A 56,178-nucleotide genomic window follows, 5' to 3' on the forward strand; every position below is an offset into this window, starting at 1 on the left:
ATTCCGGCTCCAACGTTGCCGACGACGTCACCTATTCGGGCACGATCGCCGGCGCGATGGAGGGCACGCTTCTCGGCATCCGCTCGATCGCGCTGAGCCAGGGCTATTCGGTGACCGAGGAGGGCCGCGCGGTGCTTTGGGAAACCTCGGAGCGGCACGCGCCGGCGCTGCTCGAAAAGCTGGTCAGGCTGCCCCTGCCCGAAAACGTCTTCCTCAACGTCAATTTCCCCAACTGCTCGGCCGACGAGGTCAAGGGCGCTACGGTGACCAGTCAGGGCAAGCTGGTGCACGGCCTCTGGCTCGACGAACGCAAGGACGGGCGCGGCTTTCCCTATTACTGGCTTCGTTTTGGCCGCGAGCCGGCGGAGGTGCGCGACGGTACGGACCTTGCCGCGATCCGCGCCGATCATATTTCGGTGACGCCACTGCACATGGACCTCACCGCCCATGCGCTGAAGGACATGATCGCCAAGGCGCTTGCATGAACGTCGACGACGGAGATCGTGAAAGGATCGCGGCCTTCCTTCTGCGCATGCGATCTTCCGGCCTGAGCGCGCGCGATCTTCTGACCGCGATCGAGGCCACCCCGCGTCGCAATTTCGTTCCCGGCCAGTGGCATGCCGATGCATGGTCCGATCGCATGGTGCCCATCGCATGCGGCGAGACGATCGAGGGCATCGACCTGCAGGCGAGGGCGCTCGCGGCGCTCGAACTGCAGCCCGGCCTGCGGGTTCTGGAGGTCGGCACCGGCTCTGGCTACACGGCGGCGCTCATGGCGCAGCTCGCCGGGCGCGTGCTGACGGTCGACCGCTACAAATCCCTCGTCGAGCAGGCCAAGCAGCGCTTCGAGGCGCTCGGCCTGACGAATGTGATCGCACGGCAGGCCGACGGCTCCAACGGCTTGCCGGCGGAGGGGCCTTTCGATCGCATCATCGTGTGGGCTTCGTTCGAAAGCCTGCCGCGCGGTTTCGTCGACCAGCTTTCCACCGGCGGCGTGATGGTCGCTCCGATCGGCCCGGCCGAAGGCGTGCAGACCTTCGCGAAGCTGAGCAAGCTCGGCAGCCGTTTCGAGCGCGAAGACGTGGCGGAGGTGCGTTTGCAGCCGCTCGTGCCAAGCCTGGCGGCCGCGCTCTGAGCGCCCTTTATTCAGTTTTTACGAGATATTTCGCGGTTTTAACCGACCGGTAACATTAACGCGCTTTAATCGGTGCCAGTAGGTACTGGGTATTGCGGGTAGTGTCATGCGGTTCGGTATTTCAGACAAAAACCAGCGTAAGCTTTTGCAAGGAGCGGCGCTCTTGCTCGTCGGAGGTATTTCGGCGGGTTGCAGCTCCGACGTAACCCGTTTCCAGGACTCCCTCCTCACGGGTTCGACGCAGGCGCAGGCCTCTCAGCCTGCCGGCGGCTATGTCGATAGCACCTACACCGGTTCGATCCGTCCCAATGTGATGGCGAAGAACGGCGCGCCGATCCCGAGCGCCGACGTTCAGAGCGGTCCCTACGGGCAGCCGGGGCAGATGGTCGCTTCCGCTCCCTCATACCCCAGCCAGTATCCGAGTCAGCCGGCAGTTTCCTCGCAGGTTTCCTCCGGCTCCGCGCTCGCTCCCGTACAGCGTTCCAATCTCGATTCTCCGTCGGCCAACTCGCAGACGATGGCGCAGTTGCCGCCGCCGCAGCAGCCCGCGCCGCGGTCCGCCGATGCCGGATGGTCGAACACGGCATCCGGTTCGGTGGGCAATGCGCCGCAGACTGCACCGCAGACCGCCAATGCGCAGCAGCCGTCGCTTCCCGCCAATCAGCCAATTCCCGGCCAGGCGCCGGATCGTCTCGCGGTGCTGCCGCAGCAGCCGAAACTCAAGGAGGCCGCCACCGGCCAGCAGACGGCGAGCCCGGCCACGCCCGCCAATGCAGGCAGCGCCGGAGGCAGCTATACGGTCGTTGCCGGCGACACGCTCAACGGCATCGCCAGGAAGAATGGCGTCAGCGCCGAAGCGCTCAAGAGCGCGAACGGCCTCTCGAGCGGCCTGATCCGTATCGGCCAGACGCTGACGATTCCGTCGTCGGGCGGCAACGCTTCGGTCCAGCTTGCAAGCGCGCCGGCGGCGAAGCCCGAGGTGAAGACGACGGCCTCGACGCCCAGCGAGACACCCAAGCCTCAGGTCGCCGCATACACGCCTCCCGCCTCCAAGGTGATCGAGAGCGTGAAGGAGGAAACGGCGGGCGTCGCCGCGCCCGATGCGACCGGCATCAGCCGGATGCGCTGGCCGGTGCGAGGCAGGGTGATCGCGCCGTTCGGCGGTGGTTCCGGCAAGGCCAATGACGGCATCGACATAGCCGTGCCGGCGGGCACGCCCATCAAGGCCGCGGAAAACGGCGTCGTCATCTATGCCGGCGACGGGCTGAAGGAGTTCGGCAACACGGTCCTCGTGCGCCACGAGGACGGCCTGGTCACTGTCTACGGCCACGCCAGCGAGATCAACGTCAAGCGCGGCGAGAAGGTTCGCCGTGGACAGGACATCGGACGTACCGGCATGACCGGATCGGCGGACACGCCGAAGCTGCATTTCGAGGTTCGCAAGGATTCGACGCCGGTCGATCCTATCGGCTTCCTCGAAGGCTAGCAGCCTCAGGGACAAAGAAGAAAGTTCCGCGGACCGAAGTGTATTCAGTACGGTTCGCCAGCTCGCCCGCCTCCTTACGGAGGCGGGCTTTCTGTTTTCAGGCCGAAGCCTTCAGCGGCTGGCCCAGCCTTCCGGCGAGATCCTGGACGAACTGCCAGGCGACGCGGCCGGAGCGGCTACCGCGGGTCGTTGACCATTCGAGTGCGTCGCGACGCAATTCCTCCGGATCGATCTTCAATTCATGGTGGCGCACATAGCCGTCGATCATGTCGAGATACTCGTCCTGCGAGCATTTATGGAAACCGAGCCAGAGGCCGAAACGGTCCGACAGCGACACTTTTTCCTCCACCGCCTCGGACGGGTTGATCGCGGTCGAGCGCTCGTTGTCGATCATGTCGCGCGGCAGGAGATGACGCCGGTTCGATGTGGCAAAGAAAATGACGTTTTCCGGCCGTCCCTCGACGCCTCCTTCCAGCGCCGCCTTGAGCGATTTGTAGGAAGTGTCGTCATGATCGAAGGAGAGGTCGTCGCAGAACAGGATGAAGCGGTATTCCGAGGCCTTCAGGATCGCCATGAGCCGAGGCAGCGTGTCGATGTCCTCGCGATGGATCTCGATCAGCTTGAGCGGGGTCTGCTTTCTTGTGTGGTTGATGGTTGCGTGAACGGCCTTGACCAGCGAGGACTTGCCCATGCCGCGCGCGCCCCAGAGCAGGGCATTGTTGGCCGGAAGCCCGTCGGCGAAGCGTTGCGTGTTGTCGAGGAGAATGTCGCGAACGCGGTCCACGCCCCTGATGAGCTCGATCTCGACGCGGTTCACCTTGGCGACCGGCTCCAGCAGGCCCTTTTCGGCGGACCAGACGAAACAGTCGGCCGCCGAGATGTCGGTGGGCTCAATCGTCGCAGGCCCGAGCCGCGAGATCGCCTCGATCAGGCTGTCGAGCTTCTTGTTCAGGATTTCCAGCGATTCTTGCTTCATTTGACGAGACATTCTCTGATTTTCTTGAAGTCCATCGCTCTACCATGCGTTTTCCAGGCGGAAAAGCAGCGAGCCTTGGTCCAAGCGCGGTTGCATTGGCGGTGTTAGGGATTATATTCCGGCCAACTTAAAACGGGGCCGGTCAGCCGGCCTTTTCGCACTTTTCAGGAGTTTCCAATGTTTGTCACACCGGCATATGCGCAGGCGGGCGCGGGCGGCGCCCCGGACATTTTCATCAGCATTTTGCCCTTCGTCCTGATCTTCGTTATCATGTACTTCCTCATCATCCGGCCGCAGCGCCAGCAGATGAAGAAGCGCGGCGAGATGCTGGCGGCCATTCGCCGGGGCGATACGGTGGTGACGGGCGGCGGCCTGATCGGCAAGGTGACCAAGGTCACCGACGATGAGGTTGAAGTCGATCTCGGCGGTGGCAATAAGGTTACCTCGATCCGCTCGATGATCACCGATGTGCGCGTGAAGGGCGAACCCGTGGCGAACCAAAACGCCAAGAAGTAACCGCAATCGTGGCGCAAGCCACGATGCTTCCGCCTGACCATACGAGGCAACATGCTCTACTTTTCGCGCTGGAAGACGGTATCGATCTGGCTGGTCGTCCTGCTGGGCGTAATTTATTCGATTCCGAACCTGTTTTCGCAATCGACGCTGGATGCGCTGCCGAACTGGCTGCCGAAACAGCAGATGACGCTGGGCCTCGATCTGCAGGGCGGCTCGCACATCCTGCTCCAGGTCGACCGCCAGGACCTGATCAACGAGCGTCTCGCCTCCACGCGCGATGATATCCGGACGATGCTCCGCGACGCCAGGGTGGGCTATACCGGCCTGTCCGGCTCGGGGCGCGCCGTCCAGGTACGGGTGCGCGACGCGAGCGCGATCGAGGCGGCGCGAACCGCGCTTCAGCCTTTGACGCAGCCGGTTTCGGCCGGCCTTTTCGGAACCGGCACGGTCACCGAATTGAGCTTGGCCGAGCCGGAGCCCGGCCTCTTCCGCTTCACGCTGACCGACGAGGGCATCAACTACCGGGTGAGCTCGGCGGTCACGCAGTCGATCGAGGTGGTCGGCCGGCGCGTCAACGAACTCGGCACCACCGAGCCGATCATCCAGCGCCAGGGCGCGGACCGCGTTCTCGTCCAGGTGCCGGGCCTGCAGGATCCGCAGCGCCTCAAGGACATTCTCGGCCAGACGGCCAAGCTGACCTTCCAGATGGTCGATCAGTCGGTGCCCGTGCAGGAAGCGATCGAAGGCCGTCCGCCCGCCGGCAGCACGGTGATGTATTCGACCGACGATCCGCCGGTGCCCTACCTGATCGAGAGCCGGGTGATCGTTTCCGGCGAGAATCTCGTCGACGCGCAGGCGACGTTCGACCAGCGTACCAACGAGCCGGTGGTTTCCTTCCGCTTCGACAACCAGGGCGCCTCGCGCTTCGGCCAGGCGACGCAGCAGAATGTCGGGCGTCTCTTCGCCATCATCCTCGACAACCAGGTGATCTCGGCGCCGCAGATCCGCGAGCCGATCCTCGGCGGCACGGGCCAGATTTCCGGCAATTTCACCGTACAGAGCGCCAATGATCTGGCGGTGCTCTTGCGCGCCGGCGCGCTGCCGGCCGATCTGACGATCGTCGAGGAACGCACGGTCGGCCCGAGCCTCGGCGCGGACTCGATCGAGGCCGGCAAGATCGCGTCGATGGTCGGCGCGGTCCTCGTCATCGTCACAATGCTCGTGGTCTACGGCAAGCTCGGGCTCATCGCCAATCTGGCGCTGGCCGCCAATGTGGGAATGATCGTCGCCGTGCTGACATTGCTCGGCGCGACGCTGACCTTGCCGGGCATCGCCGGTATCGTCCTGACGATGGGCATGGCCGTCGATTCCAACGTCATCATCTTCGAGCGCGTGCGCGAGGAGAGGTCGCAAGGGCGCTCGCTCGTCCAGTCGCTGGATTCAGGCTTCCAGCGGGCGCTCGCGACCGTGGTGGACGCGAACCTGACGACCTTCATCGTCGCGGTGATCCTGTTCTACATGGGAACGGGTCCGGTTCGCGGCTTCGCCATCACGCTCGGTATCGGCATCATCACCACCGTCTTCACCGCCTATACGCTCACCCGCTGGATGATCGCGTTCTGGCTGCGCCGGCAGAGGCCGACGGAATTTCCGGCCGGCCTGGTGAACTATCTGCCGCTGGAGCCGAAGATCGGCTTTATGAAGCTGCGCAATCTCGGCTTCGCGCTTTCCGGCGCCATCTCGATCGCCGTCGCCGCGATGTTCTTCGTGACCGACTTCAACTACGGCATCGACTTCAAGGGCGGCTCGCTCATCGAGGTCCAGGCCAAGGGACCGGAAGCCGATCCCGGGGACGTGCGCGCCCGGCTGAGCGACCTCAACCTCGGGGAAGTGCAGGTCCAGGAGATCGGCAACGATCGCGAGTTGATGATCCGCGTCCAGGGCCAGGAAGGCGGCGACAATGCCGAGCAGTCCGCCGTCGAGATCGTGCGCGGCGAGCTGGCCTCCGACTACGATTTCAGGCGGGTGGAAGTGGTCGGGCCGACGGTTTCCGGCGAACTCGCCAGGACCGGCACGATCGGCATCCTGCTCTCGATGGTGGCGATGCTGGTCTACATCTGGTTCCGCTTCGAGTGGCAATTCGGCATGGGGGCGATCGTCTCCACGGCCCACGACGTCATCGTCATCGTCGGCATCTACCTCCTGCTCGGGCTGGAATTCAACCTGCAGGCCATCGCGGCGATCCTCACGGTGGTGGGCTATTCGATCAACGACACCGTCGTCATCTACGACCGCATCCGCGAGAATTTGCGACGCTACAAGAAGATGCCGCTCGACCAGCTCATCGATTTGTCGCTGAACCAGACGCTGTCGCGCACCATCCTGACGGGTCTGACGACGCTGATGGCGCTGATCGCGCTCTACTTCTTCGGCGGCGAGGTGATTTCGTCCTTCGTCTTCGCGATCATCGTCGGCGTGTTCGTCGGCACCTATTCGTCGCTGTTCATCGCCGGGCCGATGCTCATCCTGTTCAAGCTGCGGCCCGACATGTTCGATACGGAGAAGGACAAGGAAGCGGCCGCCAAGCAGGTTGCGACGGCCGGCAAGGTCTAGCGGTTCGTCATGGGGCCGGGAATAATCATCCGCGAAGCGCATTTTCCCGGCCGCGCGCCCATCGACGCCTACGGCAATGGCGGCTTCCGCTTCGCCGACATGTCGCATCGCGGTTCCATCCTGTGCCTGCCTTCGGGCATCCACGGCTGGGAGCCGCGGGATGCGGCGGCGCTCGACGCCGGGGATTTCGGCAAGGTCATCGACGAGGCCAAGGACATCGATATCCTTCTCGTGGGCATGGGACCGGACCTGCGCCCGCTGTCCAGGGAACTGAGGGCGGCGTTGCGGGAGGCGGGCATCACCGCCGATCCGATGTCGACGGGCGCGGCGGTGCGCACCTATAACGTGCTCCTTGCCGAGGATCGCCTCGTCGCCGCCGCGCTGATCGCCGTCGAATAGGCGATGGGTGAACCCTCTTCACTGGCCGAGGCGGTGCGGCGCGACGATCCCGACCGCTATCTGTCCGCGCTTTATGCGCCTGAGGCGAGGCGCGAGGCGCTGTTTGCGCTCTATGCGTTCAACGTCGAGATCGCCTCGGTGCGCGATCGTATCCATGAGCCCTTGCCTGGTGAAATCCGGCTGCAATGGTGGCGCGACATACTCGCTGCCGGCAAAGGGGCTGCTGCCGGCCATCCGGTCGCCGAGGCGCTGTCCGGCGTGATCGAGCGCAGCCGCCTGCCGCTCGCGACATTCCAGAACTATCTCGATGCTCGGATTTTCGACCTCTACGATGACCCGATGCCGAGCCGGAACGACCTCGAGGGCTATTGCGGCGAGACGGCGTCGGCGATCATACAACTCGCCGCGCTGATCCTCGATCCCGAGGCTGCACCGGAATTCGCGGAGGCCGCCGGACATGCGGGCTGCGCTCAAGCGATGGCCGGCCTTCTGCGGCTGCTGCCGATGCATCGCGCCCGCGGGCAGTGTTTCATGCCCGAGGACATACTGGCCGCCGCCGGTACCTCGCGGGACGAGTTCGTCGCCGGAGAAAACCGCGACGCGGCGATGCGCGCGGTCGTTGCCTTGTCGGCGCTGGCCGGCGAACATCTGGCGCGCTTCGAAAAGGCGGCCAACGGAATGCCCGTCTCCCTGCGGCCCGCCTTCCTTCCCGCATCGCTCGCCGGAGCCTATCTCGCGCGGATTTCAGCGCGCGGCGTCGATCCATTGACCCAGATCGCCGACATTTCGCCACTGCGCCGGCATTGGACGCTGCTGCGCCGCGCGCTCCTCGGCTGGCGCTGACCGCCCGTTTGACGTTCGTTCGCCGTCTGCTAGGCTTGCCTGCGGGAGAGAGGGCGCGGTCGCCCTTTTGGAGGAACTGATAGGCATGAGCCTGTCGCTGCTGGTCGTCATGGTGGCAGTGGGTATAGCCGGCGTCGTCGGCGTTGTTCATCTGACTGGAGGCAGTCGGGTTGCGACGCTTGTCGGCGAGGAAGCGGCGCGCCTTCGCTTCGCCGACGATTTCCCCGACGCGCGCGTCGCTTCGCTCCGCCTCACATGCGACCGCCGCACCGCATTCCTCGGCCTTGAAGAAGGCGGATGCGGCCTCGTTCACGCCATCGGCGGAAAATTCATGACGCGGCTCCTTTGCTCCGCGGACGTGGCGGCGACACCGCGCGCGAGCGGCAGTGCCATCGCGATAAAGCTGCGTGATTTCAGCTGGAAGGGTGGAACGTTTCAATTCGAGGACGAGGCGGCGGCGTTGGAAGTCGAGGCGATGTTCACCCGCATCAGGCAGAACGGCATTTGGGAGAGGAAATGACCGACGACTATCAGTTTCCGGCGGTGACGCAGCTCGCGATACCTTTCTTCGTGATCGCGATTCTGCTCGAAATCTGGCTGGTGCGCACCGGACGTGCCAGGGGTGAATTCGAGACGAAGGACACTCTGACGAGCCTTCTGATGGGCACCGGCAATGTCGCGACCGGCATCCTGCTCGGCATCGTTTCGCTGACCGCGCTCTTGTGGCTGTGGCAGTATCGATTGCTCGATCTCGGCCTTCATTGGTGGGTCTTCCTCGCCGCTTTCCTGCTCGATGACCTCCGCTACTATTGGTACCACCGGGTCGCGCATCGCGTGCGCTGGGTCTGGGCCGAGCACGTCAACCACCATTCCAGCCAGCACTACAATCTCTCGACCGCGCTGCGGCAGAGCTGGACCGGCCTGTTCACCGGCATGTTCGTGCTCCAGGCGCCGCTGGTGCTTCTGGGGTTTCACCCGGCGGTCATCGCCTTCGTCTTCGGCTTCAACCTGATCTGGCAGTTCTGGATACACACCGAGACGATCGGCAGGATGTGGAAGCCAATCGAATTCATCTTCAACACGCCGTCGCATCACCGCGTCCATCACGCGACCAACCCGCGCTATCTCGACGCCAACTATGCCGGCACGCTGATCATCTGGGATCGTATGTTCGGCACCTTCGTCGAGGAGCTTCCCGAGGACGCGCCGCGCTACGGCATCGTCAGGAACATCGGCACCTTCAACCCGCTGAAGGTCGCCTTCCACGAATGGATCGGCATGTTCAAGGATGCGCTGCAGCCGGGCCTGACGCCGCGCCAGCGTCTCGGCTATCTCTTCATGCCGCCCGGCTGGAGCCACGACGGATCCCGCGACACGTCCGAAACGCTGAAGGCCGCCTATGTGAGGCGGAATCCGGAGGAAGCGGGCCGACCGGGATTGCCCGCCGCTTCGGACGCCGGGATTGCGCCGGCGGAGTGACCTTGCGCCGAGCGGTCCAACGATCCCCGTGCGCGGCAATCGGAACGGTTATTCCGCCGCTTCGGCCTTCGGCGCCATCCCCAGCCAGGCACGGCAGTCCGCGAGCGCGCGTGCGGACAGCGCCTTCTTCTTGGCGATCGACTTCTCCTTGCCGCGGAAACGGCCGGCATGGCCTTCGGGGCGTGTGATCGCGCCGGGCTCCAGCGGCGGGAACAGGCCGAAATTGACGTTCATGGGTTGGAAGGAGCGCTTGCCGGGCTCGTCGTCGGAGACGATGTGGCCGCCGGTGATGTGGTTCAGCAGCGCGCCGAAGGCGGTGGTGACGGGCGGTGGCGCGATCGGCCGGCCGAGTTGCTCGGCTGCCGCGAAACGCCCGGCGAGAAGCCCGATCGCGGCACTCTCCACATAGCCCTCGCAGCCGGTGATTTGGCCGGCGAAACGCAGGCCCGGCCGCGACTTGAGCTGCAGCGTGCCGTCGAGCAGCACCGGTGAATTGATGTAGGTGTTGCGGTGGAGACCGCCCAGTCGCGCGAACTCGGCGTTCTCCAGGCCGGGGATCATGCGGAAGATACGCGACTGTTCGCCATGCCTGAGCTTGGTCTGGAAGCCGACCATGTTGTAGAGCGTGCCGAGCGCGTTGTCTTGCCGGAGCTGGACGACTGCATAGGCCTTGACGGTCGGATTGTGGACGTTGGTCAGGCCCATCGGCTTCATCGGTCCGTGCCGCAAGGTTTCAGCGCCGCGATCGGCCATCACCTCGATCGGCAGGCAGCCGTCGAAATAAGGCGTGCCTTCCCATTCCTTGAATTCCGTCTTGGCGCCATCGAGCAGGGTCTGGACGAAGGCCTCGTACTGCTCCTTGTCCATCGGGCAATTGATATAGTCCTTGCCGGTGCCGCCGGGGCCGACCTTGTCGTAGCGCGACTGGAACCAGGCGACGTTCATGTCGATGGAATCGTAGTGGACGATCGGCGCGATTGCATCGAAGAAGGCGAGCGCGTCGGCGTCCGTCTCCGCCGCGATCGCCTCGGCGAGCGACGGCGCGGTCAGCGGTCCGGTGGCGATGATGGTGCGGCCCCATTCCACGGGCGGCAGGCCGGAAACCTCCTCGCGCACGATCGTGATCAGCGGATGAGCCTCGAGCTTCGCGGTAACGGCCTCGGAAAAGCCGTCGCGGTCGACGGCGAGCGCGCCGCCGGCGGGCACCTGGTTGGCGTCGCCCGCCGCCATGATCAGCGAACCGCCAAGCCGCATCTCGGCGTGTAGCACGCCGACCGCGTTGGTTTCGGCGTCGTCGGAGCGGAAGGAGTTGGAGCAGACCAGCTCCGCCAGCCCGTCGGTCTTGTGCGCGTCGGTGCCGCGCACCGGACGCATTTCGTGGAGAATGACGGGAACGCCCGCCTGCGCGAGCTGCCAGGATGCTTCGGAACCGGCGAGGCCGCCGCCGACGACGTGTACGGGATCTGTCTTCATGAAAGGGAATTAGTCCGCGCCGGCGCGGAATGCAATGGAGCGCGCCGTGCGGGGAGGGAACGGCGGCCCGGAAACAACAACACCCGCCGGGGGAGGAGGTCCGGCGGGTGTCGTTTGGGTCGACCGACTATCGGGAGGAGGAGATGGTCGGTCGTATCCGTCAGGGTGGGAGGAGGATACCCTGACGAAATTCGAATTCGTTAGACCGACTTGCGGGCGACGAAGGGGATATCGCCGCGGGCGATGCCGAGGTCGTTGAGCTCACGGTTGGACAGGCGGCTCAGCTCGTTCACGGTCTCGCGGTAGCGGCGCCAGTTGCGGTAATTGCGGATCAGGTTCATCTCGGTTCTCGTTGCGTCATGTTGTTGTTCTTGCGATGAGGCGTAGATAGATGCAGTCCGTTCGTTTTTGAAGTGCGGTTGCTGCATAGCACCAATGCGTTTTGTGCATTGCAACATTAATCCCGGTTGATGGCTGAGGCAAAAGAGTGGCGGCAGCGACTATGTGGCCGAAATTTAGGCATATTTCGCCTATTCAGCTCTTTGATGTTAGGCTGGCGGCTTTCCGATGGAAGGGAATCCATGGCGGGATATGCGACCAAAGTTAAACGCGACATCGCGCGTTGGGTTGACGAGGGGCTGATCGAGGCGCCACTGGGCGTCAGGCTTTCCGAGGACATCGAGCGGAATGGCGGCTCCGTCGTTTCGTTTGGCACCGTGCTCGCCATGATGGCGGCGTCGCTGCTCGCGGCCGCGATCCTCATCTTCATCGCCTCCAATTGGGAGGCGATACCGAGGATCGCGCGCGTCGCCATGCTCTTCCTCGCCATCCTCGCCGGCTATCTCGGCGGCGCGGTTTTGAAACTGCGCGGACAGAATGCCTTCGGCGAGGCGGCATGGATTGCGGGCGCGGCGGCTTTCGGCGGTTCCATCTCGCTGATCGGGCAGATGTATCATCTCTCCGGCGACGAGGCGCAGGCGGTGCTCGTCTGGACCGCCTGCACGGGTTTCGCCGCGATCGCGCTGCGCTCTGGCCCGCTCACCGTGAGTGCCGTACTGCTCGCCGCGGGCTGGATGATCATGAGCGCGGCGGAGGATTGGTCGGCGACCAGTCTGCCTCTCTACTATCCGCTCGTCGCGATTGCACTTTGGGCGATCTCCTTCTGGACGGCAAGCGTGGCTGCACGGCACCTCGTCCTTCTGTCGCTGTTTCTCTTTGCGCTCTGCCTCTATGTCCGCAATGAATCCCTCGATATCGCGGCCGTGCTCGCGGTGCTGTCGGCGGCGCTGTTCGCATGGAGCAAATGGTATCCGCAGGCAGCCGAACGCCTGTCGGGGATGGGGGCAGGGCTCACCGTGCATGCCTTGATCGGCTTTCTTGTCGCCATGAGCATCTTCCAATGGGCGCTGGTGGAGGAGGACGGCTTTCTCGCCGCCTCCATCGTCACCATGGCCGGTATCGTCGCCGCCCTCATCCTTGCCGGCCGCGACAATGCGGTGCTGAGATGGACGGCCTATGTCGCCTTCGGCTTCCAGCTCGTCTTCGTCTATCTGGTGACCGTCGGCACGATGCTGGGCACCGCGGGCTTCTTCCTGGTCGCGAGTATCGCGCTGGCCGTCCTCGCCTTCCTGATAATGCGTGTAGAAAAGCGCTTCGCGGGGCAATCCCGGAGGGTCGCGTCATGAAGAGGAACTGGCTCCTTCCCGCGGCGCTGATCGTCGCGCTCGTGCAGATAGCCGTGCTGGCCTCCATGATCGCGGGGCGTACCGCGATCCTTCGCAACGGACAGGACGTGGTGCTCGAGGTTCAGCCGGTCGATCCGCGCGACCTGCTACGCGGCGACTATGTGACGCTCGGCTACAATATAAGCAGCCTGTCGCGGGACATCTTCACCTCTCCGGAAAACGGCATCGAAGGCGAACATTGGGTCTTCGTTCGCCTCCAGGAGGGCGAAAACGGCATATGGCAGCCGGTGGCCGCGCGCCTCGACACGCCGTTCGAGGACGAGACGCCGGCCGGCCAGGTGATGATCAAGGGAATGATGACCGACGCCTGGCGCGATCAGGAGCGGCTTTCCGTGGTCTACGGCATCGAGCGCTTCTACCTTCCGGAAGGGCAGGGCAGGCAGATCGAGGCCGACATGCGGCAGCGCGAATTCCGCATGCGCGTGGCGGTGGCGGCCGACGGCACGCCGCAGATCAAGGCGTTTCTCGACGGTGGCACGATGCTTTACGAGGAGCCGCTTTACTGAGGATCGCCGCGGCGTTGGCTGAAAGGCCCGAATTAGGCCGCTAGACGGCAAAAAAAGGCCGTCTTTACCGGCAATTTTCCTTTGAACCGCTGGAACCCGGTGATATAGAACCACGCGCTTTATAGGGCTGAAACGCTTCTGAAGCGGGTGTGGTGGAATTGGTAGACACGCAGGATTTAGGTTCCTGTGACGAAAGTCGTGAAGGTTCAAGTCCTTTCACCCGCACCAAGGTCCACTCCCGGCACCCGTGCACCGTCGGGCTGAGCGGCAGGAAAGCCGGGTCAGCGTCGGAATTCATGAGAACAAAGGTTGTAAGATGCAGGTAACCGAAACGCTTAACACAGGGCTGAAGCGCCAGATCAAGGTGACTGTGCCGGCCAAGGACATGGAAGCGAAGCTCATGGAGCGGCTTTCGGCGGCCAAGGACAAGGTCCGCATCAACGGCTTCCGCCCCGGCAAGGTGCCGATCCAGCATCTGCGGAAGATGTACGGCAAGTCCTTCATGGCCGAGGTGGTCAACGAGATCCTTTCCGATTCCACCCGCTCGATCCTGAGCGACCGCGGCGAGAAGGCCGCGATGCAGCCCGAGGTCACCATGACCGAGGACGAGAAGGAAGCCGAGAAGGTGCTCGACGGCGGCGTCGATTTCGAATTCTCCCTCGATTACGAGGTTCTTCCGCCGATCGAGGTCAAGGATCTCTCGGCCATCAAGATCAACCGCCAGATCTATGACGTTCCGGAAAGCGAAGTGGACGAGCAGGTCAAGGTCGTCGCGGATTCCACGCGCACCTACGAGCCCAAGAAGGGCAAGGCGGCCCTCGGCGATCGCGTGACGATGGATTATCTCGGCAAGATCGATGGCGAGCCCTTCGGCGGCGGCGCCGCCGAGGATGCCAATCTCGTGCTCGGCTCCAACCAGTTCATCCCCGGCTTCGAGGATCAGCTGGTCGGCGTGAAGGCCGGCGACGAGAAGACGATCACCGTCACCTTCCCGGAGGAATACGCAGCCGAGCATCTGGCCGGCAAGGAAGCCGCCTTCGACATCAAGGTGAAGGAAGTCGCCTCCGCCGGCGAGTTCGAGCTGAACGACGAGATCGCCAAGCAGCTCGGCCTGGAGAGCGCGGACTCGCTGCGCGAGATCGTGCGCGGCCAGATCGAGAGCCAGTATGGCGCCGTCACCCGTCAGAAAGCGAAGCGCCAGCTTCTCGATGCGCTCGACGATGCCTACAAGTTCGAAGCGCCTTCCAGGCTCGTCGAGGCCGAGTTCGACAACATCTGGAGCCAGGTGACCACTGACCTGGCACGTGCCGAACGCACCTTCGAGGACGAGGACACCACGGAAGACGAGGCACGCGCCGAATATCAGCGTCTGGCCGAGCGCCGGGTCCGCCTTGGCCTCGTCCTTGCCGAGATCGGCGAGAAGGCCGGCGTTCAGGTCAGCGAAGACGAGCTGCAGCGGGCGCTTTTCGAGCAGATCCGCCGCGTGCCGCAGGCGCAGCAGCAGCAGGTCTTCGAATTCTATCGCAGCAACCCGTCGGCGCTCGCCAGCATCCGTGCGCCGCTCTTCGAGGAGAAGGTGGTCGATCACCTGCTCGGCGAGGTCTCCGTCACCGACCAGAAGGTGACGAAGGACGAGCTCCTTGCCGACGACGAGCAGGCCGCGGAGACCAAGGAGAAGCCGGCGAAGAAGAAGGCGACCAAGGCGAAGGCGGAGGCCAAGGCCGACGATGCCGCCGAGGGCGAGACCAAGAAGAAGGCCGCGCCGAAGAAGAAGGCTGCCGCCAAGGAGAAGACGGACGAATAGTCCGCCGCGCCTGGCTCCAATGTCGAAGGCCGCCTCTCGGGGCGGCCTTTTTGTTTGCCAGAGGTGTGACTGCAGCACGTTTCGGCCCTTTTCGAGAAGGGCGGCCTTCGTGATCGGCTTGCCGACGTCAGATCAACTGCATGCCTTTCAGGCTGGCATGGCCGTTCCGCCCGATGATGATGTGGTCGTGGACGGTGATGCCGAGCGGCTGGGCGGCCGCGATGACGGTCTTCGTCATCTCTATGTCCGCGCGCGAGGGAGCGGGATCGCCCGACGGGTGGTTATGCGCGAGTATGATGGCGGTGGCCGACAGCTCCAATGCGCGGCGCACCACCTCGCGCGGATAGACCGGCGTGTGGTCGACCGTGCCGCTCTGCTGCACCTCGTCGGCGATCAGGGTGTTCTTCTTGTCGAGAAAGAGGATACGGAACTGCTCGCGCGGCTCGAATGCCATCACGGCGCGGCAATAGTCGATCACCTGCGCCCAGGAGGCGAGGATCTGACGCCCTGCGATGCCGCCCTTGGCCATGCGGCTCGCGGCTGCCGCGACGACCTTGAGGTCGAAGGCCGCTGCCTCGCCCACGCCGGGCACCTCGCGAAGCAGATGCTCGGGCGCGCCAAGGACTTCGGCGAACGAGCCGAAGCGTTTCAGCAGCGCCTTGGCGGGTACCTTGGTGTCGGCGCGCGGTATCGTGCGGAAGAGAAGAAGCTCGAGAAGTTCGTAGTCGGAGAGGGGCTCCGCTCCCACTTCGCGGAAACGGCCGCGCAGCCTTTCGCGATGGCCGTGATAATGCGGCTTCTTTTGCGCGGGTTTTCCTTCGCGCGGCGTGGCCGGCCTCTCGGGAAAGGAACCCCGTTCGTCGCTCTCTTCGCCTGCCATGATGCCCCCCAAGCAGCATTATCGGGAGCATAGCTGCAAACGGTCAGGCGGCAAGTCCCGGACGATCGAGACCGGCAGGCGACAGGGTGAAGATTTCGCAACCGTCCTCTGTGACGCCGACCGTGTGCTCGTATTGGGCCGACAGCGAGCGGTCCCGGGTGACGGCCGTCCAGCCGTCGGACAACACCTTCACATGCGGGCGCCCGAGATTGATCATCGGTTCGATGGTGAAGATCATGCCGGGACGCATCTCGACGCCCTCGTTGGGGCTGCCATAGTGAAGGATGTTCGGCGCGTCGTGGAAGAGCTGGCCGACGCCATGGCCGCAGAAGTCGCGCACGACCGAGCAGCGCTCGCCCTCGGCATAGGCCTGGATCGCGGCACCGATGGCGCCCGTGCGTGCGCCGGGCCGAACGGCGGCAATGCCGAGCATCAGGCATTCATGGGTGACCTCGAGCAGCCTTTCGGCAGCGCGCTTGATCTGCCCCACCGGATACATGCGGCTGGAATCTCCGTGCCATCCGTCAAGAATGTAGGTCACGTCGATGTTGACGATGTCGCCCTCGCGCAGCGGCTTCGCATCGGGAATGCCGTGGCAGACGACGTGATTGATCGAGGTGCAGGAGGATTTGGTGTAACCGCGATAGTTGAGGGTCGCGGGCATGGCGCCGTGATCCATCCCGAATTCGAAGACGAAACGGTCGAGCGTCTCCGTCGCCACGCCGGGCTTCACCATCGGCGCGAGTTCGTCGAGGCAGCGCGCCGTCAGATCGCAGGCCTTGCGCATGCCTTCGAAGGCCTCCGCGCCGTAGAGGCGGATCTGACCCGTATTGCGGAGAGGAGCCGTGTCGGCTTCGAGATAGGTGACCATGATATCCGGTCCGATTTGTTATGATGGAAAGCGTCGAGCAGGACAGATTTGGCACCGCGGGGCCGATTATTCAATCCCCGTATCCGGACTCCTTGCCGCACGGCCACAACCCGCGTCAGGCGAAGCAGAGCGCCATGCCTTCGACCGGCAGGCCGGCAACGCGCGTCGTCCATTTCTCGCCGGGTGCGACCGGGAAGGCGCGCGTCACGGTGCCCGTCGTCACGAGGTCGCCCGGAAGGATGCCCCGAGACATCGGCCGTTCGCCGAGACCGTTGACGAAATGCCCCAGCGCGCGCAGCGGCCCGTCGAGCACGTTGGCGGCGACACCGCGGTCGATTTCCTCGCCGTTGCGGAAGAGAACGATTTCGAAGCTTGCCAGCCGCTCGATCCAGTGGGCGGCATCGGCGCGTTCGACGGGCACGAGCGGGCCGTGAACGAGCGCACCATGCAGCGCGAAGGCCGCGACCGTGTCGACTGCCTGAAAGCGCCAGCCGGGAAAGACGGATTGCACGATCTCGAAGCCATGGGCGACGGCGTCGACGCATCCGAGAAGTTCGGCATCGTTCATGCCGGGCCGGGGCGTGGAGGACATCCGAAAGACGATTTCCGGCTCGATCCGTGGCTCGACGAACGGCGTCAGGCGGATCGCCGCCTCCGACGCGGGCTGCGTTGCCCGAACGGTCGAATCGTAGACCGGTCCCCAAATCGGTGCATGAACGTCGTATTCGTCCCAGATCGTCCGATTGGTGAAGCCGATCTTCCAGCCGACCGGCGTCTCTCCGCGCGCGATTCGCAGCGAGATGATTTCGTCGGAAACGGAATAGGCTGCGTCCAGATCGAATTCGGGCCGTTCGTCGCTGAACGGCGGCAATTGCCGCCTCGCGGACAGGGATGCGAGTATCCGGCCCGCCAGTTCCTTCTGCGCCTGCATGCATGTCCTCCCGCTTTCATTTCAGCCTTTGAAGCAGGAAGAGGAGGGGCTTTGCAAGCCGCGGATGCAATCTCCCGGACGGAAGCAGAGCACCGCTGGAAATGACCGAATCTTCTGGGGAAGAATGGTACGCCCAAGGGGAATCGAACCCCTGTTTCCGCCGTGAAAGGGCGGCGTCCTAGACCGCTAGACGATGGGCGCGCCGGAACGAGGAGGCTTATAGTAAGCTAATGCCGGGTCGGCAACCCATCTTCGTTCGGAAAAAGAAGTTTTTTTCAGTTATTTGCGGCGACGGCAACGCCAGTTCCAATCGCGCTCCGGACCGACGTCGATATGCACCGATTCCGTGTGGCAATAGGTACCCACGCCGCCGCGCCCGGGCATGGTGCGGACGAATTCCGCCAGTTCCCATTTGCCCACGCCCGGCACCTGCACGTCGGCCGCCGCGCAATACATATGCAGCGAATTGCGCGCGCCGCGCGCACGGCGATTGCGGTCCGGATCGCGGTAGCCGGAGGTGATGACGACCTTGCGCCCGTAGTGACCCTCGACCGCCTTGAGGACCCGCACGAGCGACGGCTTCAGGCAGGCGACGTCGACGCTCTCGGTCTGCTTCAGCAATCCGTTCGGCGCGAGACGGGCGAGACCGGCCGCGGAGGCGACCTGGTAGGAGCCTTCATCCTCATGGAGGTCGACGTCGCTGTCGTCGTCGAGGCCGGATTTGCGGGTGATTTCGAAAAGCGCGTCGGCGCGCACGCCCGGCAAGGCTTCGCCGGTGTCGACGATCGGCCTCGACGACGAGGCCGAGGCGATCACCGGGCGGGTCGAGGCGAGCTTGACCAGCGGCTTGGTCTCGGCGGTTTCCGCCTTCGCCTGCTGGGAAGCGGGCTCCTTCTTGATCGGCGTCGGTGCCGCCGCCGCGCGAGCCGGCGAGAAGAATGCGGAGAGGAAGCCGCGTTTCTTCGGTTCCGCTTCCTGCGTTGCCGCCTGCTGTTGCGGCGGCGAGTTCTCGATGAACTGTTTCGGCGGGGAATTTTCTATGAATTGCGTCGCGGCGGCCTGGGCGTTCTGCCCGGAAGAGCCCTGTTGCTGTGGTTTTGTGCCGTCTGCGGCGGCCTGGGCCGGTTGTTCTGCCTGAGCGGCTTGCTGCTGCACCGGAGCCGGATTTGCATTCGCCGTGGACGTCTGGGCTTCGGCCCTGGGAGCCTGCGGCTGGACAGCGGCGAGCGCCGTTTCGGAGCCGGGTCGAATTCCGGGATAGGCGGCGACCGAATCGGGCAGGGAAGGGTCGTCCTCGTCCATCACCATGGCGCCGGGGTTGGACGCCGTGCCGTTGAAATCCGACGCTGCGCCCACCGAGGAGGTGTTGACGGCGGCCAGGCCGAATACCGTGTCGCTGTCGGAAGTCGCTGAGCAGGAGGACAGGAGGACGGACGCGAGCGCAATAAGTACAGCGCTCTTGCCAACGCTTTTGCAGCGCGCTCGCTCAGCTCTCAACGCTATTTCCCCTTCCTTGAGTCCGGGTTCAAAAACCGTACGCTGCTCCTTAAAACCAGCGGAGCTATTAATTCCCCCGAGCCCGGATTCGAGACCTAACGAATCTCGAAACTTTCCGCAACTCCCGGGTATGAATCAAATGAGGCGAGAACATGGTGGTGCCTTGAAATCGCCGATTTTCTTACCGGATTTAAGCGTTATCCACCGCGACGGCGAGTACAGGCGAAGTCAGAATTCATCTGCCTACACTCTCACCTTCACATAATCTCCGGGTGCATCCGCCAATATTTGAAGGTTTTCTCCGATCTTGCGGGCAGCGACCGTGTGCCCGTCATGCCGTTCGATCCAGGCCTGCCAGTGCGGCCACCATGAGCCGGGTGTTTCCTTCGCGCTGGCGATCCAGTCCTCGAACGCGCCTTCCGGCTTTCCATTCGTCCAGTACTGGTATTTCTTCTGGGAAGGTGGATTGACCACGCCGGCGATGTGACCGGAACCGGCCATGACATATTCGACCTCGCCGCCGAAATAGCTGCTTCCGAGAAACACCGAGCGCGCGGGGGCGATGTGGTCTTCGCGCGAGGCCAGATTGTAGACCGGTATCTTCACGTCCGAGAGTGAAAGCTTGCGGCCGGCAAGCCGCATCTCGCCTTTCACCAGGTTGTTCTCCAGATAGCAATTGCGTAAGTAGAACGAGTGGTTGGCGGCGGTCATTCGAGTGGAATCGGAATTCCAGTAGAGCAGGTCGAACGGCAACGGGTCCTTGCCGCGCATATAGTTGTTGACGACGTAGGGCCAGATCAGGTCGCCGGCGCGCAGCATGTTGAAGGCCATCGCCATGCGCGTGCCGTCGAGATAGCCCTTGCCCTCCATCGCGCGTTCCAGGGCGGCGATCTGGTCCTCGTCGACGAAGACCTTGAGATCCCCCGCATGGGTGAAATCGACCTGCGTGGTGAAGAAGGTCGCGGTCGCGATGCGCTCGTCGCCTTCCTTGGCCATCAGCGCGAGTGCGGCGGCGAGCAGCGTACCGCCCACGCAATAGCCGATCGCGTTGACCTGCTTCTCGCCCGTCGCCTGCTCGACCGTGTCGAGCGCGAATTGGATTCCCTCGCGGATGTAGTCTTCCCAGTCCTTGCGGCCGTGGCGCCGGTCGGGATTGACCCACGATATCACGAAGACGCTGTGGCCTTGCTCGGTTGCCCAGCGGATGAAGGATTTCTCCGGATTGAGGTCGAGAATGTAGAACTTGTTGATCCAGGGCGGGCAGATGAGGAGAGGGCGCTTGAGAACTTCCTGCGTCGCCGCTGCATACTGGATGATCTCCGCGATCTCGCTGCGGGCGATCACCTTCCCTTGCGTGGTGGCGATGTTCCTGCCGACCTCGAAGCGAGAGGGGTCGGCCTGCCTGATCTTTAGGTCGCCGTGGCCGGCGGTGATGTCTTCCGCCAGCATGCGCATGCCGCGGACCAGATTTTCGCCGTTGCTGGCCACGGTTTCTCGGAAGAGCTCGGGATTGGTGAGAATGAAATTCGAGGGCGAGATCGCCTGGGTGATCTGCTTGACGTAGAACTCGGCCTTGTGGCGGGTGTGCTCGTCCAGTCCCTCGGCGTGGGTCACGAGGTCGCCCGCCCAGCGGGAGGTCACCAGATAGGCCTGCTTGAGGAAGTCGAAGAACGCGTTGCGGCCCCATTCGGGATCCTGGAAGCGCTTGTCGCCGCGTTCGGGCTTGACCGCGTCCTCCAATTTGGGCTCGCCGGCGGTGCGCTGCACGGCATTCGCCCACACTTCCATGTACCCGGAGAAAAGCCGTGTCTGCGCCTCGAGCGCGCGGGCGGGATCGGAGAGCCAGTATTCGGTGAGCTTGGAGAACGTCTTGACCATGTCGGCCACGGGCTCGGCGAGCGCGTCGCGCATTTCTCCCTTCTCGCGCGGCTCGGCCCAGGCCGAGGCGGCCTTGCCCGCCTGCTCGATCATCCGTGCGAGATTGAGGGCGAACGTTTCCGGGTCTTTCACCAGATATTGTTCGACTGACGATGGCGCTTCCCCGTGGCTCTTGCCCGAATCGTTGCTTGTAGCCATGCTCAGCGCTGGTCCTCCGAGGGCCTTTTGTTTCATGCTATCATGGGACATACATCCCGGTCCAACCGTGATAAATAGACACGTTGCGAGGAAACTTCATGACAACTCGCTCGAATGCGACCGACGGGGACCATGTGACGCATTGGCGCTGGATCGCGGCACTGCCGCTGATGGCCGGGTTGCTCGGCGGCTGCGGAACGACGACGATCGACGACGCCGTGCCGGGCTCCGCGAGCGCGACCTCGGCTCGCGCCGCGACGGCACCCGAATACCCCAATCTCAACATCCGCCCGTCCACCGCCGGAACCCAGTTCACGCCCGAGGAGAAGGCCGCGAACACGACGCAGTTGCAATCGATCCGCGAGCGCCAGGCGGCATCGCTGCGAACCAACCAGGAGCCCGACCGCTCGGCCGAGCTGCGCCGGCTCGCCGGCACCCATGGCGATGCGGCCTTGAAGGAGATCGAAGCGGAGTGACGCTATCGACCGGACCCGCGATTGGGTGTATAGCGCGGCTCCGAAGGCCTGCTGAAAGAGGCCTGTTTTCACGGGAACCCGAAAATGGAAGAGTTTCACAAGGTCCGCAGGCTTCCGCCCTACGTTTTTGAACAGGTGAACAGGCTCAAGGCCGCCGCCCGTTCAGCCGGAGCCGACATCATCGACCTTGGCATGGGCAATCCCGATCTTCCGACGCCGGCGGCGATCGTCGACAAGCTGTGCGACGTGGTGCGCGACCCGCGCACGCATCGCTATTCGTCCTCGCGCGGCATTCCCGGCCTGCGTCGGGCGCAGGCGAATTATTATGCGCGCCGCTTCGGTGTGAAGCTGGATCCCGAGCGCCAGATCGTCGCCACGCTCGGCTCCAAGGAGGGCTTCGCCAACATGGCGCAGGCGATCACCGCGCCGGGCGACGTGGTGCTTTGTCCCAACCCGACCTATCCGATCCATGCCTTCGGCTTCATCATGTCGGGCGGCGTCATCCGTTCCATCCAGGCGGAACCGGACAGCGGCTTCATTCCGGCGCTCGAGCGCGCCGTCAAGCATTCTATCCCCAAGCCGCTGGCGCTGATCATGAACTACCCGTCAAACCCGACGGCGCATGTCGCCTCGCTCGACTTCTACAAGGACGTGGTCGCCTACGCCCGCAAGAACGACATCATCATCCTGTCCGACCTCGCCTATGCCGAGATCTATTTCGACGGCGCGCCGCCGCCCTCGATCCTGCAGGTGCCGGGCGCGATCGACGTGGCGGTCGAGTTCACCTCCATGTCCAAGACCTTCTCCATGCCCGGCTGGCGCATGGGCTTCGCCGTCGGCAACGAGCGTCTCATCTCCGCGCTCACCCGCGTGAAATCCTATCTCGACTACGGCGCGTTCACCCCGATCCAGGTGGCCGCGACGGCGGCGCTCAACTCGGACGGGGCGGAGATCACCGAGGTGCGCGAGGTCTATCATCGCCGCCGCGATGTTATGGTCGACGCCTTCGGCCGCGCTGGCTGGACCGTTCCGCCGCCGGCGGCGACCATGTTTGCCTGGGCGCCGATCCCCGAGGGCTTCCGCCATCTCGGCTCGCTGGAATTCTCCAAGCTTTTGGTCGAGAAGGCGGACGTGGCCGTCGCGCCGGGCATTGGTTTCGGCGAGCATGGCGACGATTACGTCCGCATCGCGCTGGTCGAGAACGAGCACCGCATCCGCCAGGCCGCGCGCAACATCAAGCGCTTCCTCGGCACCGCCGGCGAGACGCCGGACAATGTCATAGCTCTCAGCGCCCGACGCTGAGGGCAATTCTTGCAAATTTCTGTTGTTGAGGGTGCCCCGGGCATGAGCGAAGCATTGCGTGTTGGAATTGCCGGACTGGGCACCGTCGGCGCATCCGTGGCGCGGATATTGCACGACAAGGCGGCTGAACTGACGCGGCAGTGCGGGCGGCCGATCGTCGTCGCTGCTGTTTCCGCGCGCGACCGCGCCCGCGACCGCGGCGTCGATCTTTCCGACGCGCAATGGTTCGACGATCCGGTCGAGCTTGCTCGGGCCGCTGAGATCGACGTTTTCGTCGAACTGATCGGCGGCGAGGACGGCGCGGCGCGCGCCTGCGTCAAGGCTGCGCTCGAGGCCGGCCGCCACGTGGTCACCGCCAACAAGGCGCTCCTTGCCAAGCATGGGCTTTCGCTCGCCGAAGTCGCGGAGAAGAGGGGCGTGCTCCTCAATTACGAGGCGGCGGTCGCCGGCGGCATTCCGGTCATCAAGACGATGCGCGAGGCGATGGCCGGCAACGCCGTGTCGCGCATCTTCGGCATCATGAATGGCACCTGCAACTACATCCTCACCCGTATGGAGGCAGAGGGTATTTCCTTCGAGGAATGCCTGAAGGACGCGCAACGGCTCGGCTATGCCGAGGCGGATCCGACCTTCGACATCGAAGGGCACGACACCGCGCACAAACTGGCCATTCTCACGAGCCTGGCCTTCGGAAACCGCATCGCCGCCGACGACATCTACATGGAAGGCATCTCGAACATCACCCAGGCCGACATCCGCGCGGCCGGCGAACTCGGCTACCGCATCAAGCTCCTCGGCGTGGCGCAGCGCACCGAGAGCGGCATCGAGCAGCGCGTGCATCCGACCATGGTGCCGACGGCGTCGGTGATCGCACAGGTCCACGGCGTCACGAATGCGGTCGCGATCGAGACCGACATCCTGGGCGAACTCCTTCTCTCCGGTCCTGGCGCCGGTGGCAACGCCACCGCTTCCGCCGTGGTCGGCGACATAGCCGACATCGCCAAGAGCCGGCCCGGCTTCCAGCACGGACCGGTCTTCGGCCGGCCGGTCAGGGAGCTGTCGCCCTACAAGAAGGCGCGCATGCGCGCCCATGCCGGCGGCTATTTCATCCGCCTGACCGTCCACGACCGTACCGGCGTCTTCGCGGCGATCGCCAAGCGCATGGCCGAAAACGACATCTCGCTGGAATCGATCGTCCAGCATGCCAACGGCGCCAACACCGCCGACCAGAAGACCGTGATCCTCGTCACCCACGAGACGACGGAAGCCGCGGTGCGCAAAGCCGTCGACGGCGTCACAAAGGACGGCCATCTCCTCGACAAGCCGCAGGTCATCCGCATCGAGCGCGCCGCCTGAAGGCGCGCCACTTCCGCGCGGGCAATTCAGGGCGCCGTATTTCGCGCCATGCTGCGATGCGTCACAAATATTCAATCGATTCATGTTCTGAAGGATGCGTTCAAGGGCTTGACGGCCCTTGCCGCCGACGTGCCTCTTTGACAAAAGGACACCGTCCGTTCGGACATTCGCAGCAATCACGCAGGAAGAAAACATGGCTAAAACCGCTTCGTCCGGTCTCGATCGTATTTTGACGCTGGAGCTCGTCCGCGTCACCGAGCGCGCGGCGGTGGCCGCCGCCAGGCTGCGCGGTCGCGGCGACGAGAAGGCCGCCGACCAGGTCGCCGTCGACGCGATGCGGTCGGAACTGAACCGCCTGCCGATCTCCGGCACGGTGGTCATCGGCGAGGGCGAGCGCGACGAGGCGCCGATGCTCTATATCGGCGAGGAAGTGGGAACCGGCGACGGTCCGGGCGTCGACATCGCTCTCGATCCGCTGGAGGGAACCACGATCTGCGCCAAGAACCTGCCCAATTCGCTGGCCGTCATCGCGATCGCGGAGAAGGGCAGCCTGCTCTACGCGCCCGACGTCTACATGGACAAGATCGCGATCGGACCGGGCTATCCCGCGGGGGTCGTGGATATCGACGCCTCGCCGGTCGAGAACATCGACAGCCTCGCCAAGGCGAAGGGCGTTCCCGTCAACGAGATCACGGCGTGCATTCTCGACCGGCCGCGCCATGCGCGCCTCATCGAGGCGGTGCGCGCGACCGGTGCGGCGATCCGGCTGATCGGCGACGGCGACGTGGCCGGCGTCATCCATACGACCGACCCGGAAGAGACCGGCATCGACATCTATCTCGGTACAGGCGGCGCGCCGGAGGGCGTTCTGGCGGCCGCCGCGCTGCGCTGCATCGGCGGCCAGATGCAGGGTCGGCTCCAGCTCAACACCGAGGACAAGGTCGCGCGCGCTGCCAAGATGGGCATTGCCGACCCGACCAAGGTCTACAAGATGGAGGAGATGGCGCGCGGCGACGTGCTGTTCGCCGCGACCGGCGTCACCGACGGCAATCTGCTTGCCGGCGTGAAATTCGGTCGTGATTCCATCCAGACCCACACGATCGTCATGCGCTCCTCCTCCGGCACGGTCCGCGAGATCAAGGCGCGTCACCAGGACCTCGACAAATTCTGAGGAAGGGACTGGCATTTGGCCGCCGCTTCTCTACCGTGTCCTGCGGACATGGGGCGTGAGCGGAGATGGCGGAAAAGCGCTTGTTTCTTGACGTACGGCGTTCGGCGACCGGGCTTGCCTGGGAGCACCGGCTCGACCAGAGGGCCGAGAACGTCGCGCTGGCGATCGCCCAGGGCCATGGGGTTCCCGACATCGTCGCCCGCGTGCTTGCCGCGCGCGGCGTCACGCAGGACGATGCCCGCGGCTTCCTCGATCCGACGATCCGCGACCTCTTGCCTGATCCCAAGTCGCTGACCGACATGGAGACCGCGGCGGAGCGCATCGCGGATGCGATCGCCCGGCACGAAAGGGTGGCGATCTTCGGCGACTATGACGTCGACGGCGCGGCCTCCTCGGCGCTCCTGAAGCGGTTCCTGGACCATTACGGGAATGCCTCCGAGATCTACATTCCCGACAGGATTTTCGAGGGTTACGGGCCGAATCCGGATGCAATGCGCGAACTCGTCGCGCGCGGCGCCAACCTGATCGTCACAGTCGATTGCGGCACCAACAGCGCCGCGGCCGTCGCGGCGGCCACGGAGGCGGGCGCCGATGTCGTCGTCCTCGATCACCATCAGGTCGGCGGCGAGCTCCCTCCCGCGCTGGCGGTGGTGAACCCCAATCGCGAGGACGATCTGTCGGGGCAGGGGCACCTTTGCGCTGCGGGCGTGGTGTTCGTCACGCTGGTGCGCGTGGCGAGCATTCTGCGCGAGCGGGATTTTGCGCAGCGTCCTCCCGATCTTCTGTCGCTGCTCGATCTCGTCGCGCTGGCAACGGTCTGCGACGTGGTGCCCCTTGTCGGCATCAACAGGGCATTCGTCGTCAAGGGGCTGATCGCGATCCGCAGGATGGCGAATGCCGGCCTTGCCGCGCTCACCCGCGTGTCCCGGATCGGCGAGCCGGTGAACGCCTTCCATTTCGCCTTTCTCATCGGGCCGCGCATAAATGCGGGCGGGCGCATCGGCGATGCCGCGCTTGGCAGCAGGCTGTTGGCGACCGACGATCCGGTGGAGGCGGCGGCGATCGCCGAGACGCTCGACCGGCTCAACCAGGAGCGCCAGGCGCTGGAACAGGGCATGCTGGCGGAGGCGCGGGCGGAAGCCGACGCGGAACTGGCGACGGGCCATGGTCCCGCCGTCGTCGTCACCGCGAGCGAGAGCTGGCATCCGGGCATCGTCGGACTGCTCGCCTCGAGACTCAAGGACCATGCGCGCCGACCGGCCTTCGCGATCGCGTTCAATCCCAACGGCGTGGGAACCGGCTCGGGCCGCTCGATAACCGGTTTCGACATGGGCAGGATGGTGCGGGAAGCCGTGCGGCGCGGCCTGCTCGTCAAAGGCGGCGGCCATGCGATGGCGGCCGGGATAACGGTCGAACGCGCCAATCTCGGTAAGCTCAGGGCGTTTTTCGAGGAGTTTGCGGCGGAAGAGGTGTTCCGCCTGCGCCACGAGGAAACCCTGCGCATCGACGCGGCGCTGTCGGCCGACGGTGCCAATTTCGATCTCCTGGACGCGCTGGAGAGTGCCGGCCCCTACGGCGCGGGTCACCCGCAGCCGCTGCTCGCCCTGCCGCGCCATCGCCTTGCCGACGTGCGCCAGGCCGGCACCGGCCACATCCGCGTCGAGTTGCGCTCGCAGACCGGAGCGCGGCTGCAGGCCATGGCCTTTCGATCCGTCGACACCGAGCTCGGCAATTTTCTTTTCGCCAATCGCGGCCAGACGATCCACGTCGCCGGCACGCTCTCGTCGAATTACTGGAACGGTTCGCGCTCGGTGCAATTCAGGATCACCGACGCCGCGCAGGCTTAGGATCGAAAGCGGGAACTGCTCAAGCCGACGAGCCGCTCATACGTCCGTTCGGACAAATGGGGCGGTCTAGGCGATGACCGTCCGCAGGCGCTCCAATTCGGCGAGATGCGCGCGCGTTGTCTCGTAGCCGAGCTTTATCGCCTCGTCGGCGCGGTGGAATTCCGTCAGCCCGATATGCCCGAGCTTGGGCAGCAGCGCGAGATCGGGCGGGTCGCCGGCCATGCGTGCACGAGAAATACGATCCTGGATGATGTTGAAGGCTTCGACCATCACGCCGGTGATGCCGATGCGCGATTCGCGATCGGTTGGCCCGCGATCGACGATGAGCGGAGCGGGCGCATCCCTGTTCAGCTCCTCCGAGGGGGAGGGCATGTCGGCGCTGTGCTTGATGACGGCCGCACGGCCGAAGATGTCGTAGTGGAGGTTGACCGCGACGACCAGCCGCTGCTCGTAGGCACGGCAGACGGAGACCGGCACCGGATTGACGAGTGCCCCGTCGACGAGCACGCGCTTGTTGCAGACGACCGGCTCGAACACGCCCGGCAGCGCGTAGGAGGCGCGCATGGCCGTGATCAGCGAGCCGCTCGACAGCCATATTTCGTGGCCGGTGCGGATTTCGGCGGCGACGCAGACGAAGGGCTTGGAAAGATCCTCGATCCGAAGACCGTCGAGATGGCGCTGCAGCCGCGTGGTCAGCTTCATGCCGCCGAAAAGGCCGCTGCCGCCGAAGCGCAGATCGAGCAGGCCGAAGATGCGGCGCTTGGTGAGTGATCGGGCGAATTCCTCGAGTTCGTCGAGCTTGCCGGCGAGATAGCAGCCGCCCACCAGCGCGCCGATCGAGGTGCCGGCGATCATGTCGATTTCGATGCCGGCCTCGTCGAGCGCCCGAAGCACGCCGATATGCGCCCAGCCGCGTGCGGCGCCACCGCCGAGCGCAAGCGAGATGCCCGACTTTCGCGCAGGCGCAGGCTGCGGCCGAGGGAGTTCCGGCGGGGTTTCGCCGACGTCCCGGCTATCCTGCTTGCTGCGCAAAGACGCCCATTCGAGCATCACACGGTCTCCCTATCCAAGGAACCTTGTAACCTGTCGGTCGTATCAAAATCATGAATCCGGGGATAGCTCTCAAAGGGTTAGTGCTGCGCATCTCCGCCATAGACTTTCGCGGGATCGAAATGCGCCTTGCTACCATCATCGACAAGTGTGACTTCCCCGTTGCGGGCTTCAACTATCCTGTAGAAGCATGAACGCCGCCCGGTATGACAGGTTGCATCATGACCGGCGACTGTGACCTTCAACCACACCACGTCCTGGTCGCAGTCCGTCCGGATCTCCGAGACATGTTGCAGGTTTCCTGAACTTTCGCCCTTCTTCCAGAGTTTCCCCCGCGATCGCGACCAAAAATGGGCAATGCCTGTCTCGATCGTCAGCGAGAGCGCCTCGGCGTTCATGTGGGCGACCATTAGCAGCGCGCCGTCCGACGCGTCGGTCACGACGGTCGTGATCATTCCGCTGGCGTCGAAGCGCGGCATGAAGGCCACGCCTTCCTCGAGCGTGGCCTTGTCCGTCGTCGGTTCCTTGAAGTTCATGTCGGCAAGCTGTCCCGATTCTATGGAGAGGCCAGCGGGCCGCTCAGTCTTTGAGGCCGGTCCGCAGCATCATCATGAAGCGGGCCTGTTCCTCCGGCTGGTCCTTGAACGCGCCGGTGAAGGTGGTGGTGAGCGTGGTGGAGCCCTGCTTGCGGATGCCGCGCATGGCCATGCACATATGTTCGGCCTCGATCATCACGGCGACGCCGCGCGGGTTCAGCACTTCCTGGATGACCCCGGCGATCTGTGCCGTCATCGCTTCCTGCGTCTGCAGGCGATGCGCGAAGATATCGACGACGCGCGCGATCTTCGACAGGCCCACCACCTTGCCGTCGGGCAGATAGGCGACATGCGCCTTGCCGACGATCGGAACCATGTGGTGCTCGCAATGCGAATGGAAGTTGATGTCCTTGACGAGGACGAGATCGTCGTAGCCCGCGACTTCCTCGAAGGTGCGGCCGAGTTCCTGGGCAGGGTCGAGATCGTAGCCCGCGAACATCTCGCGATAGGCCTTGGCGACCCGCTTCGGCGTCTCCAGGAGGCCCTCGCGGTCCGGATTGTCGCCCGTCCAGCGGATGAGCGTGCGGACCGCGGCTTCGACCTCTTCCTTGGTGGGTCGCTGAGCGTCCTTACCCTGGTCGTCGGCGCGCGGAGGGAAGTTTTTCAAGATGGCGTCCATGAAAGGCGTCTCCCGTAGTCCCACTCTCAGGAGGGACGAGTTGAACGGACCACAGCCTTTCGCGGGAATTCGGAAGAACCCGGAAGCGGCGTGCACTCTCACCGAAGGCAACAGCCAAAGCTGTCTTGCGGCCAACGGCTCCGGATCATTATATATGTTTGCGGCGCAAGATTGAAAGATGCCGGAGCGTCATTCCATGCTCTTGAAGCGCCCGCGGGTGAAAAACGATGATAGATGACGTCTACAACGCGAAAATTCTCGCTTTTGCGGGAAATATCGCCCGTATCGGTCGGCTGGCCGACCCGGACGCCTCGGCGACCGCGCATTCGAAGCTGTGCGGGTCTACGGTAACGGTGGACCTGAAGATGGAAGGCGACATCGTCACCGACTTCGCTCATGACGTGAAGGCATGCGCGCTTGGCCAGGCCTCTTCCTCGATCATGGCGCAGAACGTGATCGGCGCGCGGGCGGACGAGTTGCGCGAGGTCCGTGAGACGATGCGCCGCATGCTCAAGGAGAACGGATCTCCTCCGAACGGACGTTTCGCCGACCTGAAATATCTGGAGCCGGTGCGAGACTACAAGGCGCGGCATGCCTCGACCATGCTGACCTTCGACGCCGTGGTCGACGCCATCGGCCAGATCGAGAAGAAACGCGCCGACGAAGCGGCCTGAACGCGTCAGCCGGCCTAATCGGCGTTCAGCTCATCCTGAATCCATCTGGCGAAGGCGCCGGCGCCATTGCTTCCGTGGGAACGAGTTGAATTCATTCGATGAGCCACGAACACGAACACCACCACGCCCATACCGTCCGCCCGACAGGGCAGGGTAGGAACTGGCCGGGCCCCTGGCGCAGGACGCCGGGCAGGGTGCTCGGCACGTCGTTCGTCCGGCTCTACCAGTTGACCCTTTCCGGATTCGTCGGCAATTCGTGCCGGCATTTTCCGACATGCTCCGAATATGCCTATGAGGCGATCGCGAGGCATGGGCTGTGGGCCGGCGGCTGGATGGGGCTTTTCCGCGTCTTGCGCTGCGGTCCGTTCGGCACGCATGGCATCGATCTCGTGCCGGACAGGCTGGAAACGCGCTACGTCTGGTACGCGCCGTGGCGCTACTGGGCGATCTCCAGGAAGCCGCGCGGGCATGCCGAATAACCTTTGAAGCGTTCGTAGCTTTACGCCGCCGGATTCTCCCCTTAAAACGCCGCTCGCCGCCGGACGCATCCGGCCATTTCACCACCCGCGCTCGTTTGCGGGACTGGATATGGAGAAGAATTTTGCTGAATCCCGTTTCCCTTGAATTTCCCGATGGTTCCGTCCGCGAATACGAAGCGGCGATGACCGGCGCCGGCCTGGCCGAGTCGATCTCGAAGTCGCTCGCCAAGAAGGCCGTGGCCTATTCGATCGACGGCGTGCTGCGCGACCTTTCCGATCCGATCGGCCGATCAGGCAAGGTCGAGATCGTGACCCGCGACGATCCGCGCGCGCTCGAGCTTATCCGCCACGACACGGCGCACGTGCTCGCCGAGGCGGTGCAGGAAATGTGGCCCGGAACCCAGGTGACCATCGGTCCGGTCATCGAAAACGGCTTCTATTACGATTTCGCGCGCAACGAGCCCTTCACGCCCGAGGATTTTCCCGTCATCGAGAAGAAGATGCGGGAGATCATCGCCCGCGGCCGTCCCTTCACCAAGGAGGTGTGGGAGCGCGAGCATGCGCGCAAGGTGTTCCAGGAAAAGGGCGAGGCCTACAAGGTCGAGCTGATCGACGCGATCCCCGAGGATCAGGACCTCAAGATCTATTTCCAGGGTGATTGGTTCGACCTCTGCCGTGGCCCTCACATGGCCTCCACCGGCCAGATCGGCAACGCCTTCAAGCTGATGAAGGTAGCCGGCGCCTACTGGCGCGGCGACTCGAACAATCCGATGCTGACGCGCATCTACGGCACCGCATGGGCCAATCAGGAACAGCTCGACCAATACCTCCATATGCTGGAGGAGGCCGAGAAGCGCGACCACCGCCGGCTCGGTCGCGAAATGGACCTCTTCCACTTCCAGGAGGAGGGGCCGGGCGTCGTCTTCTGGCATGCCAAGGGCTGGCGGATGTTCCAGAACCTCGTCTCCTACATGCGCCGCAGGCTCGAGGCCGACTATGACGAGGTGAACGCGCCGCAGGTGCTCGACCACTCGCTATGGGAGACGTCGGGCCATTGGGGCTGGTACAAGGAGAACATGTTCGCCGTGCAGTCGGCCGGCGACGAGGCCGAGGACAAGCGCATCTTCGCGCTGAAGCCGATGAATTGTCCCGGCCATGTCCAGATCTTCAAGCACGGTTTGAAGTCGTACCGCGAACTGCCGATCCGCCTTGCCGAATTCGGCGCCGTCCATCGCTACGAGCCGTCGGGCGCCCTGCACGGGCTGATGCGCGTGCGCGGCTTCACCCAGGACGACGCGCACATCTTCTGCACGGAAGAGCAGATGGCGGCCGAATGCCTGAAGATCAACGATCTCATCCTTTCGGTCTACAAGGATTTCGGCTTCCAGGAGATCACGATCAAGCTCTCCACCAGGCCGGAGAAACGCGTCGGATCGGATGCGCTCTGGGACCGTGCCGAAAGCGTGATGATGGACGTGCTGAAGACGATCCAGCGGCAGTCGAACGATATTAAGACCGGCATCCTGCCGGGCGAGGGCGCGTTCTACGGGCCGAAGTTCGAGTATACGCTCAAGGATGCGATCGGCCGCGAATGGCAGTGCGGCACCACCCAGGTCGATTTCAACCTGCCGGAGCGTTTCGGCGCCTTCTACATCGACAAGGATTCGGAGAAGAAGCAGCCGGTGATGATCCACCGCGCCATCTGCGGCTCGATGGAGCGCTTCCTCGGCATCCTCATCGAGAACTTCTCGGGGCACTTCCCGCTCTGGTTCGCGCCGGTTCAGGTCGTGGTGGCGACGATCACCTCCGAGGCGGACGAATACGCGCTGCGGGTCGTCGAGAAGCTGAAGAATGCCGGCCTGATCGCCGAAGCCGACCTGCGCAACGAGAAGATCAACTACAAGGTGCGCGAGCACAGCCTTGCCAAGGTGCCGGTGATCCTCGTCTGCGGCAAGCGCGAGGCGGAGGAAGGCAGCGTCAACATCCGCAGGTTGGGTTCGCGCGACCAGCAGTCGCTCTCGCTCGCCGACGCGCTGACGCTTCTGGGCGAGGAGGCGGTTCCGCCGGACCTCGCAAGAAAGCGGCTTGCGGCCGCGGCCTGACATCGGGCCGGCCAGTGAATATCGGGCGGAGCGGCGACAGGCTGCTCCGCCCGAAAACTTTTCAAGCTCATGGCTCGATCGTTGTCGACCGTCGACCGCCGTCAATTGACGTCGGTGTCGTCGCCCTCGGTCTCGGTGGCAATCACCTCGACGTCCTGGTTGTGGCCGGCAACCACCGTGAAATCGCGCTGATAGATGCGGTCGCGGTTCTTGGCGACGACGGCATATTCACCTTCCGCCAGCACCATCGAGGCAAAGGCGCCGACGTTTTCGCGCACGAGGTCGCCTGAATCGGTCAGCACGGCCCAGGACGTGTCCGCTATCGCCTCGCCGCCGGGCTCGCGCACGAGTTTCATGGTGAGCTCGGCCGCCTTGTGCTCCACCGTCGCTTCCGTGAGCTTGCCCGCCTCGACGCGGATATCGGAGCGGATCACCGCGTTGACCGAGCCGTAGGTGGAGACGACGTGGTAGGTTCCGCTGTTCAGGCGGACGACCGTGTTCGGCTTTACGTCGGGAATGATCAGCGAGCGCTCGCCATTGGCATCCTGATGCACGTCGTAGATCGAAAAGCGCAGCTTGGCGGGCGGAATGCGCACGCCGCCGGAAAGCTCCGCGTCGAGCTTCAGGCCGCCGGCGTCGAGCACGAGGCTCTCGCTCCTTGTATCCTTGCCGATCGTGATGCGCTTGGTGGCGCCCGCCCGTCCGAAGGCGGCGTGGACGAGATAGCTTCCGGGCGCCAGATCGAAGGAGCTGGTTCCTCCTTGTGCCGAGGCGATCAGCGGCAGGCGGCCGTCCGGTCCCGCTTCCGGCCCGAATACGCGCCATACGAGCCCGCGATTTATATCGGCGGTTTCGTCCGTGAGGCGGGCGGAAAGGGTAACGGTTCCTTCGCCGAGGCGGGCGAGGGGCGCCTGGGTGTTGGGGGCCGCGTAATTGGAAATCCCGGGAAGCTTCAGTTCCGGAAGCGACGAGGCGGGGCTGCCCGGCTCGGGCCGAAGCGGGACGCTGGGCGCGCTCAGCGGCGCGCCACCGGGTGCGGCGAAACCCGGGAGGACGTCTCCCTCCTGAGCCACGGCCATGGAAATATTGCCCGCCGCAGCGAGAAACGCAGCGAATCCAAGGCCGAAGGTTGTTTTGATGACCCCTGCAAACATCACTTGCTTTGAAGCCCAAGCCGGTGGCAATTTCAAGGCGGAAATGACGGCATCGCCGTCTCACCTTTCAGTTGGCGCCGAACTTTCCTGTCGCGCCCGAACTCTTGCCGCGAAACATGGAGAATTCCGGTTGGCCTCACCTGTCGTCGATTTCCTGCTCACCCGGAAGTCCGCACCGATAACCGAATTGAAGGAACCTGCGCCCTCCGACGAGGAAATCAGGACCATGCTCACCATCGCCTCGCGCGTGCCCGACCATGGGCGTCTCGCCCCGTGGCGCTTCATTCTCTATCGCGGACAGGCGCGCGAGGCGATCGGCGAAAAGCTCGCGGATCTGGCGGAAAAACGGGAAGGCCCGCTGCCGGAGGCGCGCAGGCAGCAGGAGCTGACGCGGTTCTCGCGCGCGCCGCTGGTGATCGGCGTGGTCTCCGTTCCCAGGGAGAACCCCAAGATCCCGCAATGGGAGATGTTTCTCTCGGGGGCCGCGGCCGCGATGAACCTCGTTCATGCCGCCAATGCGCTCGGCTACGGCACCAACTGGATCACCAACTGGTATTCCGATACGGAGGAAGGCCGGCGCATACTCGGCCTTGCGCCGGAGGAGCGCGTGGTGGGCTTCGTCCATATCGGCACGTTCGAGGGCGAAGCTTTCGAGCGCCCGCGCCCGGAGGTCGAACTGCTTTATCGTGATTATTCCGGTCCCTGGGAGAGCTGAACCTTGTTCTACGAACCGGCCAAGGGCCACGGGCTCCCGCACGACCCGTTCAAGGCGATCGTCGCTCCGCGGCCGATCGGCTGGATTTCCTCGCTCGGCAGGGACGGCGCGCTGAACCTTGCGCCCTACTCCTTCTTCAATGCGCTGGGGTCGAACCCGCATCTGGTTATGTTCTCGTCGGAAGGCGAGAAGGACAGCGTGACCTTTGCCGCCGAAAGCGGCGAGTTCGTCGCCAATCTCGTCGGCCGCGACCTGGCCGAAAAGATGAACGCCAGCGCGGTCAACGCGCCGCGCGGCGTTTCCGAGTTCGAATATGCCGGTCTGACGCCGGCGCCGTCGCGGCTCGTCAAGCCGCCTCGCGTCGCCGAGGCGCCGGCGGCGCTGGAATGCAGGGTCACCGATATCCTGCGCCCGAAGGGGCTGGATGGGCAGGAGTCGGGCAACGTCGTCGTCGTGGGAGAGGTGGTCGGCGTACATATCGACGATTCGATGCTCACCGACGGCCTGTTCGACATCGTGAAGGCCGGCAATGTCGCCCGCCTCGGCTACATGGACTACTCGGCCGTGAACGAGATTTTCTCCATGCGCCGCCCGCGCTGGAAGGATTGAGGCTTTCACGGCTGGTTTCGGTTACCTGCCCTTGCCGGCGCGGGCGAGCAGGCGCTGCGCGCGCTTCAGGTGAGGGCGGTCGTACATCTTGCCTTCGATGCCGACCACGCCCGGATTGCCCGCCGCGTCGAAGGCATCCACGATCGCCTGCGCCAGCTCGATCGCGCCGGTCGACGGGGTGAAGATCTCATTGATCACCGGCACCTGCGCGGGGTGGATGGCCATGCGGGCGGTGAAGCCGTCGCGCACGCCTTGAAGCGAATCGCGGCTGAAGGCGTCCATGTCGCGGAAATTGGGAAACACGGTGTCGATCGCGGCGACTTCCGCGCCGGCCGCGGCGAGGATCGTCACGGTGCGGGCGAAACGGAAGACGTCGGTATAGCTGCCCGCCTCGTCGCGCGTTTCCTGCGCGCCGATCTCGGCGGAGAGGTCCTCCGCGCCCCATGTGAGACCGGCGATCCGCTGCTCGCCCGGCCGGTAGCTCGACGCGTTGAGCACACCGTGCGGTGTCTCGGTGATGATCGGGATGATGCGGGTGGCGCCGTCGGCGAGGCCGTATTCGGCCTCGTGCACGCGCAGCCGCACCGAAAGCCTCGCCACGTCGTCGGCATGGTTCGCCTTGGGCAGCATGATGCCGGTCGGTGCCGCGGGCATCACGGCGGCGAGGTCGTCGTCGGTCACGCCGGTCGAAAGATCGTTGACGCGGACATAGAGGAGGGGGCCGGTCCCGCCTGCATTGGCACGGATGAAATCGGCGGCGATGCCGCGCCCGGCCGCCTTGCGGTCGGCCGATACGGAATCCTCGAGGTCGATGATCAGAATGTCGGCGCCGGATTCGAGCCCCTTGGCGAGCTTTTTTTCCGAATCTCCGGGTACGAAGAGCAGCGAGCGCATCGGTCAGGCCTGCCTTTTCCGCATCATCGCCTGACGGACGCAGCGCGCCACCAGCACCCCGTCCTGGTTGAAGGCGCGGTGCTCGAACTCGACGACACCGCGATCCGGCTTCGACTTCGATTCGCGGACCGACTTGACCTCGGTCTCGACGCGGATCGTGTCGCCGTGGAAGACGGGGTGGGGGAACACGGTATCGGTCATGCCGAGATTGCCGATCGTGGTGCCGAGCGTGGTGTCGTGCACCGATATGCCGATCATCAGGCCGAGCGTGAACAGCGAGTTGACGAGCGGCTTGCCCCATTCGCTCTTGGCCGCGAAGTCGAAATCGATGTGGAGCGGCTGCGGGTTGAGCGTCATCACCGAGAAGAACATGTTGTCGCTCTCCGTCACCGTCTTGGTGAGCGGATGGCGGATCACCCGTCCCGGCTCGAACTCCTCAAGATACAAACCCGCCATCGCGCTCCTCCTTGATCCGCAACCTTCTTACCCGCCGCTGACGCCGACAGGTTAAGGGATATGGTGAACCGTTCGTAAACCATTTTTCTCTAGCGTCCAGCCTTGGTGGCAGGGTTTCGGTGGGGCATGGTTATCAGGCATTTCCTCAGATGGATCGGCAATGCGCGTGTCGCGGACCGTGTCGCGGCCGCAAGCGCGCTGTCTCACGCCTTTCTCGACCCGAACATGCCCTTCGAGGACCGCTGCGAGGCGGAAGCGGCCCTGACGCTGCTTCTCGACGATCCTTCCTCCAAGGTTCGCCTGGCGATGGCCGAGGCCCTGTCGATGAGCCGGCACGCGCCGCCGCAGATGATAGCGGCGCTTGCCCGCGACCAGGAGGAGGTGGCGGGCGTGGTCCTCATGCGCTCGCCGCTGCTTTCCGATCTGGACCTGATCGATCTGGTCGCCACCGCCCGTCCCGGTACACAGGAGACGATAGCCTCGCGGCCTCTCGTCTCGATGTCGCTGTCGGCGGCGATTGCCGAGGTGGGAGGGGAGACGGCCTGCCTGCGCCTCGTCGAAAACGACGGCGCCGAGATCGCGTCCCTGTCCTTCCGTCGCATCGCGGAACGCCACGGTCATTGCGCGCGGCTGCGCGAGACGATGCTGAAGCATCGGGACCTGCCGCCGGACTGTCGGCACATGCTCATGATGAAGCTGAGCGAGGCGCTGAAGCAGTCGCCGCTCGTGCTGGCGCTGATGGGCCCCGCCCGCGCCGAGCGCGTGACGCGCGAGGCCTGCGTGTGCGCCTCGGTTGCGCTGATAGATCATACCCGCGCGCAGGAACACGCGGCTCTCGTCGAGCATCTGCGCCTGCGCGGCGACCTGACCGTCGGCTTTCTCGTCCGCGCGGTTGCCCGGGGAAAGGTCGATTTCCTCGGCTCGGTTCTCGTGGCGCTGAGCGGCCAGCCGGAGGCGCGGGTGAGATCGCTTCTTGCCAAGGGCCGCGACGTCGCCCTCGGAGCGCTGCTGCGCTCGGCGGGACTGCCGGAGCGACTGCACGGCATCATCCTTTGCGCGCTGAAGGTCTGGCGTGACGTCGCCACCGGAAAGCGCGTTGCCGGCGCGCAGGAAGTGTCGTGGCTGATGCTGGTCGAACTGAACGCGACGCCTGGTCAATCCGGACCGGCCGAAGCCGATCGCGAACTCGCGGCACTCGTGAAGAGCATTCATCTCGATGCGCTGCGTGAAAACGCGCGCATGCACGCTGTGGCTATCGCCGCCGCCTGACCAGGAATCGTGCCGCGACGGGCGCGATCAGATATCCAGCTCCTCGGCGAATTCGGCGCGGTCCTGGATGAAGCGGAAGCGCAATTCCGCCTTCGTGCCCATCAACGCATCGACCGAGGATTTCGTCGCCGCTTCGTCGTCCAGCACGTCGACGCGCAGCAGCGTACGCCTCCTGGGGTCCATCGTCGTTTCCTTGAGCTGGGCGGCCATCATTTCGCCCAGGCCCTTGAAACGGCCGATCTCGACCTTGCCGCGCCCGGTGAACTCACTTTTCAAAAGCTGATCCTTGTGAGCGTCGTCTCGGGCATACATCACCTTGCCGCCCTGGCTGATGCGGTAGAGGGGCGGCACGGCCATGTAGAGATGGCCGTTTTTGATGAGCTGCGGCATCTCCTGGTAGAAGAAGGTGATGAGCAGCGAGGCGATATGCGCGCCGTCGACATCCGCGTCGGTCATGATGATCACGCGGTCATAGCGCAGGTCCTCGTCGCGATATTTCGAGCGCGTGCCGCAGCCGAGCGCCTGGACGATATCGGAGATCGTCTGGTTGGCGGTGAGCTTGTCGTGGCCGGCGCTGGCGACGTTGAGGATCTTGCCGCGCAGCGGCAGCACGGCCTGTTTGGCGCGGTCGCGCGCTTGCTTGGCCGAGCCGCCGGCCGAATCGCCTTCCACGATGAAGAGTTCCGCCCCGGCGGCCGCGTTCTGCGTGCAGTCGGCAAGCTTGCCGGGCAGCCGCAGCTTGCGGACCGCGCTCTTGCGGCTGACTTCCTTCTCCTGGCGTCGGCGCACGCGCTCGTCGGCGCGCGCGATCACCCAGTCGAGAAGCTTGGAGGCTTCCTGCGGATTGTCCGCCAGCCAATGGTCGAAGGGATCGCGGATCGCGTTTTCGACGATGCGCTGCGCCTCGACGGTGGCGAGCTTGTCCTTCGTCTGGCCGACGAATTCCGGCTCGCGGATGAAGGCGGAGAGCATGCCCGCCGCCGAGATCATCACGTCCTCGCTGGCGACGATCGCCGCGCGCTTGTTGCCGGTCAGCTCGGCATAGGCGCGCAGGCCGCGGGTGAGCACGTTGCGGAAGCCCGCCTCGTGCGTGCCGCCTTCGGGCGTCGGGATCGTGTTGCAGTAGGAGTTGAGGAAGCCGTCGCCGCCATACCAGGTGATGGCCCATTCGATCGAGCCGTGGCCGCCCTGTTTCTCGCTTTTGCCGGCGAAGATTTCGCGGGTCACCTGGAATTCCGAGCCCAGCGATGCGGCGAGGTAGTCCTTCAGGCCGCCGGGGAAGTGGAAGACCGCCTTGGCCGGCGTCTCGTCCTTTTCCTTCAGAAGCGCGGGATCGCACGACCAGCGGATTTCGACGCCGCCGAAGAGATAGGCCTTCGAGCGTGCCATCCTGTAGATGCGCGCGGGCTCGAAATGCGCGTTCTTGCCGAAGATGTCGGCGTCCGGATGGAAGCGCACGCGCGTGCCGCGCCGGTTGTGCACATCGCCCAGGCTTTCCAGTCCGCCCTGCGGAATGCCGCGCGAGAAGCGCTGGCGGTAGAGCTGGCGCCCGCGCGCGACCTCGACCTCCAGGACGTCCGACAGTGCGTTGACGACCGAGACGCCGACGCCGTGCAGGCCGCCCGAGGTCTCGTAGACCTTGGAATCGAATTTGCCGCCGGCATGCAGCGTCGTCATGATGACCTCGAGCGCCGACTTGTTCTTGAATTTCGGATGCGGGTCGATCGGGATGCCGCGGCCGTTGTCGGTGACGGTGAGGAAGCCTCCGGCGTCGAGCTCGACCTCGATGAAGGTGGCGTGGCCGGCCACCGCCTCGTCCATGGAATTGTCGATCACTTCGGCGAAGAGATGATGCAGCGCCTTCTCGTCGGTGCCGCCGATATACATGCCCGGCCGGCGGCGAACCGGCTCCAGCCCTTCCAGAACCTCGATGTCGGCGGCGCTGTAGTCCTCGCTGCCGTCCTTGGGCTGCGCGGCGCGCTTGGCGGCGGCCTGCACCAGCGGATCCGCCGGGCGCGACGGCGTCGGCGCGGGTGTCAGAGGCTTGGCGATATTGGAGAAGAGATCGTTGCTGTCGTCCATGAAAGCCTGTCGTCGGAATGCTTCGCGAATCGCCCAGGATAGTGCCACGCTTTCGCGTTCAAGGCGACGAGGTTCCTGTTACGTTCATGCCAATGGTCAAATTGAGGCGATAACCTTTAGATTTGGATAACCACCCCTTCAGTTGGGGCCCCGAAGGCAGGTCGATTTCGCTCCTGCGGCGCTGGATAAGCGCTAATGCTCCCGACTTCAAGACGGGCGCTTCGAATGGGTGTCTTGGTAATCCGATAGGAACATTTGCGTTCTATTCATGCGGGAAATGCAGCAACGCCGACAGTCGGCGATTGTGGCAAGGAGCGCGCAATGGGGTTTGACCTTACATCGCTGCTGCTGGCGGCGGCCGTTTCGGGCGCATGCCTCAGCGGCCTGATGATCGTCGCCTGGCTGACGGCCGCCGGCGAGAGATTCATGATTACGTGGGCCTTGGGCGCCCTGGTGGTGGTCGGACACGTCATCGCCTACTGGGCGCACAGCGCGAGCCCCAGCCTGTGGGCCGGAATGACGGCAATCGTGCTGCTGCCGGCCGGCCTCATGGTGCTGCTCGCGTCCACCTATCAATTGTGCAAGATCCCGATGCCGACGCGCGCTCTGGCGACGATCCTCGCGGCCTACATCTTCATGGCGCTGCCGTTGGCGGCGGCCGGCTATGACGGCGTTGCGCTGATCCTGCAGAACGCGCTTGCAACCGCGTTCCTGACGGGGAGCGCCGTTCTCTTTTGGCGCAGCCGCCGTGAATCCCACGGACACATGGCTTCGCTGGCTTTTCTTTACGTCTTGTGCGGCGTCTCATTCGGCCTCTGCGGGGTCGTGATCTTCTACGAAGGCCAGTGGTCGATCGGCTATCCGCCCGACAATTGGGCCGAGCGGCTGAACGTGGTGGTCGCGGTGGCGTGCACCACCGCTGGCGGTGCGCTGATGCTCACCATCAACCAGGCGATGCTCGCGCGCCGCCACCGGGTCGAATCCCTCACCGATCCGCTGACCGGGCTTCTCAACCGCCGCGCCCTGTTCTCGCTTTACGACGATCGGCTGTTCGGCGAGCATGCGGCGGCGGTCATGTTCGACATCGACCATTTCAAGCGCGTGAACGATACTTACGGCCATGCCGCCGGTGACGAGGTGCTCCGGCGTTTCGCTTCGGCGCTGTCACGATACAGCAGGCCGGGCGACGATCCCGTCAGGCTTGGCGGCGAGGAGTTCACCCTGATCATGACGCGCGTGACACGCGAGCAGGCGAGGGCCGTGGTCGGCGGCATCGCGGCAGCGTTCGCCGCCGAAAGTGTCATTACCCCGAATGGCGAGATCCGTTGCACGGTCAGCGCGGGCATCGGTTTCGGTGGACACCCCGCGACGACGCTTGACGAGATGCTGACGCGGGCCGATCGCGCGCTCTACACGGCCAAGAAGGCAGGCCGCAACTGCATCGAGGCGGATGATCTGCAACTCGCGAGCTGACGGCGGAAGGCGCCGCCGCAAGCCGCGGCGACGCATCGTTTGCTAGCTGGCCAGCGCCTCGATCGGCGGGCAGGAGCAGACCAGGTTGCGGTCGCCGCCCACATTGTCGATGCGCGAGACCGGTGGCCAGTATTTCGCGGCCGTTTCGGCATCGCCCGCCGGATAGGCCGCGATGAGCCGCGAATAGGGATGCTTCCAGTCTTCGGCCAGCGTTTCCGCCGCCGCATGCGGCGCATTGACGAGCGGATTGTCGTCGCGTGGCCACTCGCCCTTTTCAACCCGCCCGGCTTCCTCGGCAATGCCGATCATGGCGTCGCAGAACCGGTCCAGCTCGCGCTTGGGCTCCGATTCCGTCGGCTCCACCATCAGCGTGCCGGCGACCGGCCACGACATGGTCGGCGCATGGAAGCCGTAGTCGATCAGCCGCTTGGCGATGTCCTCGACGCTGATGCCCGCGCGTTCCTTGAAGATGCGGGTGTCGAGGATGCATTCATGCGCCACGCGGCCGTTGCGGCCCTTGAAGAGTACCGGATAATGATCCTTCAGCCTTTCGGCGATGTAGTTGGCCGAAAGGATCGCCATCTCGGTCGCGTGTTTGAGCCCGGTCGCGCCCATCATGCGGATATACATCCAGGTGATCGGCAGGATCGAGGCGCTGCCGAACGGGGCCGCGGATACCGCGTGCCGCGTGCCGCCGGCGACATGACCGGGCAGATGCGGCACGAGATGCGCCTTGACGCCGATCGGGCCGATGCCCGGGCCGCCGCCGCCATGCGGGATGCAGAAGGTCTTGTGCAGGTTCATGTGGCAGACGTCGGCGCCGAGGTCGCCCGGCCGCGCCAGCCCGACGAGGGCGTTGAGGTTCGCCCCGTCGAAATAGACCTGCCCGCCATGCTCGTGGATCAGCGCGCAGATGTCGCGAACGCCTTCCTCGAACACGCCATGCGTCGAGGGATAGGTGATCATCAGCGCCGCCAGCCGGTCGGAATACTGCGTCGCCTTGGCCTTCAGGTCCTCGACGTCGATGTCGCCGTCGTCGAGGCAGCGCACGACCACCACGTCCATTCCCGCCATGGAGGCGCTTGCCGGATTGGTGCCGTGGGCGGAAGAGGGGATGAGGCAGACGGTGCGGCCCGCATCTCCGCGCTCGAGATGGTAGCGGCGGATGGCGAGAAGTCCCGCATATTCACCCTGGCTGCCGGCATTGGGCTGCAGCGACACTCCGTCGAAGCCGGTGATCTCCGCAAGCCAGCCTTCGAGCTCGCCGATCATCGCACGGTAGCCTGCCGAATGCGCTTCCGGAGCGAAGGGGTGGAGATTGGCGACGCTCGGCCAGCTCACCGGCATCATCTCGGCGGCAGCGTTGAGCTTCATCGTGCACGATCCGAGCGGGATCATGGCGCGGTCGAGCGCCAGGTCCTTGTCGGAAAGCCGGCGCAGCAGACGCATCATCTCGGTCTCGGAGCGGTTCTCGTGGAACACCGGTTGCGTGAGAAAGCCCTTGCCGCGCGCCTTGCCGGGCAGGGCGCTCTGGGTCTCGGCCGGCACCTCGACGCCGAACAGCGCGGCGATTGCGAGAAGATCTGCCTCGGTCGAGGTCTCGTCGAAGCTGATCGCGAGCCTGTCGCCGTCGAGCACGCGCAGAAGCAGGCCCGCCTTCTCGGCCTCGCCTGCGATCCTCGCCGCCTTGCCCGGAACGGAGATGGTCACCGTGTCGAAAATCGCCTTGCCGGCGGTCTCCAGGTCCGCGCCTTCGATCGCCGCCGCGAGGCGGGCGGCGAGACCGTGGATGCTGCGTGCGATCGCCTGCAGGCCTTCCGGCCCGTGCCAGATCGCGTAGGCGACCGCCATGTTGGCGAGCAGCGCCTGCGCCGTGCAGATGTTGGAGGTCGCCTTGTCGCGGCGGATGTGCTGCTCGCGCGTCTGCAAAGCGAGCCGGTATCCCGGCCTGCCATGCGCGTCGGTCGACTGGCCGACGAGGCGTCCCGGCATCAGTCGCGTCAGCTTGTCGGAAACGGCGCAATAGGCCGCGTGCGGCCCGCCGAAGCCCATCGGCACGCCGTAGCGCTGCATGGAGCCGACCGCGATGTCGGCGCCGAGCGAGGCTGGCGCTTCGGTCAGCGTGAGCGCCAGCGGGTCGGCGACGAAGATGACGATCGCGCCGGCCGCACGGGCCTCGGCGATGGCGCCGGCATGATCGCCGTAGACGCCGTGCGTGTCCGGCCAGGAGACGATGAGCGCGGCGGTGTTCTCGCCGATCCCGCCGGCGCCGATCTTGATGCCGAGCGGCTCGGCGCGCGTCTGCACCACGTCGAGCGTCTGCGGATGAGGGGTGCCGGCAAGCACGATTTCAGTGCGTTTCTCGCGATGATGCCTGAAGGCGATGCCGACCGCCTCGGCCACCGCCGTCGCTTCGTCGAGCAGCGAGGCGGAGGCGACGGGCAGGCCGGTCAGCTCGCTCACCAGCGTCTGGAAGTTGAACAGCATTTCCAGCCGACCCTGGCTGATCTCCGACTGATAGGGCGTGTAAGCCGTGTACCAGGCGGGGTTCTCGAACATGTTGCGCTGGATCACCGGCGGTACGTGGACGCCGTGATAGCCGGCGCCGATGAAGCTCTTGAGAACCTGATTGTGGCCCATCCTCCCGGCAAGCTCGGCGAGCGCCTCGGCTTCGCCGACGGGTTCCGGAAGCGCCATGGCGCGGTCGAGGCGGATCGATTTCGGCACCGCCTGGGTGATCAGGGTCTCTACGGAAGGCAGGCCGAGCGCGGCAAGCATGGCGCGCGTATCCTGCGGTCCGGGACCGATGTGGCGATCTGCGAAGACCACGGTCTTTTCGCTCATCATGTCTCTCCTCAGCCGATCATCGCCTTGTATCCGGCCTCGTCCATGAGGCCGGAAAGCTGGCTCTCGTCGGCAAGCTTCATCTTCCAGAGCCAGCCGTCGCCGGCCGGCGAGGAATTGACCAGCGCCGGATCGGACGAAAGCTTGTCGTTGACCTCGGTGATCTCGCCGTCGACCGGCGCGTAGACGTCCGACGCGGCCTTCACGGATTCGACGACGACCGCGGCGTCGCCCTTCGAGACCGTGCGACCGACTTCGGGCAGCTCCACGAAGACGAGATCGCCGAGCTGCTCCTGGGCATAGTCGGTGATGCCGACGGTGGCGATGCCGCCTTCCACGCGGATCCATTCATGGTCGTCGGTGAAATAGGTCGTTGCTGCCATGGAAGATTATCCTTTGCGGTAGCGATGCGGAGTGAAGGGAAGTGGATGGATTTCGACCGGAAGCCGGTTGCCCCGCACCTCCGCGAAAAGCTTGGTGCAGGGCTTCGCCTGCGATGCGGACACATAGCCCATGGCGACGGGGAAGCCGGCCCAAGGTCCGAACCCGCCGGACGTGACGCGGCCGGTGGGATTGCCCGCCTCATCGAAGAGCGCGACGCCGGCGCGTACTGGCTGCCGGCCCTCGGGCTTCAGGCCGACGCGCTTTTCCTTAGCGCCCGCGGCGATCGCCGTGCGCAATGCGTCGGCGCCGACGAAAGCGCCGCTCTCGCGCAGGTCTTTCGGGATTGCCCACATGAGCCCGGCGTCCACCGGGTTGATGGAGGTGTCGATGTCCTGGCCGTGGAGGCAAAGCCCCGCCTCGAGTCGCAGGCTGTCGCGTGCGGCAAGGCCGATCCATTCGATGCGTTCGTCGGCGATGAGCCTGTCGGCGAGCGCGCGGGCTTGCGCGGGCGGCACCGCCACCTCGAAGCCGTCCTCACCGGTATAGCCGGAACGGCTGGCGAACCAGTCCGGCCGCGGCTCCGTGCCGTGCATGAAGGTGAGGGCGCCGAGGTCGAGGCCGGCATCGCGCAGCGCCGTTTCGGCGGCCGGTCCCTGGAGGGCTAGGAAGACGCGGTCGAGCGGCTCGATCCTGCAATCGTATCCGGCCGCGATTTGGCGCAGATGCGCCTCGTCGGTCGCGGCGTTGCCGGCATTCGCCACGACCATGAAGCGCTTGGCGCCGAGCCGGGTGACGATCAAATCGTCGATGATGCCGGCCCCGTCGTCGAGGAAGAAAGTGTATTTCGACTGGCCGTCCTCGATCAGGCCGGTATCGATCGGGCAGGCGCGCTCCAAGACCTTGCCTGCCTCCGGGCCCGTCACGAGGAACAGCTTCATGTGCGAGATGTCGAAAAGCCCGGCCTTCTCGCGGGTATGAAGATGTTCCTTCAGCACGCCGAGCGGATAGGTGATGGGCATCGACCAGCCGGCGAATGCGCCGAAACGCGCGCCGGCCCGCTCGTGCAGCTCTTTCAAGGGAAGTTCAAACAGTTCGCCCGTATCGCTCAATCAAGCCTCCAGAGTCGCACGATTCCCGCCGCAAAAGCAGCGATTCGCGCCCCTCTGTCTGAAGCCTGAGAGACTCGCGCAACCGGAACCCTGTCGGCGGCGCTTACACCTTCGGCGCGGGGGCATACCCCGACTTTCCAGAGCGTCTTGACCCGTCTACGGTTCTTTTGCCTGAGAGATTTCGGGCGATTTCCCCTTCGGCGGCAGCTTTCGCTGCTCTCTCCCGCAGACCGGCAGGGCGTGAGCCCTCGACGAAGCGAAACTAGCCGAATCGGCAGGTAATGTCACCTGCCGGCCTGAAGAAAGCCGTGGGTAGTTTCCGCTGTCCGGAAATTCCGATCCTCAGGCGCGTTGTTCCAGGCGCTTCAGATCGCTTTCTATCTGCCTGATGATGCTGGATGTTTCCTGCTGGAGGCGTCGCAGGCGGTCGAGCTGCAGGGAAACGTTTTCCGCGACGGCGTTGCCGTCGTCCTCTGCGGGCGAGGTGCCGACGCCGTGAAGCAGCCAGGAAAGGCTGACGCCGAGAATGCCGGCCAGCATGTTCAGCCGGTTGGCTCGCGGCTGGGAACGGTCGCTTTCCCAGGCCTGAATGGTCGATTGCTGCACGCCGAGCCGTCTGGCGAGTTGCTGGGAGCTGATGCCGGTTGCATCCCGTGCGCGGGAAAGGCGTCCGCCCAAAGTGTCGAAATCGGGGGTTTCGGAATAGATCGTCGTGGTGTCGGGCACCCGTCCCACCTCCAGTTTTTTTAGATAAGCCCGCGGAGAAATGCGGGAGCGAAGGCCGGTAGCATGGGCCAGCCGGCGCCGGAAGGCAACCTTTCGCGCGGAAAGGATTGCCCGCGTTGCCAATGCAAAAGGCCAAGGCGTTTATGAAAACAGTGCCTTAGCCGCTGCAAATCAGATCATGCGGCAAGCCGCTCCGCATGCCATTTCAGGTGGTCTTCCATGAAGGTCGAGATGAAGAAGTAGGAATGGTCGTAGCCCTCCTGCATGCGCGACGTGAGCGCGATGCCGGTTCCCTCGATGGCCGTCTCGAGGAGCCACGGCCGCAACCCGCTGTCGAGGAAGCCGTCGGCCGTGCCCTGGTCGACGAGGAATTCGGGGAACCGGGCTCCGTCTTCCACCAATGCGCAGGCGTCATAGGGGCGCCAGGCCGCCTGGTCGGCGCCGAGATATCTTTCGAACGCGGTCTTCGACCAGTCTGCCGTCATCGGATTGACGATCGGCGCGAAGGCCGAGCAGCTTCTGAAGCGATCCGGGTTCCTCAGCGCGATGGTCATCGCGCCGTGTCCGCCCATGGAATGGCCGAAGATCGACTGGCGCGTCATGTCGGCCGGGAATTTTTCGGCGATCAGTGCCGGAAGCTCCTCGGTGAGATAGGAATACATGCGGTAGTTGCGGGAAAACGGCTTTTCGGTCGCGTCGACGTAGAAGCCCGCGCCCGAGCCGAACTGCCAATTGTCCTTTTCGTCGGGCACGTCCTCGCCGCGCGGACTCGTGTCGGGGCAGATCACGATCAGGCCGAGCTCGGCGGCCATGCGCCGATACTCGCCCTTTTCCATGACGTTGGCATGGGTGCAGGTGAGGCCGGAAAGATACCAGACGACCGGGCAGGGACCTTTGGCGGCCTGCGGCGGGACGAAGACGGCGAAGGTCATGTCGCAGTCGCAGCTTTGCGATGCGTGCGAATAGACGCCCTGGACGCCGCCATGGGATTTCGAGGTGGAGATGGTCTTCATGTCGGTCCTCAATTGCCGAGGCTGACGGCGGCATTGACCGCGGCGGCCACCAGCACGGTGTTGAAAAAGAAGGAAACGACCGCGTGCAGGATATTGATCCTGCGCATGGCGTGGGTGGTTATCTGAACGTCAGAGGTCTGTGCGGTCATGCCGATGACGAGGGAGAAATAGACGAAATCGACGCCGCGCGGCTCCTTCGTGCCCGGAAATTCCAGCCCGCGCATCGAATCGTCCGCCGCCGCGGTGCTCCTGTCGGGTTGCCAATAGGCATGCGCGTAGTGGATCGCGGCCATGATGTGGATCGTCAGCCAGCCGAGCGGCACGGCCGCGATCGTCAGGATCAGCGGCACGAACCCCGGGCGCGTGCCAGCGTTGAGCATGACGAAGAGCGAGATCACCGCCACGATCACGGCGCTGAAGGTGACGAGGAAGATGATCCAGACGGGAACGTCGTCGCTCGCGGCGTGCTTGCGCAGGGATTGCGCCGTCAGACGCGGCAGCCGCGCAAGCGTGAGAAGCAGATAGGTGGCGAAGAAGGCGTTCGCGGCAATCACCGTCGCGAGCAGGGGATCGAACCGGACCGACGCCGCGAAGGCGGCGGCGCCGGTGCCGGCGGCGAGGTAGAACGGAAAATGCCGGTTGGAGGTTCTCATGGCGAGCGGGCGCGGATCGCCCTGCGGCAGGCCTGGTCGAGCGCGCCGAGGAAGGCGGAGCGGTCGCGGGCCGAAAAGCCGGCATTGTAGCCCTTTATCTCGCCGGTCTCGCGCAGATGCTGTTTCAGATCCCGCATCGCGACGGCAAGCCCGATCGATTCCGGCGTGAACGGCTTGCCGGTCATGCCGAGAACGTGGCAGCCGAGCGCCACGGTGCGGGAGGCGAGCGGGATGTCGGCGGTGATGACGATATCGTTCGCGCCGGCGTGCTCCACGATCCAGTCGTCGGCGGCGTCCGCGCCCTTCGCCACGACGACATTGCGGATCATCGGGTCGCGCGAGGGCCGCAGGCCGCCATTGGCGACGAAGGTCACGATCAGGCCGTGCCGCTCGGCCACCTTGACGACCTCCTCCTTGACCGGGCAGGCGTCGGCATCGACGTAGATCGCCGGCGCGCCGCCCGGGTTTTCGTCTGCCGTCAATATACCACCACGCTTCGGATGCTCTCGCCGGCATGCATGAGGTCGAAGCCCTTGTTGATCTCGTCGAGCGAAAGAGTGTGCGTGATCATCGGGTCGATCTCGATCTTGCCCTCCATGTACCAGTCGACGATCCTCGGAACGTCGGTGCGGCCGCGTGCGCCGCCGAAGGCGGTGCCCTTCCAGACGCGGCCGGTGACGAGCTGGAACGGTCGGGTGGCGATTTCCTGGCCGGCGCCGGCAACGCCGATGACGATCGATTCGCCCCAGCCGCGATGAGCGCATTCGAGGGCCTGGCGCATGACCTTGACGTTGCCCGTGCAGTCGAACGTGTAGTCGGCTCCGCCGATCAGGTCGGCGCCGCGCTTGGTCATGTTGACGATATGGGAAACGATGTCGCCGTCGATCTCGGTCGGATTGACGAAATGGGTCATGCCGAAGCGCTCGCCCCATTCCTTCTTGTCGTTGTTGAGATCCACGCCGATGATCATGTCGGCTCCGGCGAGCCTGAGGCCCTGGATGACGTTGAGACCGATGCCGCCGAGGCCGAAGACGGCGGCCGTCGCGCCGATCTCCACCTTGGCCGTGTTGATGACGGCGCCGATGCCCGTCGTTACGCCGCAGCCGATGTAGCAGATCTTGTCGAAAGGCGCGTCCGGATTGACCTTGGCGACGGCGATCTCGGGCAGCACGGTGTGGTTCGCGAAGGTCGAGCAGCCCATATAGTGGAAGATCTTGTCCTTGCCGATCGAGAAGCGCGAAGTGCCGTCGGGCATCAGGCCCTGGCCCTGCGTGGCGCGGATCGCTGTGCACAGGTTGGTCTTGCGCGACAGGCAGGAGGGGCACTGGCGGCATTCGGGCGTATAGAGCGGGATGACGTGGTCGCCCTTCTTCAGGCTGGTCACGCCGGGCCCGACATCGACGACCACGCCCGCGCCCTCATGACCGAGGATGGCGGGAAAGATGCCTTCCGGGTCGGCACCCGAAAGCGTGAACTCGTCGGTGTGGCAGATGCCGGTCGCCTTGACCTCGATCAGTACCTCGCCCTCGCGCGGACCTTCGAGGTCGACTTCCATGATCTCGAGCGGCTTTCCTGCGGCGACGGCTACGGCGGCACGTGTTTTCATGCGTTTTCTCCCTGAAGATTGCACGCAGCGTTTCAGTTTTTGTGCCCGCGATCAAGCTTCGGCGAAGAGGCGGAAGGACGCATGAACGCGGGTGCGCCGACATAGTCGATTCGGGGGACAGGAAGGAGTGCCGCGCGGTGGCGGGTGGACTTGTCTTCGCCAATGCCGAACAATAAATGCGATTCCTTCTGAGACGGCGGCAAAGACCCATGGCAGGCGAAATACGCACGCGCGATCCCATTCTTCGCGAAGCTCGCGGGGCAGGCGCCCCCGAGGCCGTCGAGACGCGAAATTTCATCCACCTTCGTGTGCATTCGGCCTATTCGCTGCTGGAAGGAGCGCTGCCGATCGGCAAGATCGTCGGCCACGCGGTGAAGGACGGCGCGCCCGCCATCGCCATCACCGATACCAACAATCTGTTCGGCGCGCTCGAATTCGCTCAGAAGGCGATCAAGGACGGCGTGCAGCCGATCATCGGCTGTCAACTCGACGTCGCTTTCGCCGATGCCGCCGCCGAAGCGCATCGCAACGCCTCGCGCCGCCACGGTCCCGCACTCGCGCCGCTGGTGCTGATCGCCGCAAACGAGACCGGCTATGCCAATCTCGTGCGGCTCGTCAGCCGGGCCTATCTCGACCTTCCGGCCGGCGAACCGCCGCATATTCTGGCCGAATGGCTGGCGGACAGCGCCGAGGGCATCATCTGCCTGACCGGCGGCCCCAAGGGCGCGATCGGTCAGCCGCTCAAGGCCGATCAGGCAGCGGCGGCGGAAGCGCGTCTCGCCTATCTCTCGGGTTGCTTCGGCGACAGGCTCTATGTCGAGCTCCAGCGTCACCGCGGCCACGATCGCGGCCTGGAGATCGCGATGGTGGAGCTCGCCTACAAGCACGACCTGCCGCTGGTGGCCACCAATGACGCCTATTTTCCCGTGGACGACGACTACGAGGCGCATGACGCGCTGCTCGCGATCGCGGAAGGGTCGGTCGTCGCGGTGGACGACCGCCGCCGGCTGACGTCCGACCATCATCTGAAATCGCAGCAGGACATGGTGACGCTTTTCGCCGACCTGCCGGAGGCGATCGATTCCACGATCGAGATCGCCAAGCGCTGCTCCTACTACCCGAGGACGCGCGCTCCGATCCTGCCGCGTTTCACCGGCGGCGATGCGACCGATGCCGAGGCCGCGCTTCAGGCCGAAGCCGACGAGCTTGCGCGCCAGGCCCGAGACGGGCTCGAGGCGCGCCTTGCCACGCACGGCCCGACCGAGGGCTATACGGTCGAGCAGTATCGCGAGCGGCTGGAGTTCGAGATTTCGATCATCACCCGGATGAAGTTTCCGGGCTACTTCCTCATAGTTGCCGACTTCATCAAATGGGCGAAGGCGCACGACATACCCGTCGGCCCCGGGCGCGGCTCGGGCGCGGGCTCGCTGGTCGCCTACGCGCTCACCATCACCGATGTCGACCCGCTGCGCTTCTCGCTGCTGTTCGAGCGCTTCCTCAACCCCGACCGCGTTTCGATGCCCGACTTCGACATCGACTTCTGCCAGGACCGCCGCGAGGAGGTCATCCGCTACGTCCAGGAGAAGTATGGTCGCGACCAGGTCGGCCAGATTATCACCTTCGGAACGCTGCAGGCGCGCGCGGTGCTGCGCGACGTCGGCCGCGTACTGCAGATGCCCTACGGACAGGTCGACCGGCTCTGCAAGATGGTGCCGGCCAATCCGGCCAATCCCGTCAAGCTGAAGGACGCGATCGAGGGCGAGCCGCGCTTTGCCGAGGAGGTCGAGAAGGAACCGATCGTCCAGACGCTGCTCGACACGGCGCAGAAGCTCGAGGGTCTCTACCGGCACGCCTCGACGCACGCCGCCGGCATCGTCATCGGCGACCGTCCGTTGTCCGAACTGGTGCCGATGTACCGCGATCCGCGCTCCGACATGCCGGTGACCCAGTTCAACATGAAATGGGTGGAGCAGGCGGGGCTGGTGAAGTTCGACTTCCTCGGCCTGAAGACGCTGACCGTGCTTGAGACGGCGGTGAAGCTGATCCGCCGCCGCGGCGTCCAGATCGACCTGTCGAAGATCCCGCTCGACGACGCGGAAACCTACGCCATGCTGTCGCGCGGCGAGGTGGTCGGCGTGTTTCAGGTGGAATCCGCGGGCATGCGCAAGGCCCTCATCGGCATGCGGCCCGACCGCATCGAGGACATCATCGCGCTGGTGGCGCTCTACCGGCCGGGCCCGATGGAGAACATCCCCACCTACAATGCGCGCAAGCACAAGGAAGAAGAGATCGCGTCGATCCACCCCAAGATCGACCATCTGGTGCAGGAGACGCAGGGCGTCATCGTCTACCAGGAACAGGTGATGCAGATCGCGCAGGAGCTTGCCGGCTATTCGCTCGGCGAAGCCGACCTTCTGCGCCGCGCCATGGGCAAGAAGATCCGCGCCGAGATGGACAAGCAGCGTGTCCGCTTCGTCGAGGGCGCGGTGGAGCGTGGTGTTTCCAAGCCGCAGGCCGACTTCATCTTCGACCTGCTGGCGAAGTTCGCCGACTACGGCTTCAACAAATCGCACGCCGCCGCCTACGCCATCGTTTCCTACCAGACCGCCTATCTGAAGGCGCATTATCCGGTCGAGTTCCTCGCTGCGTCGATGACGCTCGACATGAACAACACCGACAAGCTCGCCGATTTCCGCCAGGATGCGATTCGTCTCGGTATCGAGGTCGTGCCGCCGTCGGTGACGACCTCCTATCTGCCTTTCGAGGTCGGCGAAAACCGGATCTTCTACTCGCTCGCCGCCATCAAGGGCGTGGGCGAGGCCGCCGTCGACCACATCGTCGCCAGGCGCGAGGAAAAACCGTTCGCGAGCCTTGAGGATTTCTGCGAGCGCATCGATCCGCGCATCGTGGGAAAACGTGTCTTCGAAAGCCTGATCGCGGCTGGCGCGTTCGACTGCTTCGGCCATGACCGCGCAGCCCTCATGGCCGGACTGGAGCGCATGATGGGTATGGCCGCGCGCGCGCAGGAGAACGCCGTCTCCGGCCAGACCGACATTTTCGGCGCCGCCTTCGGCGCGCAGCCCGAGCAGTTGCGCCTGCCGGCGGCCGAGCCGTGGCTGCCGGCCGAAAGGCTGCACCGCGAGTTCAATGCCGTGGGTTTCTACCTGTCCGCTCATCCGCTCGACGAATACAAGCAGATGCTGGAAAAGATGCGCGCGCAGGGCTGGGCCGACTTCCAGCTCGCCGTCAAGCGCGGCGCGACCGCCGGGCGCCTCGCCGGCACCATCACCGCCAAGCAGGAGCGCAAGACACGCACCGGCAACAAGATGTGCGTCGTCCAGCTTTCCGACGCGACCGGCCAATATGAGGCGGTGCTCTTCTCCGAAGGGCTGGCGCAGTATCGCGACCTGATCGAGCCGGGCAAGTCGGTGGTGATCACCGTCGCCGCCGAGGACCGGCCGGAAGGCGTCAATCTGCGTGTCCAGACCATGCAGTCACTGGAGGACGAGGCAAGCCGCATCCAGAAGGCGCTGCGCGTCTATCTGCGCGATTCCGGCCCGGTCTCCATGCTCGCCGGCCAGCTCGGCCAGAGGGGGGAGGGACAGGTGAGCTTCGTCGTCATCAAGGAGGCGGGGCAGGGCGAGATCGAAATCGAGCTGCCCGACCGCTATCGCATCTCGCCGCAGGTCGCCTCGGCGATGCGCGCGGTGCCGGGTGTTGTCGAGGTGGAACTGGTGTGAGGGGCTAGTGAAGCGGACGCCGGTGATCTCAACTTCGCGGCTGCGCTTATGCCCCTTCCGCCAGGGCGATCTCCGGCTTTTGGTGTCTTTACATGGCGATCCGCTCGTTCAGCGTTTCCTGACTTTCGAGAACGAGGTTTGGGATGAAGCCGTCCTGCGCGACAAGCTCGATCTCTATCGCCGAGACTACAGCCGGTATGGCTGGTCAAAGTTCGCTGTCTTCGATCTTGACGGTGATTTCGTGGGTCGCGCCGGTTTTGGTCGGTTTGAGGATACGGGTGAATCGGAGCTGGGTTTCAGCTTCAAGAGGGCGGTGTGGGGCAGGGGATACGCAAGCGAAGCCGATCTTGCCCTTGTCGAATGGATTTACGCGGCAAGCAGCGTTGATCATGTGATCGCCTTCGCCGCGGAGGATAACGTTGCCTCGCGTGCGGTGTTGGTAAAACTTGGCATGATCAGCGAGGGCACAAGGAAACTGGGCGACACTTCATTTGCCTTCTATCGTCACGACAGGCCCCACTGAGCGTGGAAATTTACATCTGATAGGCTATTCTGCCTCTTCCGCCTCGCGTGGCGGCCTGCCGCGGCTGCCCTTGCCGAAAGTGTAGCCGGTCTCGATCGCCTTGCCGCCGAATTTCTCGCGCAGCGCATCGACCGCGCCTTCGGCGAGGGCTCGCTTGCGGGCCTTGATGTCGACGAGGTCGGGCGGATCGGCCTTGCCCTCGTCCGACAGGTCGCTGACGCCGATGCCGAGCAGGCGGTATTTCGTGCCGTTCGCCTCCTTGCGGAGGAGATCGAGCCCGGTCGAGAAAATCCGGTCGGCGAGGCGGGTCGCGTCGGCGAGCTGGCGGTTGCGGGTGCGGATCTTGAAATCCTGCGTCTTCAGCTTGAGCACGACCGTGCGCCCGGCGATCCCGGCTTTCTTCAGCCGCGCGGACACTTTTTCCGAAAGCGCGCGCAGAACCGGCACGAGATCGTCCAGCGTGGCGAGGTCGGTGTCGAAGGTGGTTTCGGCGGAAACGCTCTTCGCCTCGTGCTCCGGCGACACCCGGCGCACGTCCTCGCCGCGCGACAGCCGGTAGAGCCGGTCGCCCATCGTGCCGTAGCGGCGCATCAGCTCGCCGCGCTCCATGCGCTGCAACTGGCCGATCATGCGGATGCCGTCGGCCTCGAGCGTCGCGGCGAACGCCTTGCCGACGCCCCAGATCATCGTCACCGGCTGGGCCGCGAGGAAGGAGAGAGCTTCCGCCTCGCCGATCACCGAAAAGCCGCGCGGCTTGCGGAAGTCGGAGGCGACCTTTGCCAGGAACTTGCAATAGGAGAGGCCGACCGACACGGTGATGCCGATCTCACGCTCGACCGCGCGGGCGAAATCCGCCAGCACTAGCGCCGGCGGGCGGCCGTGCAGGCGCTGGGTGCCGGAGAGGTCGAGGAAGGCCTCGTCGATCGAGATCGGCTCGACCAGAGGCGTCAGCGCCTGCATCATGGCGCGCACCTCGCGGCCGACCTTCACGTATTTCTCCATGTCCGGCTTGATCACCACCGCATCGGGGCAGGCTTCCAGCGCCTTGAACATCGGCATCGCCGAGCGCACCCCGTTGATGCGGGCGATGTAGCAGGCGGTGGAGACGACGCCGCGCTTGCCGCCGCCGATGATGACCGGCCGCTCGCGCAGCTCGGGCCGGTCGCGCTTTTCCACCGCGGCATAGAAGGCGTCGCAATCGATATGGGCGATGTCGAGCGCGTAGAGCTCGTCATGACGGACGATTCGCGGGCTGCCGCAGCTCGTGCAACGCATGCTGCGCCCCGGCTGCAGGCCCAGGCAATCGCGGCAGAAACCATGGGTCGGATCGTTGACAGGCGGCGGCATCGGTGCGAACGTATCGGGAACAAATCGAATGATAGTTCATGCTGGCACGCGCCGCAAGGAAGCGGTGCGGGACCCGGTCGTGGAGGAAGAGCATGAATGCAGCCGAGGAAATGCCGAGCTTTCGGCCACTAATGCCTGAACTGTGGCCGCAATTCGAGGAATTGTTCGGCAAGCAGGGTGCCTGCTACGGTTGCTGGTGCACGCATTTTCGGCTTCCGCCCGCCATGCGGCGCGAGAACGACCGGCAGCGCAACAAGGATTTCATCCGCGAACGCATCGAGGCCGGGCCGCCGCCGGGCATCCTGGCCTTCGAGGGCGAGCGCCCGGTCGGCTGGATGCAGATCGGGCCGCGCGCCGACGTGCCGGAGTGGAATAATTCCGGCAGGGTGTCGGCGCCGCTGATGCCCGGTGAGGCGGGCGATCCGGCCGTGTGGGCGATCTCGTGCTTTTTCATTCGCGCCAATGCGCGCGGCAGGGGGTTGACCCACAGGCTCGTCTCCGCGGGCGTGGAGTTCGCGCGCGGGAACGGTGCGCGGCTGCTCGAGGCGTGCCCCATGGATCAGTCGAAGGATTCGCGTTCGATCGGTCTTTTCGTCGGGTCCACGCGCGTCTTCGAGAAGGCCGGTTTCGAAGCCGTTGCAAGGAGAAAGGCGGGGCGGCCGCTGATGCGGCTTCAACT

At 64.7% G+C, this 56,178-nt stretch carries 51 protein-coding genes, 2 tRNA genes and 1 riboswitch (2 of these 54 running past the window's edge); of the genes, 28 read left to right on the forward strand and 25 right to left on the reverse strand.

The genetic code is table 11. The features are described 5' to 3' along the window. From surE to XW59_RS15010, 3 genes are all read left to right on the forward strand, one after another. A protein-coding gene (gene surE / locus XW59_RS15000; RefSeq protein WP_047146265.1) for a 5'/3'-nucleotidase SurE crosses the window boundary here: on the forward strand, positions 1-485 show its 3' portion. Its footprint begins 274 nt before the window's first position; 485 of the gene's 759 nt are visible here — the last part of the coding sequence; its start codon lies beyond the left edge, outside the window; it ends in the stop codon at positions 483-485. After that, complete coding sequence (locus XW59_RS15005) at positions 482-1,135, forward strand: protein-L-isoaspartate(D-aspartate) O-methyltransferase (RefSeq protein WP_047146264.1); 654 nt, start codon at positions 482-484, stop codon at positions 1,133-1,135. The genes surE and XW59_RS15005 overlap by 4 nt, the downstream gene beginning before the upstream one ends. 163 nt (positions 1,136-1,298) lie before the next feature. Then, positions 1,299-2,621: a peptidoglycan DD-metalloendopeptidase family protein gene (locus XW59_RS15010; RefSeq protein WP_348639320.1), complete on the forward strand. Its 1,323-nt coding sequence runs from the start codon at positions 1,299-1,301 to the stop codon at positions 2,619-2,621. A 97-nt stretch (positions 2,622-2,718) separates the two neighbouring features. On the opposite strand, the gene XW59_RS15015 is transcribed toward XW59_RS15010, so the two are convergent. Beyond that, positions 2,719-3,597, reverse strand: a complete 879-nt coding sequence (locus XW59_RS15015) for an ATP-binding protein (protein ID WP_047146262.1) — start codon at positions 3,595-3,597, stop codon at positions 2,719-2,721. 177 nt (positions 3,598-3,774) lie between these two features. Here XW59_RS15015 and yajC point away from each other — a divergent pair, with 177 nt between their 5' ends. From yajC to XW59_RS15045, 6 genes are all read left to right on the forward strand, one after another. Then, positions 3,775-4,113: a preprotein translocase subunit YajC gene (gene yajC, locus XW59_RS15020; RefSeq protein WP_047146261.1), complete on the forward strand. Its 339-nt coding sequence runs from the start codon at positions 3,775-3,777 to the stop codon at positions 4,111-4,113. A 51-nt stretch (positions 4,114-4,164) separates the two neighbouring features. Continuing rightward, positions 4,165-6,726: a protein translocase subunit SecDF gene (gene secDF / locus XW59_RS15025; RefSeq protein ID WP_047146260.1), complete on the forward strand. Its 2,562-nt coding sequence runs from the start codon at positions 4,165-4,167 to the stop codon at positions 6,724-6,726. Between the two features lie 9 nt (positions 6,727-6,735). Beyond that, positions 6,736-7,125 carry an Mth938-like domain-containing protein gene (locus tag XW59_RS15030; protein WP_047146259.1) on the forward strand — a complete coding sequence of 130 codons (390 nt, stop codon included), beginning with the start codon at positions 6,736-6,738 and terminating at the stop codon, positions 7,123-7,125. A 3-nt stretch (positions 7,126-7,128) separates the two neighbouring features. Next, positions 7,129-7,968, forward strand: coding sequence for a phytoene/squalene synthase family protein (locus XW59_RS15035; RefSeq protein ID WP_047146258.1), 840 nt, complete (start codon positions 7,129-7,131; stop codon positions 7,966-7,968). 85 nt (positions 7,969-8,053) lie between these two features. Next, positions 8,054-8,488 (forward strand): hypothetical protein, encoded by a 435-nt coding sequence (locus XW59_RS15040; RefSeq protein ID WP_047146387.1) that lies wholly within the window; start codon positions 8,054-8,056, stop codon positions 8,486-8,488. Beyond that, positions 8,485-9,447: a sterol desaturase family protein gene (locus XW59_RS15045; RefSeq protein WP_047146257.1), complete on the forward strand. Its 963-nt coding sequence runs from the start codon at positions 8,485-8,487 to the stop codon at positions 9,445-9,447. The genes XW59_RS15040 and XW59_RS15045 overlap by 4 nt, the downstream gene beginning before the upstream one ends. A 48-nt stretch (positions 9,448-9,495) precedes the next feature. Here the strand turns inward: XW59_RS15045 and trmFO are convergent, their stop codons facing one another. Both trmFO and XW59_RS15055 read right to left on the reverse strand, forming a co-directional pair. Further along, on the reverse strand, positions 9,496-10,920 hold the full coding sequence (gene trmFO / locus XW59_RS15050) for a methylenetetrahydrofolate--tRNA-(uracil(54)-C(5))-methyltransferase (FADH(2)-oxidizing) TrmFO (RefSeq protein ID WP_047146256.1): 1,425 nt from the start codon (positions 10,918-10,920) through the stop codon (positions 9,496-9,498). Between the two features lie 200 nt (positions 10,921-11,120). Next, positions 11,121-11,261, reverse strand: a complete 141-nt coding sequence (locus XW59_RS15055; protein ID WP_082137621.1) for a DUF1127 domain-containing protein — start codon at positions 11,259-11,261, stop codon at positions 11,121-11,123. Between the two features lie 240 nt (positions 11,262-11,501). Here XW59_RS15055 and XW59_RS15060 point away from each other — a divergent pair, with 240 nt between their 5' ends. The 4 genes from XW59_RS15060 to tig all read left to right on the forward strand — a co-directional run bounded on the left by XW59_RS15060 (position 11,502) and on the right by tig (position 14,975). Further along, complete coding sequence (locus XW59_RS15060; protein WP_047146255.1) at positions 11,502-12,605, forward strand: DUF2157 domain-containing protein; 1,104 nt, start codon at positions 11,502-11,504, stop codon at positions 12,603-12,605. Continuing rightward, positions 12,602-13,171, forward strand: a complete 570-nt coding sequence (locus tag XW59_RS15065; RefSeq protein ID WP_047146254.1) for a GDYXXLXY domain-containing protein — start codon at positions 12,602-12,604, stop codon at positions 13,169-13,171. Before XW59_RS15060 ends, XW59_RS15065 begins: the two co-directional genes overlap by 4 nt. 143 nt (positions 13,172-13,314) lie before the next feature. After that, a tRNA-Leu gene (locus XW59_RS15070) sits at positions 13,315-13,399 on the forward strand. 88 nt (positions 13,400-13,487) lie between these two features. Beyond that, positions 13,488-14,975, forward strand: a complete 1,488-nt coding sequence (gene tig, locus XW59_RS15075) for a trigger factor (RefSeq protein WP_047146253.1) — start codon at positions 13,488-13,490, stop codon at positions 14,973-14,975. 127 nt (positions 14,976-15,102) lie between these two features. On the opposite strand, the gene radC is transcribed toward tig, so the two are convergent. The 6 genes from radC to phaC form a co-directional block, all read right to left on the reverse strand. Further along, entirely contained in the window at positions 15,103-15,855 is a 753-nt protein-coding gene (gene radC / locus XW59_RS15080) for a DNA repair protein RadC (RefSeq protein WP_047146252.1), read from the reverse strand. 43 nt (positions 15,856-15,898) lie between these two features. Then, positions 15,899-16,726 (reverse strand): type I methionyl aminopeptidase, encoded by an 828-nt coding sequence (gene map / locus XW59_RS15085; protein ID WP_047146251.1) that lies wholly within the window; start codon positions 16,724-16,726, stop codon positions 15,899-15,901. Positions 16,727-16,841: 115 nt separating this feature from the next. Continuing rightward, positions 16,842-17,657, reverse strand: a complete 816-nt coding sequence (locus XW59_RS15090; RefSeq protein ID WP_047146250.1) for a fumarylacetoacetate hydrolase family protein — start codon at positions 17,655-17,657, stop codon at positions 16,842-16,844. A gap of 125 nt (positions 17,658-17,782) precedes the next feature. After that, positions 17,783-17,858 (reverse strand) — tRNA-Glu (locus XW59_RS15095). 78 nt (positions 17,859-17,936) lie between these two features. After that, complete coding sequence (locus tag XW59_RS15100; protein WP_082137620.1) at positions 17,937-19,154, reverse strand: YcbK family protein; 1,218 nt, start codon at positions 19,152-19,154, stop codon at positions 17,937-17,939. Between the two features lie 243 nt (positions 19,155-19,397). Next, the gene (phaC, locus tag XW59_RS15105; RefSeq protein WP_047146249.1) at positions 19,398-21,230 is read right to left on the reverse strand and encodes a class I poly(R)-hydroxyalkanoic acid synthase; all 1,833 of its coding nucleotides are present in this window, start codon (positions 21,228-21,230) and stop codon (positions 19,398-19,400) included. A 98-nt stretch (positions 21,231-21,328) separates the two neighbouring features. On the opposite strand from phaC, the gene XW59_RS15110 reads away from it, so the two are divergent. The 5 genes from XW59_RS15110 (at position 21,329) to recJ (ending at position 27,382) form a co-directional block, all read left to right on the forward strand. Next, complete coding sequence (locus XW59_RS15110; RefSeq protein WP_052958187.1) at positions 21,329-21,706, forward strand: hypothetical protein; 378 nt, start codon at positions 21,329-21,331, stop codon at positions 21,704-21,706. Positions 21,707-21,790: 84 nt separating this feature from the next. After that, positions 21,791-23,008, forward strand: coding sequence for an LL-diaminopimelate aminotransferase (locus XW59_RS15115; protein ID WP_047146248.1), 1,218 nt, complete (start codon positions 21,791-21,793; stop codon positions 23,006-23,008). 42 nt (positions 23,009-23,050) lie between these two features. Beyond that, positions 23,051-24,364 carry a homoserine dehydrogenase gene (locus XW59_RS15120; RefSeq protein ID WP_047146247.1) on the forward strand — a complete coding sequence of 438 codons (1,314 nt, stop codon included), beginning with the start codon at positions 23,051-23,053 and terminating at the stop codon, positions 24,362-24,364. 193 nt (positions 24,365-24,557) lie between these two features. Further along, positions 24,558-25,535, forward strand: a complete 978-nt coding sequence (gene glpX, locus XW59_RS15125) for a class II fructose-bisphosphatase (protein WP_047146246.1) — start codon at positions 24,558-24,560, stop codon at positions 25,533-25,535. Between the two features lie 65 nt (positions 25,536-25,600). Beyond that, a complete protein-coding gene (gene recJ, locus XW59_RS15130; protein ID WP_047146245.1) occupies positions 25,601-27,382 on the forward strand; it encodes a single-stranded-DNA-specific exonuclease RecJ in 1,782 nt (593 codons plus the stop codon). 66 nt (positions 27,383-27,448) lie between these two features. On the opposite strand, the gene XW59_RS15135 is transcribed toward recJ, so the two are convergent. The 3 genes from XW59_RS15135 to folE all read right to left on the reverse strand — a co-directional run bounded on the left by XW59_RS15135 (position 27,449) and on the right by folE (position 29,647). Then, the gene (locus XW59_RS15135; protein WP_047146244.1) at positions 27,449-28,432 is read right to left on the reverse strand and encodes a patatin family protein; all 984 of its coding nucleotides are present in this window, start codon (positions 28,430-28,432) and stop codon (positions 27,449-27,451) included. 80 nt (positions 28,433-28,512) lie between these two features. After that, the gene (gene hisI / locus XW59_RS15140; protein ID WP_047146243.1) at positions 28,513-28,968 is read right to left on the reverse strand and encodes a phosphoribosyl-AMP cyclohydrolase; all 456 of its coding nucleotides are present in this window, start codon (positions 28,966-28,968) and stop codon (positions 28,513-28,515) included. Between the two features lie 43 nt (positions 28,969-29,011). Then, positions 29,012-29,647, reverse strand: a complete 636-nt coding sequence (gene folE / locus XW59_RS15145; protein WP_047146242.1) for a GTP cyclohydrolase I FolE — start codon at positions 29,645-29,647, stop codon at positions 29,012-29,014. 227 nt (positions 29,648-29,874) lie between these two features. Here folE and XW59_RS15150 point away from each other — a divergent pair, with 227 nt between their 5' ends. From XW59_RS15150 to thrS, 3 genes are all read left to right on the forward strand, one after another. Then, the gene (locus XW59_RS15150; protein ID WP_047146241.1) at positions 29,875-30,321 is read left to right on the forward strand and encodes an iron-sulfur cluster assembly scaffold protein; all 447 of its coding nucleotides are present in this window, start codon (positions 29,875-29,877) and stop codon (positions 30,319-30,321) included. Positions 30,322-30,419: 98 nt separating this feature from the next. Beyond that, positions 30,420-30,800 carry a membrane protein insertion efficiency factor YidD gene (gene yidD, locus XW59_RS15155; protein WP_047146240.1) on the forward strand — a complete coding sequence of 127 codons (381 nt, stop codon included), beginning with the start codon at positions 30,420-30,422 and terminating at the stop codon, positions 30,798-30,800. Positions 30,801-30,922: 122 nt separating this feature from the next. Next, the gene (gene thrS, locus XW59_RS15160) at positions 30,923-32,902 is read left to right on the forward strand and encodes a threonine--tRNA ligase (protein WP_047146239.1); all 1,980 of its coding nucleotides are present in this window, start codon (positions 30,923-30,925) and stop codon (positions 32,900-32,902) included. 101 nt (positions 32,903-33,003) lie between these two features. Here the strand turns inward: thrS and XW59_RS15165 are convergent, their stop codons facing one another. Beyond that, entirely contained in the window at positions 33,004-33,981 is a 978-nt protein-coding gene (locus XW59_RS15165; RefSeq protein ID WP_246666103.1) for a hypothetical protein, read from the reverse strand. A gap of 205 nt (positions 33,982-34,186) precedes the next feature. Between XW59_RS15165 and XW59_RS15170 the strand changes: the two genes are divergently transcribed. Then, positions 34,187-34,771 (forward strand): nitroreductase, encoded by a 585-nt coding sequence (locus XW59_RS15170; RefSeq protein ID WP_047146238.1) that lies wholly within the window; start codon positions 34,187-34,189, stop codon positions 34,769-34,771. 3 nt (positions 34,772-34,774) lie between these two features. Beyond that, entirely contained in the window at positions 34,775-35,380 is a 606-nt protein-coding gene (locus XW59_RS15175; protein WP_047146237.1) for a flavin reductase family protein, read from the forward strand. Between the two features lie 21 nt (positions 35,381-35,401). Here the strand turns inward: XW59_RS15175 and XW59_RS15180 are convergent, their stop codons facing one another. Continuing rightward, positions 35,402-36,274 carry a CoA ester lyase gene (locus XW59_RS15180; RefSeq protein ID WP_047146236.1) on the reverse strand — a complete coding sequence of 291 codons (873 nt, stop codon included), beginning with the start codon at positions 36,272-36,274 and terminating at the stop codon, positions 35,402-35,404. A 3-nt stretch (positions 36,275-36,277) separates the two neighbouring features. Next, positions 36,278-36,730, reverse strand: coding sequence for a MaoC family dehydratase (locus tag XW59_RS15185; protein ID WP_047146235.1), 453 nt, complete (start codon positions 36,728-36,730; stop codon positions 36,278-36,280). Between the two features lie 126 nt (positions 36,731-36,856). On the opposite strand from XW59_RS15185, the gene XW59_RS15190 reads away from it, so the two are divergent. Then, the gene (locus XW59_RS15190; protein ID WP_047146234.1) at positions 36,857-37,999 is read left to right on the forward strand and encodes a DUF2336 domain-containing protein; all 1,143 of its coding nucleotides are present in this window, start codon (positions 36,857-36,859) and stop codon (positions 37,997-37,999) included. A 27-nt stretch (positions 38,000-38,026) separates the two neighbouring features. Here XW59_RS15190 and parE read toward each other — a convergent pair whose 3' ends face one another. Then, positions 38,027-40,081 carry a DNA topoisomerase IV subunit B gene (gene parE, locus XW59_RS15195; protein ID WP_047146233.1) on the reverse strand — a complete coding sequence of 685 codons (2,055 nt, stop codon included), beginning with the start codon at positions 40,079-40,081 and terminating at the stop codon, positions 38,027-38,029. A gap of 321 nt (positions 40,082-40,402) precedes the next feature. On the opposite strand from parE, the gene XW59_RS15200 reads away from it, so the two are divergent. Next, positions 40,403-41,554 carry a GGDEF domain-containing protein gene (locus tag XW59_RS15200; protein ID WP_047146232.1) on the forward strand — a complete coding sequence of 384 codons (1,152 nt, stop codon included), beginning with the start codon at positions 40,403-40,405 and terminating at the stop codon, positions 41,552-41,554. A 42-nt stretch (positions 41,555-41,596) separates the two neighbouring features. On the opposite strand, the gene gcvP is transcribed toward XW59_RS15200, so the two are convergent. From gcvP to XW59_RS15240, 8 genes are all read right to left on the reverse strand, one after another. Further along, positions 41,597-44,398, reverse strand: a complete 2,802-nt coding sequence (gene gcvP / locus XW59_RS15205) for an aminomethyl-transferring glycine dehydrogenase (RefSeq protein WP_047146383.1) — start codon at positions 44,396-44,398, stop codon at positions 41,597-41,599. Positions 44,399-44,409: 11 nt separating this feature from the next. Then, positions 44,410-44,781: a glycine cleavage system protein GcvH gene (gcvH, locus tag XW59_RS15210; protein WP_047146231.1), complete on the reverse strand. Its 372-nt coding sequence runs from the start codon at positions 44,779-44,781 to the stop codon at positions 44,410-44,412. A 6-nt stretch (positions 44,782-44,787) separates the two neighbouring features. After that, the gene (gene gcvT / locus XW59_RS15215; RefSeq protein WP_047146230.1) at positions 44,788-45,891 is read right to left on the reverse strand and encodes a glycine cleavage system aminomethyltransferase GcvT; all 1,104 of its coding nucleotides are present in this window, start codon (positions 45,889-45,891) and stop codon (positions 44,788-44,790) included. Between the two features lie 149 nt (positions 45,892-46,040). Continuing rightward, positions 46,041-46,127, reverse strand: a riboswitch (glycine riboswitch). Between the two features lie 106 nt (positions 46,128-46,233). Further along, positions 46,234-46,617, reverse strand: coding sequence for a helix-turn-helix transcriptional regulator (locus tag XW59_RS15220; RefSeq protein WP_047146382.1), 384 nt, complete (start codon positions 46,615-46,617; stop codon positions 46,234-46,236). A gap of 176 nt (positions 46,618-46,793) precedes the next feature. Then, a complete protein-coding gene (gene fghA / locus XW59_RS15225; protein WP_047146229.1) occupies positions 46,794-47,630 on the reverse strand; it encodes an S-formylglutathione hydrolase in 837 nt (278 codons plus the stop codon). A gap of 8 nt (positions 47,631-47,638) precedes the next feature. Beyond that, positions 47,639-48,283, reverse strand: coding sequence for a DUF1345 domain-containing protein (locus XW59_RS15230; RefSeq protein WP_047146228.1), 645 nt, complete (start codon positions 48,281-48,283; stop codon positions 47,639-47,641). Then, positions 48,280-48,765 carry a YaiI/YqxD family protein gene (locus XW59_RS15235; protein WP_047146227.1) on the reverse strand — a complete coding sequence of 162 codons (486 nt, stop codon included), beginning with the start codon at positions 48,763-48,765 and terminating at the stop codon, positions 48,280-48,282. The genes XW59_RS15230 and XW59_RS15235 overlap by 4 nt, the downstream gene beginning before the upstream one ends. Further along, a complete protein-coding gene (locus XW59_RS15240) occupies positions 48,762-49,889 on the reverse strand; it encodes an S-(hydroxymethyl)glutathione dehydrogenase/class III alcohol dehydrogenase (RefSeq protein ID WP_047146226.1) in 1,128 nt (375 codons plus the stop codon). The genes XW59_RS15235 and XW59_RS15240 overlap by 4 nt, the downstream gene beginning before the upstream one ends. 209 nt (positions 49,890-50,098) lie before the next feature. Between XW59_RS15240 and dnaE the strand changes: the two genes are divergently transcribed. Continuing rightward, positions 50,099-53,629: a DNA polymerase III subunit alpha gene (gene dnaE / locus XW59_RS15245; protein ID WP_047146225.1), complete on the forward strand. Its 3,531-nt coding sequence runs from the start codon at positions 50,099-50,101 to the stop codon at positions 53,627-53,629. 7 nt (positions 53,630-53,636) lie between these two features. After that, positions 53,637-54,152, forward strand: a complete 516-nt coding sequence (locus XW59_RS15250) for a GNAT family N-acetyltransferase (protein ID WP_170990160.1) — start codon at positions 53,637-53,639, stop codon at positions 54,150-54,152. 24 nt (positions 54,153-54,176) lie between these two features. Here XW59_RS15250 and XW59_RS15255 read toward each other — a convergent pair whose 3' ends face one another. Then, on the reverse strand, positions 54,177-55,499 hold the full coding sequence (locus XW59_RS15255) for a DNA polymerase IV (protein WP_137327033.1): 1,323 nt from the start codon (positions 55,497-55,499) through the stop codon (positions 54,177-54,179). A 92-nt stretch (positions 55,500-55,591) separates the two neighbouring features. On the opposite strand from XW59_RS15255, the gene XW59_RS15260 reads away from it, so the two are divergent. After that, positions 55,592-56,178, forward strand: partial view of a GNAT family N-acetyltransferase gene (locus XW59_RS15260; protein WP_047146223.1) — the 5' portion only. 10 nt of this gene lie beyond the right edge of the window; 587 of the gene's 597 nt are visible here — the first part of the coding sequence; its start codon is at positions 55,592-55,594; the stop codon falls past the right edge of the window.

Origin of the sequence: Aquamicrobium sp. LC103, from assembly GCF_001014615.2 — a bacterium.
Classification (GTDB): domain Bacteria; phylum Pseudomonadota; class Alphaproteobacteria; order Rhizobiales; family Rhizobiaceae; genus LBCQ02.

What these genes read in the sequence shown, in the direction of transcription:
- XW59_RS15240 (WP_047146226.1), bottom strand. Translation starts at nt 49,889, where the DNA reads ATGAAAACACGTGCCGCCGTAGCCGTCGCCGCAGGAAAGCCGCTCGAG.
- dnaE (WP_047146225.1), top strand. Translation starts at nt 50,099, where the DNA reads ATGGCAGGCGAAATACGCACGCGCGATCCCATTCTTCGCGAAGCTCGC.
- XW59_RS15090 (WP_047146250.1), bottom strand. Translation starts at nt 17,657, where the DNA reads ATGCAGGCGCAGAAGGAACTGGCGGGCCGGATACTCGCATCCCTGTCC.
- gcvH (WP_047146231.1), bottom strand. Translation starts at nt 44,781, where the DNA reads ATGGCAGCAACGACCTATTTCACCGACGACCATGAATGGATCCGCGTG.
- XW59_RS15180 (WP_047146236.1), bottom strand. Translation starts at nt 36,274, where the DNA reads ATGCGCTCGCTGCTCTTCGTACCCGGAGATTCGGAAAAAAAGCTCGCC.
- XW59_RS15060 (WP_047146255.1), top strand. Translation starts at nt 11,502, where the DNA reads ATGGCGGGATATGCGACCAAAGTTAAACGCGACATCGCGCGTTGGGTT.
- XW59_RS15150 (WP_047146241.1), top strand. Translation starts at nt 29,875, where the DNA reads ATGATAGATGACGTCTACAACGCGAAAATTCTCGCTTTTGCGGGAAAT.
- XW59_RS15135 (WP_047146244.1), bottom strand. Translation starts at nt 28,432, where the DNA reads ATGCTCGAATGGGCGTCTTTGCGCAGCAAGCAGGATAGCCGGGACGTC.
- yajC (WP_047146261.1), top strand. Translation starts at nt 3,775, where the DNA reads ATGTTTGTCACACCGGCATATGCGCAGGCGGGCGCGGGCGGCGCCCCG.
- map (WP_047146251.1), bottom strand. Translation starts at nt 16,726, where the DNA reads ATGGTCACCTATCTCGAAGCCGACACGGCTCCTCTCCGCAATACGGGT.
- XW59_RS15200 (WP_047146232.1), top strand. Translation starts at nt 40,403, where the DNA reads ATGGGGTTTGACCTTACATCGCTGCTGCTGGCGGCGGCCGTTTCGGGC.
- XW59_RS15120 (WP_047146247.1), top strand. Translation starts at nt 23,051, where the DNA reads ATGAGCGAAGCATTGCGTGTTGGAATTGCCGGACTGGGCACCGTCGGC.
- hisI (WP_047146243.1), bottom strand. Translation starts at nt 28,968, where the DNA reads ATGAACTTCAAGGAACCGACGACGGACAAGGCCACGCTCGAGGAAGGC.
- XW59_RS15185 (WP_047146235.1), bottom strand. Translation starts at nt 36,730, where the DNA reads ATGGCGGGTTTGTATCTTGAGGAGTTCGAGCCGGGACGGGTGATCCGC.
- XW59_RS15055 (WP_082137621.1), bottom strand. Translation starts at nt 11,261, where the DNA reads ATGAACCTGATCCGCAATTACCGCAACTGGCGCCGCTACCGCGAGACC.
- XW59_RS15065 (WP_047146254.1), top strand. Translation starts at nt 12,602, where the DNA reads ATGAAGAGGAACTGGCTCCTTCCCGCGGCGCTGATCGTCGCGCTCGTG.
- glpX (WP_047146246.1), top strand. Translation starts at nt 24,558, where the DNA reads ATGGCTAAAACCGCTTCGTCCGGTCTCGATCGTATTTTGACGCTGGAG.
- phaC (WP_047146249.1), bottom strand. Translation starts at nt 21,230, where the DNA reads ATGGCTACAAGCAACGATTCGGGCAAGAGCCACGGGGAAGCGCCATCG.
- parE (WP_047146233.1), bottom strand. Translation starts at nt 40,081, where the DNA reads ATGGACGACAGCAACGATCTCTTCTCCAATATCGCCAAGCCTCTGACA.
- XW59_RS15005 (WP_047146264.1), top strand. Translation starts at nt 482, where the DNA reads ATGAACGTCGACGACGGAGATCGTGAAAGGATCGCGGCCTTCCTTCTG.
- gcvP (WP_047146383.1), bottom strand. Translation starts at nt 44,398, where the DNA reads ATGAGCGAAAAGACCGTGGTCTTCGCAGATCGCCACATCGGTCCCGGA.
- XW59_RS15110 (WP_052958187.1), top strand. Translation starts at nt 21,329, where the DNA reads ATGACAACTCGCTCGAATGCGACCGACGGGGACCATGTGACGCATTGG.
- folE (WP_047146242.1), bottom strand. Translation starts at nt 29,647, where the DNA reads ATGGACGCCATCTTGAAAAACTTCCCTCCGCGCGCCGACGACCAGGGT.
- XW59_RS15165 (WP_246666103.1), bottom strand. Translation starts at nt 33,981, where the DNA reads ATGGCCGTGGCTCAGGAGGGAGACGTCCTCCCGGGTTTCGCCGCACCC.
- XW59_RS15030 (WP_047146259.1), top strand. Translation starts at nt 6,736, where the DNA reads ATGGGGCCGGGAATAATCATCCGCGAAGCGCATTTTCCCGGCCGCGCG.
- fghA (WP_047146229.1), bottom strand. Translation starts at nt 47,630, where the DNA reads ATGAAGACCATCTCCACCTCGAAATCCCATGGCGGCGTCCAGGGCGTC.
- yidD (WP_047146240.1), top strand. Translation starts at nt 30,420, where the DNA reads ATGAGCCACGAACACGAACACCACCACGCCCATACCGTCCGCCCGACA.
- XW59_RS15035 (WP_047146258.1), top strand. Translation starts at nt 7,129, where the DNA reads ATGGGTGAACCCTCTTCACTGGCCGAGGCGGTGCGGCGCGACGATCCC.
- XW59_RS15230 (WP_047146228.1), bottom strand. Translation starts at nt 48,283, where the DNA reads ATGAGAACCTCCAACCGGCATTTTCCGTTCTACCTCGCCGCCGGCACC.
- XW59_RS15015 (WP_047146262.1), bottom strand. Translation starts at nt 3,597, where the DNA reads ATGAAGCAAGAATCGCTGGAAATCCTGAACAAGAAGCTCGACAGCCTG.
- XW59_RS15255 (WP_137327033.1), bottom strand. Translation starts at nt 55,499, where the DNA reads ATGCCGCCGCCTGTCAACGATCCGACCCATGGTTTCTGCCGCGATTGC.
- radC (WP_047146252.1), bottom strand. Translation starts at nt 15,855, where the DNA reads ATGGCAGGCGAAGAGAGCGACGAACGGGGTTCCTTTCCCGAGAGGCCG.
- recJ (WP_047146245.1), top strand. Translation starts at nt 25,601, where the DNA reads ATGGCGGAAAAGCGCTTGTTTCTTGACGTACGGCGTTCGGCGACCGGG.
- XW59_RS15045 (WP_047146257.1), top strand. Translation starts at nt 8,485, where the DNA reads ATGACCGACGACTATCAGTTTCCGGCGGTGACGCAGCTCGCGATACCT.
- XW59_RS15190 (WP_047146234.1), top strand. Translation starts at nt 36,857, where the DNA reads ATGGTTATCAGGCATTTCCTCAGATGGATCGGCAATGCGCGTGTCGCG.
- trmFO (WP_047146256.1), bottom strand. Translation starts at nt 10,920, where the DNA reads ATGAAGACAGATCCCGTACACGTCGTCGGCGGCGGCCTCGCCGGTTCC.
- tig (WP_047146253.1), top strand. Translation starts at nt 13,488, where the DNA reads ATGCAGGTAACCGAAACGCTTAACACAGGGCTGAAGCGCCAGATCAAG.
- secDF (WP_047146260.1), top strand. Translation starts at nt 4,165, where the DNA reads ATGCTCTACTTTTCGCGCTGGAAGACGGTATCGATCTGGCTGGTCGTC.
- XW59_RS15115 (WP_047146248.1), top strand. Translation starts at nt 21,791, where the DNA reads ATGGAAGAGTTTCACAAGGTCCGCAGGCTTCCGCCCTACGTTTTTGAA.
- XW59_RS15040 (WP_047146387.1), top strand. Translation starts at nt 8,054, where the DNA reads ATGAGCCTGTCGCTGCTGGTCGTCATGGTGGCAGTGGGTATAGCCGGC.